The organism is Xanthobacter sp. ZOL 2024 (assembly GCF_052932325.1).
Window position 1 is genome coordinate 1,768,230 of the sequence record NZ_CM128808.1, and the last position, 55,372, is coordinate 1,823,601.

The window sequence follows — 55,372 nt, forward strand, 5'->3', positions numbered from 1 at the left end:
ATTGCGAATACAAGAGCACCTACGTCAACGTGTCGGGGCATCTGTGATGGCGGGGCCGCTGCAGGGCATCCGGGTGCTCGACCTGTCGACGGTGATCGCCGGCCCCTATGCCGCGCAGATCCTCGGCGACATGGGGGCGGAGGTGCTCAAGGTCGAGCCGCCGCAGGGGGATATCATGCGCGCGGCCGGCCCCGCGCGCTCGCCGGCCATGGGCGCGGCCTTCCTCAATGCCAACCGCAACAAGGATGGGCTGGTGCTCGACCTCAAGCAGCCCGCCGATCGCGAGCGGCTGCTGGCCCTGGTGCGGACGGCGGACGTGCTGCTGCACAATATGCGGCCGGCCGCCGCCGCCCGGCTCGGCCTGGGGCCGGAGACGCTGCTGGCCGAGAACCCGCGGCTGGTCTATTGCGCCATCGTCGGCTTCGGCCAGGACGGCCCCTATCGCGACTGGCCGGCCTATGACGACATCATCCAGGCGGCGGCCGGCTGGTCGGCGCTGGAGGCGACAGTGGGGGGCACCCCGCGCTATGCCCCGACCATCGTCGCCGACAAGACCACCGCCCTTTATGCGGTGGCGGCCATCAACGCCGCCTTGCTGCATGCGGCGCGCACCGGCCAGGGGCAGGCGGTGGAAGTGCCCATGTTCGAGGTGATGGCATCCTACCTGCTGGTGGAGCACTTGGCGGGGCGCACCTTCGTGCCGCCCGAGGGGCCGCCCGGCTATGCCCGCCTGCTGTCGCGCCACCGCCGGCCCTATGCCACCCGGGACGGTCATCTGAGCGTGATGCCCTACACCGCCAGCCACTGGCAGCGCTTCTTCGAGGCCGCCGGCCGGGCCGATTGGGCGGCCGATCCACGGCTCGCCGACGATGGCGCGCGCAGCCGGGCCATCGACGAGCTTTATGGACGCCTGGCGGCGTGCCTGCCGGCGCGCACCAATGGCGAATGGATCGCCCTGCTGCGGGCCGCCGACATTCCCTGTTCTCCGGTCAACGACGTCGACGATCTGCTGGCCGATCCCCATCTCGCCGCCGTGGGCTTCTTCACGCCCGCCACGCACCCCACCGAAGGCGAAGTGCTCACCGTGCGGCCGCCGGTGCGCTTTTCCCGCACCCCCTGCGCGGTGACGGCGCTGGCGCCGGGCCTCGCCGCCGACGGGGGAAAAGCGCAGACGGATCTTCTTGCCCCCGACTGTTTCGCGCCATAATCCGATGCATGGCTACGACCAACCCCGTGAATGCGCTGATGCGCGGTCTTCTCGTCCTGGAGGCCGTGAACGCCTATGGCCCGGCTGGCCTCTCGCAGGTTCAGCACCACACAGGCATTCCCAAGGCCACCGTGCTGCGGCTGTTGGAGAGCCTGCGGCAGGCGGGCTATCTCACCTTCGATGCCGACAGCCGCACCTATCAGGTGGGCCTGCGGGCGCTGGCGCTGTCGAACAACGTCTCCTCCGACGACAACCTGCTGCAGATCGCCCGGCCGATCATGGCGCGGCTGCGGGAGAAGATGGGCTGGCCCTCCGACCTCGCCGTGTTCCAGCACGACAAGATGGTGATCGTCGACACCAACCGGCAGCCGGGCATTCTCTCCAGCAACCGCTCCATCGGCTCGCGGGTGCCCATGCTGGCCTCGGCCACCGGGCGCGCCTATCTGGCGGCGGTGCCGGAGGCCGAGCAGCAGCGCATCCTGCTGCATCTCAAGGACGCGACCGACCCGTTCGAAAAACTCGCCCGCGATCCGGCGGCGGTGCAGCGTATCCTCACCGAGACCGCGCGGCGCGGCTATGCGCTGTCCGACCAGGAATTCCTGAAGACCAATCGCGGTGCGGCCGTGGCGGTGATGCGCGGGGCGCAGGTGGTGTGCGTCATCAACCTCATCGCGGTCGCCGCCCTCGCCACCCTGGCGGATGTGGAACAGCGCTACGTGCCCATGCTGTTCGAGGCGAAGGCGGAGCTCGAGCAGAAGCTGGCGGGAGCGCTTTCCTCGCCCTTTGCCGACGCCCGCGCCCCGGGTGCCGCCATGGCGCTCCACCCCCGACGCCCGCGCAAGCCCCCCACCTGAGGCCTCGGCCATGAAGCTCCTGCATTCCACCGCCTCCCCCTTCGTGCGCAAGGTGATGGTTCTTGCCCATGAAACCGGGCTCGCGGATCAGCTGACCCTGGTGCCCTGCGTGGTGAGCCCGGTGGCGCGCGACGGCCGGGTGGTGCCGCACAATCCCAGCGGCCACATTCCGGCACTGATCCTCGACGATGGCGAGGCGCTCTACGACAGCGTCGTCATCTGCCAGTATCTCGATACCCTGCACCAGGACCGACCCCTGCATCCGCCGGCCGGCCTGCCACGGGCCCGCACGCTGTGCCTGCAGGCGCTGGCCGATGGCATCATGGATGCCGCCGTGCTGATCCGCTTCGAGACCGCGCTGCGGCCGGCGGAGCTGCGCTGGCCGGCCTGGATCGAAGGGCAGGGCGCCAAGATCGTCTCCAGCCTCGATGCCCTGCAGGCCATCTGGCGGAGCCATCTCGATGGCCCCCTCGACATGGGGGTGATCGCGGTGGCCTGTGCGCTCGGCTATCTCGATTTCCGGCTTACGCCGCAGGCCTGGCGCCCGCAGGCTCCCGAGCTGGCGCGCTGGTACGATGCCTTCGCCAGGCGCCCCTCCATGGTGGCGACCGTGCTCAAGCCGGTCGCCTGAAGGCCCCCGAGACCCGTCGGCCGGCGCTGCGGCCGGCGCACGGTGACACACATCAGAACAAGACACGCCCCTGGGAGGAGCGCATGAGCATGACGTTTGGCGAGAGCGTGGTTTTCATCACCGGCGGTGGCGCCGGCATTGGCAAGGCGACGGCGGAGCTGTTCCTGGCCGAAGGAGCGCGGGTGGCGGTGTTCGATCTCGACCCCACCTCGGCTCCGGCCGGCTGCGAGTCCCACCAGGGCAGCGTCACCGATGCGGCGGCGGTGGCGGCGGCGGTGGATGCGGTGGCGGCCCGGCACGGGCGCATCGACATCCTGGTCAACAATGCCGGCGTGTCCTTCCTCGGCACCGTGGAGGATGGCACGCTCGACGACTGGACGCGGGTCCTCGACATCAATCTCGTGAGCGTGGCGCGGGTGTCGCGGGCCGCCTTGCCGCATCTGCGCCGCTCCACCCATGGGGCCATCGTCAACATCGCCTCGTGCCTGGCGGACACGGGTCTGGCCCGCCGCGCCCTCTATTCGGCCACCAAGGGCGGCGTCGAGGCCCTGTCGCGGGCCATGGCGGCGGATCTGGTGGGCGAGGGCATCCGGGTGAACTGCGTCAATCCCGGCACGGTGGACACCGCCTTCGTGCAGGGCCTGGCCGCCCAGGTGGGGCGCGACACCCGTGAGTTCGCGGCGCGGCAGGTCACCGGCTACATGGTCTCGCCGCAGGAGGTCGCCCACGCGGTGGCCTATCTGGCCCGCCCGGGGGCGCGCTCCACGGTGGGGTCGGTGCTGACGGTGGAGGCCGGCTTCGGCAGCATCCGCAACTGAGGATGCGACGCGCCTTGTGCGGCTGGGCGTCGCCTGGCGACGACAGCCGCCACCCCGTGCCGAGAAGGGGCCAGCGCGGCACGGTTCAGGCGAAGCACGGTTAGGGCGAAGCACGATTTACGCGGGAACGACCAAGATCGTGTGGTGCGGGCGGTCGGACTCGAACCGACATATCCGTGAGGACGGCGGATTTTGAGTCCGCTGCGTCTACCAGTTCCGCCACGCCCGCGCCAACGCGGAAGCCGTTCAGCTGCGCGGGGGGAGCAATGCCACAGAGCGCGCCCTCTCGTCCAGCCCTTTGAGGACGCAGATGGCGCCGGGGTGCGGACCCCGGCGCGGGCCTAGATGTTGAGCGGATAGAGCCAGGCCAGCCAGGTGCGCGAACGGATGGCGATCTTGCGCAGCGCCGCCCAGGAGCCGCTCTGCCCATTGACGTAGATGGCGGCGGCCCCCTGCGCGCCGATGGGGAAGCGCTCCGGGTCGGTGCCATCCACCAGGATCTTCACGCCATACTGGCCCTGGGGCACGTCCGGATTGGCCGGCTCGAACCGCGGGATCTCCGCATTGGGAAGGTACTGGCCCTGGCCATTGGCCTTCCAGATCGTCTCCACCCGGCCGGTGAAAATCTGCCCCGGGTAGAGATTGAAGGCGAGCTCCACCCCCTGCCCCGGCTTCACGAACTTGAGGTTCTCCTGGAAATAGGTCGCGAGGACATAGCGCTCCTGCTCGACGATGAGGGCGGCGATGGCGCCCACGCGCAGGATGCCCGCCACCATGCCGGGGCGCACCTGGAGATTGATGATGCGGCCGTCCTCGGGGGCGCGCAGGGTGGTGTTGTCGAGATAATAGCGCGCCTGCCGCAGTTCGGCCTCCAGCGCCGCCACCGTGGTGTTCACGCCGTCGATGGTGGAATCGTATTTCAAACGCGCCACGTCCGCTTCCGCCCGGGCGGCGGCGAAGTCGGCGGCGTCCTTCTTTTCTGCGTCGCGCCAACGGATGGCGTCGTCCTCGCGGGCGGCGCCCTGCTGGGCCAGCACGTCGAAGGTCTGTTTCTGGTGCTGGGAATAGGACAGCGAGGCCTCGGCCTGTTGCGCCCTGGCCTCGGCGGCGGCGATGTCCGCCTGCAGCACCTTCACATTCTGTCGCGCGGCAGCCAGCTGCGCCTCGAGCTGTTGGACTTTCGCCGCGTAGATGGTGGTGTCGAAGCGGAACAGCGGATCGCCCTTCTTCACCTGCGTGTTGTCCTTCACCAGCACCTCGGTGACGAGGGTGGGCTCGGGCAGGCGCGGGATGAGCTGGATGGTGTGCTGAACCACCGTCGCATTGGTCGAATAGGGCGTGACGAAGCGCAGGCCGATGACGAAGATCAGCAAGAGGTGGAGCACCACCATGCTGAAGGCGAACACCCAGCCGGGGGTCATCCGCAGCAGCTTCAGCTTGAGGAAGACCAGCCAGAAGACGAAGCAGGCAAGGGCGCAGATCAGGATGCCGATCATCATGGTGCGTCAGTCCCCTCCGGCTCGGACGAGGGCGGTGCTTTGCCCTTGAGGCGGCTGATCATGGCATCGGTTTCACGCTTCACGTCCTTCGGCAGGTAGCGCAGGTCCACCACCGCCGTGGGCTTGAAGGCCCAGATCAAGGCCTGAATCCAGGGCACGACGGCCAGGAAGCCGACCCAGCCCATGGCATAGACCGCGTCCGCCTCCGGGTGGTGCCGGGCAATGGCGATCCGCCCCGGCAGGCCGAGAATGAAGATGAGCGCGCCCAGGAATGAGATGCCGATGAAGAACAGCACCGCGAATGTCAGATAGTCCCAGAAATCGAGGGTGAACCCCATGGCGGTTCCTTTCGGGGGGCTTTCGCCGGGGTGGGGCGCGAGCGCGAGGGTGCGCCGCGGCCGAGGGGCCGGCGCGGACGATGGGATTCGTGGCGGGAGGGGGCGGGGCGTGGAAACCGGCAGGGCACCGTCAGCGCCGCATGACGATCCGGCAGGCGGATCGGGGTGCCACCGCCATCAGCTGGTCGAGGGCGCCGCGGCGGCGCGCCCGAGCATCATGTGGGGGCCATTGTGGTGACCATCGCCCATCCTCTCCTGAAGTGGCTGAAACGGAGCCGCCAGCATGCCTTCAGGAAACGACCCGCGCTTTTCATTTTGCGTCGACCGCGCGCCGCGCGTCAGGTCGCGCGGTGTCAGCTCTTGGGCTTGGAGGGGGCACGCCGGCGGGCGGGGGGCTGCGCCGGCAAGCTCGCCGGGGGCGCCAGCATGCCGCCGGTGATGAAGGTGGTGATGGCGTTCAGGATCTCGTCCGGGTTCCCCGGATCGCAGATGCCGGGCGCCAGCTCCTCCATCCGGTGGGTGTCGGAGAAGGTGTAGAGATAGGCTCCCACCATGAAGGTGACGCGCCAGTAGATGTCCTTGCGCGGCAGCTCCGGCAGGGCGGCGCTGAGGGCGTCGGCGAACAGGTGGGTCGAGCGATCATAGGCGCTGGAGCGCAGCTCGTAGGAGATTTCCGGCGGCTCGGTGTGGAGGCGGGCGTGGAGCCGCATGAAGACGCGGCCGCCGGGAGAATTGCGCATGGTGAGCGCCGGCTGCAGGAAGGCGCCGAGAATATCGCGCACCTCCGGCTTCGCGCCGCCGGCCATCAGAGCATCGAGCCGCCGCTCGCGGTCGGCGGCGATCTCCACGGCGCGGCGCAGGAACGCTTCCTTGAACAGCCCCTTCTTGGAGCCGAAATAGTAATTGATGAGGGCCTGCGTCACCTGGGCCTTCTCCGCCACCGTGCGCAGGCTGGTGCCCGAATAGCCCTGGTTGGCGAATTCCATTTCCGCCGCGTCGAGAATGTCGTCGCGGATGCGGCTGACACCCTCGGGACGGCCGGGGCCGGAGCGTTTTTTCTTCGGTGTGGGCGCCGCCTTGTTCCTCGGTGTCGGCTCGGCTGCGTTCTTCAACGCCGCCGCGGCCTTGGGCGCCGGTGCGGCCTTGGGCGCCGGCGCGGCCTTGGGCGACCCGCTGCGGCCGCGGCCCGGTGCTGCACGTCCTTCGGTCATGGTCTGTCCTTCATCGGCGCCCTGCCGCCCGCGGGCTGGCGGCAGGGTTCGGATTACCATTCCCGATCCGGCTTACAAAGCCAGCACGCGCGAGGCCGGCACCACATCGGCATATTTCTGGGCCATGTCGAACAGATTGGCCGCGTGGGGGCCGAGCGCCCGGTCGCCCACGCAATCCTCCAGCACCACCGGCCGGAAGCCGAACGACATGGCATCCACCACCGAGGCGCGGACGCAGCCGCTGGTGGTGCAGCCCGCCACCAGCAGGGTGGCGACGCCGCGCTGGGTGAGCCACGGCGCCAGGGCGGTGCCGAAGAAGGCGGAGGGCACAGTCTTGCGCACCACCAGTTCACCCGTGCGGGGGGCAAGCTCCGGCACGATGGCGCTCGCCGCGTCGTCTTCCTTGAGGGTGAGCATGCCGGGCACCTTCAGGCAGAACACGTTGGTGTCGGCATCGTCGTCCTGGAACACGATGCGGCTGTGGGCCACCGGCCAGCCGGCGGCCCGGGCTTTCGCCAGCACCTCCCGGGTGCGGGCGATGGCGCCGGGGATGTTGCCGCCGCCGAAGGCCGCCGGGTCGGCGAAGCCGTTGACGAAATCGACGATCAGGAGGCCGATCCGCCCCTCAATGCCCAGCGCCCGGCCGAAGCCCTGGCGGGCATAGACGGCGCCGTCCGCGCCGCTCTCCGGAGCCGTGCTCATGCCGGCTCATCCGTGGCTGGCGCCGTGGGTAGCAGCACGCCGTCGCGCACCACCTCGTGCTCATCCACCCGCACCGTGCAGTGGCGCATGGGAATGTCGATGTGGCAGGCGGTGGTGCGGCTGCCGCCGGCCTCGTTGTTGGGGCCCATGGAGAACAGGAAATTGCCGGCGAAGGCGCGGGCGTCCATACCCAGGGTCTGCTCGCGGTCGTAGAGGCCGAGGGTGGACCAGCGGGCCCGGTTCTGCAGCCCCCAGCCGATGTGGGAGATGGCGTAGGCCTCCTTGTCCTCGAAGGCGGCCATGTAGTCATTGAGCAGGTCGGCGTCGATGCCGCCGGTGATGGAGGTCACGTAGCCCTTCTCCACGATCATCTCGATGGGGGTGGAGAGATAGGACTTCATCGGCAGCAGAATGTCACCCACCTGCAGCACCACCCGGCCATGGGCCTCGCCGTCATTGGGGAAGGTGAAGCTGAAGCCGCTCGGCCAGTGGTCCCAACGGCCGGGGGCGTCCACATAGCCATATTCCTCCACCACCGGGAACTGGCCGAGGGGCAGGTGGAGATCGGTGCCGGCCTTCGAGGTCACGTGCATTTCGCGACCGCCGGAGAGGAGCGCGGCGGCGGCCGCGCACTTCGCCTTGTCGGCGGCATCGGGCAGCAGCCGCACCAGCACCTCGGGCGGCTCCACCGCCAGCAGGATCTTGGTGCCACTCTCCAGGATCTCCTGCTGCTCGGGGGAGAACAGCAGGGTCATGAGATCCAGCACCATGTCGCTCTGCTTCAGGGCGGCGATGGCGGCGGCGTTGCCGGTGAGCGGCGTGGTGCCGAGATAGGCGAGGCTGTCGCGGCTGTGGGCCAGCTGCGCATTCACCGGCTCCAGCTCCAGCCGGTTGACGACGGCGCCGAGATTGCCGGCGGCGATCTTGGCGGTGCGCAGGGTCTGCGGGTGGCTGTGCTCGGTGGTGAGGAGGGTCACCGTCTGCTGCGGTTCGAGCTTGGAAAGGGTCAGCACATGGGTCCAGGCGCGGACCATATCGGCATCGCTTACGGGCATGGGAGGTCCTTTGAGGTTCGGCGCGGGGAACGGATCACAGCTGCACGCCGAGGAAGCCGCCGAGGGCGGCATGGAAGCCGGCCTCGTCGTCCCACGGGATCATGTGGCCGGCGTCCGCCACCCGGCGAATGTCGATGGCGGGGCAAAGGGTGCGGATCTCATCCTCGTCGGCGGGGGTGATGACGCCGGCGCGGCCCGCCACCATCAGCAGGGTGGGGCAGGCGAGGGCCGGAAAATCCGCATGGATGTCGTCATTCTGGAAGTCGGCGAAGGCGGTGCGCACCGCGCCTTCGTGGCAGGTGTGGAGCCATTCGGCGCGCAGGCCCAGCTGCTCCTCGCTCCAGCTGGGGCAGAAGGCGCGCATGGCCGCGCCATCGCAGCCGGCGGCGGCGAGGCGGATCGAATCCACATACCAGGCGAGATTGGCCGGGTAGGGCCGCCGGCCGGGGCCCGACACCGGCGGATCCACCAGCGCCAGCTGCGCCGCCCCGGCACCGTGGCGGGCCTGGGCTCGCAGGGCGATGCGCGCGCCCATGGAATGGCCGGCGAGCACGTAGTTGCGCAGGCCCAGCGCCTCGGCCAAGGCCGCGGCGTCGGCGGCCATGGCATCGAGCCCATAGTCGAGGGCATCGCCGCTCTCGGAGAGGCCGCGCCCGCGGATGTCCACCACATAGGTGTCGAACACGCGGCCGAGGCGCTCGCCGACGAAGGCCCAGGTGATGGCAGGGCTGGTGATGCCCGGCAGCAGCAGCAGCGGCCGGCCGCGTCCGCCGAAGCGCAGCACGTGCTGGCGGATGCCGTTGGCGCGGACGTTGGCGCCATGGAGGAAGGTGCGGGTCATGGCGCGGTCCTCAGTAGGCGCCGGAGAGCAGGGCGCCGGCGCCGGGCACGAAGGTCTTGAGATCCAGCGCCTTGAGCATGGCATAGGTGGTGGCCGCCGCGGCCGTCACCACCGGCTTGCCGGTGCGCGCCTCCACCTCGGCGATGGCCCGCAGTGAGGGCATCTGCACGCAGGCGGAGAGCACGATGGCATCGGCATCGCCATAATCCATCTGCGCGACGATGCCCGGCAGCCGGGCCGGATCATGGCGCCCCACCTCGATATTGTCGGGGATCTCCAGGGCCCGGAAATCCTGCACCTCGATGCCTTCATGGGCGATGTAGTCCACCACCATCTGCGCCAGCGGGCGCATGTAGGGGGCCACCACCACGATCTTCTTGGCGCCGATGGCAGGCAACGCCTCCACCAGCGCGCCGGCGCTGGTGATGACCGGGGCCGGCGCGCCGTTCTCCACGGTGCGGCCGTGCAGCCGCTGCTGGGAGATGCGGTGATAGGACTTGCCCATGCTCATGATGGCCACCAGGCAGGCATAGCCCAGCACATCCACCCGCGCGTCGGAGAGCTCCAGGGCGCAGCGGTCGGATTCGCCGTCCATGGCGGCGAGCTCCTCTTTCTTCACCGTCTTCATGCGCATGCGGCTGGAATGGAAGGTGAAGCGGGTGCCGTGGGTGCGCGCGTGCGCCTCCAGCATGGCGGGGATCTCGGTCTCCATGGTGGTGTTGGAGCTCGGCACGATCTGCCCGATGCGATAAATCTTGTCCGTCATGGTCTCGTCTCGCTGAAATCAGGCCACGAGGCGCGGCTGCGCCCCATCGCGCGCCGCCTCGAACTTGCGGGCGTCGTATGCGTAGACCCAGTTGGCCTGGATGCCGGTGGCCTGCGGATTGAGCAGGCCGCGCAGCCAGTAGATGAAATCCCGCTTGGCCTGGGCCATGGGCGAGGGCAGGTGATAGGTGCGGCCGCGCTCGCGCGCCTCCAGCTGCACCCGGCTGGTGCGGGGCAGCCGCTCGGCCTCATAGGCGCTGAGGGCGCCGGCCACGTCCGCGCCGTGGTGGGCGAGGGCGGCGGCCAGCACATAGGCATCCTCGATGGCCATGGCCGCGCCCTGGGAGAGGAACGGCAGCATGGGGTGGGCGGCATCACCCAGCAGCGTCACCCGCCCCTTGGACCAGGAGGTCATGGGGTCGCGATCGAACAGGCCCCATTTGAAGACCTCGGTGACCTGGCTGAACAGCTTTTCCACCTTGGGGTGCCAGCCGCGGAAGCTGCCCATCAGCTCGGCCTGGCTCGAAGGGGCGTTCCAGGATTCCTCCACCCAGGCGGCGGTTTCCGCCACCGCGACGATGTTCACCGCCTTGCCGCCACGCACGTAGTAAGTGACGAGGTGGCTCTTCGGGCCCATCCAGAAAGAGGCGTCGGGGCTCACATAGTCCACCAGCCCCTCCACCGGAACCAGGGCGCGGTAGCACATGTGGCCGGTGAAGCGCGGCGCTTCCGGGCCGAACAGGGTGTTGCGCACGGCGGAGCGCACGCCATCGGCGCCGACGATGAGATCAGCCTCGAAGCTGGAGCCGTCGGCGAAGGTGGCGGTGGCGCTGTCCTTGCCCTGGACGACGCCGGTGCAGGCGGCGCCGAAGGTGGTCACGCGCTCGGGCACCAAGGCGGCGAAGATGGCGTGCATGTCGGCGCGGTGGATGTGGATGAAGGGCGCGTCGTAGATCGCCGGGCACACCGCCTTGAGGGGGGTGCGGAAGCTCTCCCGACCGGAGCGCCAGTTGCGGCCGACGATGGCCTCGGGCAGGAAGCCCACCGCCAGCATCTTGTCGAGCTGGCCGAGGGCCTTGACCACCTTCACCGCGTTGGGGGTCATCTGGATGCCGGCGCCCACCTCGCCGAACGCCTCGGCGCGCTCGAACAGGCGCACCTCGAACCCGCGGGCGATGAGGTTGGCGGCCAGCGCGACGCCGCCGATGCCGCCGCCGACAATGCCGATGGTCTTCGGTCGTTTCACTTCGCTCTCCTGTCGTGCCAATGCCGGCTCTGCGGCATTAATTGTGTGATTATTTAATTTGCGGGGCAGGGGTGGTGCGATCCGCCGGCGCTCAGCCGCCGAGATAGGCGCGCAGCAGTTCCGGATCGGACCTGAGGGCGGCGGCGGGGCGGGCGGCGCGGGTGCGCCCGGTCTCCACCACATAGGCGCGGGAGGCCACGTCCAAGGCGTTGTAGATGTTCTGCTCCACCAGCAGCACGGTGACCCCGTGGCCGTTGATGGCGCGCACCACGTCGAACACCTCGTCGGCCATCTTGGGGCTCAGGCCGAGGCTCGGCTCGTCCAGCATCAGCAGGCGGGGTTCGGACATCAGCGCGCGGGCGATGGCCAGCATCTGCTGCTCGCCGCCGGAGAGGGTGCCGGCCAATTGCCGGGCCCGCTCCCGCAGGCGCGGAAAGCGATGATAGGCCATGCCGATGCGCTGTTCCCGCTCGGCCCGCGAGCGGCACAGGAAGGCGCCGAGATTGAGGTTTTCCTCCACCGTCATGGCCGGCCACACGTGCCGTTCCTCAGGGCAATGGGCGATGCCGGCGGCCACCACTTTGTCGGGTGGTAGGTTGGCGATATCGCGCCCCTCGAAGCGGATGGCGCCGGAGCGCAGCTTCAGCAGGCCGGAAATGGCCCGCAGCGTGGTGCTCTTGCCGGCGCCGTTGGCGCCGATGAGCGCCACCGTCTCGCCCTTGTGCACCTCGAAGGAGATGCCGTGCAGCGCCGCGGTGCTGCCATAGGCCACGTGGATCTGCTCGACGGCGAGCACCGGCGGCTGGGTCGCTGTCTGGCTCATGCGGCGGCCTTTCCGAGATAGGCTTCCTGCACCTCGCGGTTGGCGCGCACCTCTTCCGGCCGGCCTTCCGCCAGCTTCTGCCCGAAGTTGAGCACCACCACCCGGTCGCAGGTGTTCATGACGAGGCTCATGTTGTGTTCCACCAGCAGCAAGGCGGTCACGGCGCGGCCCACCAGCTGCTTCAGTGTTTCGCCGAACAGATGGGCCTCGTGGCTGTTGAGGCCGGCGGCGGGCTCGTCCAGCAGCAGCGCCTCGGGCTTGGCGGCGAGGGCCACCGCCACTTCCAGAAGCCGCAGCTCGCCGCAGGAGAGCAGGTGGGCCGGGGCATCGGCGCGGTGGCTGAGGCCCAGGGTTTCCACGATCTGCGCGGTGCTCTCGGCAATGCGCGCCTCGCTGGCGCGGGTGCGGGCGCCCGGCAGGAAGGTGCCGAGCAGGGATTGGCGGCCCTGCATGTAGTGGCCGGTGCGCACGTTCTCGAACACGGTCAGTTTCTTCATCACGCTGGTCTTCTGAAACGAGCGCACGAGGCCGAGCCGGGCGATCTCGAACGGCCGGCGGCGGGTGATGTCGGCGCCCTTGAACCGCACCGTGCCGGCGCTGGCCGGGCAGAACCCGGTGATCATGTTGAAACAGGTGGTCTTGCCGGCGCCGTTGGGGCCGATGAGGCCGACGATCTCCCCCGGCATGAGGCGGAAGGAAAAATCGCGCACGGCGGTGAGGCCACCGAACACCATGGTGAGGTTGTCGGCCTCCAGCAGCGGGGTCGCGGTGGTGGGACGGGTTTGGGACATGATCACAGCACCCCTCGGTCGGCGGAGACGGGACGGGCCGGCGCATGGGGCCGCAGGCGTTTGAGCTTCGGCGCGAGGCTGATGATGCCATTGGGCAGGAACAGCACCACCGCCATGACGATCAGGCCGAACAGGGTGAGCCGCAGTTCCTGCATGTCGCGCAGGTATTCCTCAAGCAACGTGACGATGGCAGCGCCAATGATCGGGCCAATCAACGTGCCCTTTCCGCCGATCAGCACCATGATGATCATGCTGGCCATGAAGCTGAACTGGAAGATGTCCGGCCCGACGAAGGTGATGTAGTGGGCATAGAAGCCGCCGGCGAGCCCGGCGAGGCCCGCCCCCAGCACGAAGGCCAGCATGGCCGAGCCGAACGGGTTGATGCCGATGGACTGGGCCACGAAGCGGCTTTCCCGCACCGCCACGGCGCCGCGCCCGGCATTGGAATGGACGAAGCGGTAGCACAGATAGAGGGTGACGGCGGCCACCGCGAGCACCGCGTAGAAGAACAGGCGCTTGTCCTGGAGAAAGCCCTGCGGGATGCCGGCAAGACCCATCGGCCCGTTGGTCACCGCGATCCAGTTGTTGGCGATGAGCCGCAGCACCTCGGCAAAAGACAGGGTGACGATGACGAAATACGGGCCCTTGAGGCGCAGGGTGATGGCGCCGATGAAGCCGCCGGCCACCGCCGCCAGGGCCCCGGCCGCCGGGATGGTGGCCCAGACCGGCCAGCCGGCCTTCTGCGCCAGCAGCGCCGCGGCATAGGCGCCGACCCCGAGGAAGGCGGTATGGCCGAGGGAGAACTCGCCCACATAGCCGACGATGAGGTTCAGGCTGGAGGCCAGCACCACATAGAACAGCACCAGGATGGCGATGTGCAGCACATAAGGATCATGCACCGCCAGCGGGAACAGCGCCGCCGCCGCCAGCAGGGTCAAGAGGATACGGGAATCGGACGGCATGGCTCAGGCCCTCTCGCTGGAGCTGGAGAACAGGCCCTGGGGCCGGAACAGCAGGATGAGGATGACGAGCACGAAGCCGATCACGTCCACCATGCCGGTGGCCACGTAGCCGCCCCACAGGGACTCGGCGACGCCCAGCAGCAGCCCGCCCACCACGGCGCCGGGAAACGAGCCCATGCCGCCGAGGATGACCACCACGAAGCTCTTCAGGCTGACCAGGCCGCCGACGCTGGCCTGGGCCGAATAGATGGAGGCGAGCAGCATGCCCGAGAGGGCGGCGAGCGTGCAGCCGAGCGCGAAGGTGGCGGCATGGACGCGGGCGACGCGGATGCCGGAGAGGCTCGCCGCCATGGGATCCTGGAAGGTGGCGCGCATGGCCTGGCCGAGGCGGGTGTGACGGATGAGGGCGTGGGTGGCGATCATCAGCGCGATGCCCACCGCCACCGCCATCAGCCGCAGCTTGGTGACGATGATGGGGCCGATGAAAAGGGCGCCCTCCGGCACCGCGCCAGCCACCTTCAGCGGCGCCGGGCCGACCACCAGCAAGGTGACGTTGGCGAGGAAGATGGACAGGCCGATGGTGAAGAGAATGCCGGGCTCCTCGCCCTCCCCGCGCAGCCGCTCGATAAGGAAGCGATCGATGAGGAGGCCGAAGGTGGCCATGACGGCGGCCACCAGCGCAACGGAGACAAAGAAGTTCAGGCCGAGATGGGTGGTGAAGAACCAGCCCAGAACGCCGCCGAGCATGTACATCTCGCCATGGGCGAAGTTGACCACACGCATGAGGCCGAAGATGAGCGTGAGCCCGAGGGCGGAGAGCGCATAGAAGGCGCCGTTGATCAGCCCGTTGGTGAGGAACTGAAGAAACAGATCCATGGGTCTTTCCAAGAAGGGGGCGCGTCGCCGGTGGTTGGGGGCCGGCGGCCGGGAGCCGCCGGCGCACGCATCAGTGGGGCGCATCCACCGGCGCGGTGGCGATGACCTTGGGGCTCTTGTCCTCGATCTTCACCAGCGCGGTCTCGAAGCCGTAGGCCTGGCCCTTGTCGGTGAACTTGTAGGTGCCGTTGGGGGCGGCATAGTCGGTCTGCTTGAGGCCGGCGAGGATGGCCGGGGCCTCGGTGCTGCCGGCGCGGGCGATGGCGGCGGCCATGATGTTCACGGCGTTGTAGCCGGCGGCGCCATACTTGCCGGGCTTGGTCCCATATTGCGCCTCATAGGCCTTCACGAACGCCGTATTGCGGGGCGTCTCAAGGGTGGAGACATAGGGCACCGCCGCATAAAGCCCCTCGGCGGCCTCGCCGGCGAGGTTGATGAAATCGGCGGTGGCCCAGGAGCCGACGCCGAACACCTTGGCGGACAGGCCGAGTTCCTTGATCTGTTTCACCAGGATCGAACCATCCTGGGTCTCGGCGGCCACCACGATGCCATCGGGACGGGTGGCGCGGATCTTCGTGAGCAGCGTGTAGAAATCTGTGGCACCGTGGTCGAAATACTCGGTGGCCACGGTCTTCACCCCGAGTGCGGTGAGATCGCGATCGAATTCGGCCACCGCACCGCGGCCCCAATCGTCATTGACGGCGATATAGGCGACGGTTTTCAGCTTCAGGCTGTTGGCCAGAATGCTCGAAAATGCCGTAGCCAGCAGGGCGTCAGTCTCGGCGGCGCGGTAGAAATAGGAGTTGTTCTGTTCGGTCAGGTCCGCCTTGGACGACACGCCGGTCAGAAGCGGCACCTGATATTTCTGCGCCACGGGCATGATGGCGGCGGTGGCGGAGCTGCAGAAGGCGCCAATGAGGGCGACCACCTTGTCCCGCTGCACCAGCTTTTCGACGGCGTTGACGGAGTTGGCCGGCTTGCACTGGCCGTCCTCGATGACAAGGCGCACGGGCTTGCCGAGCACGCCGCCGGCGGCGTTGATGTCGGCAAGGGCGAGCTTGGCGCCGTCCACCACCGATTTGCCATTGTAGGCCACAGAGCCGGTGAGCGGCTGGATGAGGCCGATGCGGATCTCATCCTCGGCGACGGCTGGACTGGCGACGACGGCAGGGCTGGCGGCGAGCGCGAGCAGAAGCCCGTAGGAGGCAGCTTTCATGCGAAGTTCCCCGGCATCCCGAGGCGGAAGGGCCTCGGGCAGTTGCGATTGTTCCAGAAGGCGGTCGTATTAATTTATTAATCGACCAATTAATTTATGGATCATAGGAACGCTTTCGCGGCTGTGTCAATCCGACGCCGAGCCCTTGCTGCAGATTTTGATGCGCATCAATGCGCCGCCTCGCGCCCCTCTCCTGGGCGGCGAGGCCGGGTGGGTCGCCTGCGGTCGCTCGTTGTCGCAATTTCGTGCAGCCGCTGCCCATAATTTGCCCCGTCCCGCGTGTCGCGAGGCCGGCTGCGGCGAGCGTGCGCACGTGGGCTCCGCTGGGTTGCCAAGGCCGCCGGGGGATGCAGGGCGTGGGCTAGGCGTGTCGGCAGGCCGGGATTTGTTGGAAGGGGCGGCGGGTTTGCCGGCGCGCGTGCCCGAATGTCGGGCGCAAGCGGTGTCTGTTCCGGCGCTCGTTTTGGGTGTTCTCAAGATCATCTGCAATCGTTTGTGGCGTGGTCAAAACTTGACCAGCTGCTGCGTTGACACCTTGGAATGATTATGTCCTAATTCTTCATCATTTGCGCACAAACAATAAATCCAGAGTGCGGTGTTGACGATTGGGCGGTGATGTCTGTTGTTGCGGTGCGGTGAGACTTGTGCGCCGCATCGAGACCTCAGATGAGCCGTTCCAGCACTGGAAGGGGACAGCATGACGAAATCCATGATCCGCAAGGCCGCCTTGGCCGTTCTGGCCGGTGGCATGGTCGCCACGGCCGCCTTCGCCGCCGAGCCGCTCAAGATCACGCTGGCGGGCGGCTCCGTCGGCGGCGCCTGGAGCGCCATGGGCGCCGCCATCGGCGAAACCATCCGCATGGGCGCGCCGGATTCCTCCTTCACCTATGAGCCCGGCGTGGATGCTGCCAACGTGCAGCTGGTGCAGTCTGGCCGGGTGCAGCTCGGCATCGCCCACGCGCAGATGGCCTTGCGTGGAATCAAGGGCTTGGCGCCGTTCAAGGCGGCGACGCCCGACATCCGCGCGGTGGCGTTGCTGGATCCCCTGGCGGCGGTGCAGATCGTGGTGAAGGCCGATGGGCCGATCCAGAGTCTGGCAGATATTCGTGAGAAGAAAATCCCCGTTCGCATTGCCTTCAATCAACGCGGCACCACCATGGCGGTGATCGGTGAGGAGGTTTTCAAGTCGTCCGGCATTTCTCTGAAGGATATCACTGACTGGGGTGGCCGGATCGAATATGTGTCCTTCAATGCCGGGCTTGATATGCTCAAGAACGGGCAGGTGGATCTGGTGCTGAACATGCTGGCCTTCCCATCGGGTCAGGTGAATGCCATCTCCCGCGATCTGCCGATCCGCCTGCTGCCGGTGCCGGCCGATGCGGTCAAGAAGCTGGTGGATGCAGAAGGCGTGAAGCCGGTGACGATCCCGGCCACCACCTACGGTTTCGAGGATAAGCCGGTGGAGACGGTGACGGCTTCGGTGGTGCTGCTGGCCTCCTCGAAGATGCCCGACGCCGAAGTGGCCGCGGTCACCGCCGCCATGATCAAGAACTATGATTACCTGAAGAAGGCCTATGTGACCTTCGGCAAGATGGAGCCCTCGCAGCTGCCCGACGTGGCCCCGCTCTCGCTGCATCCCGGCGCGGCGCAGGCCTATCGCGAGGCCGGCCTCCTGAAGTGAGGTCGGCGGGCGGCGACGCCCGATCGTTCCAGCAGTGTGGCGGGAGGCGCGTGCGCGTGTCCCCCGCCGCCAGGCGGATCTGAGGGATATCATGAGCTTGGTTCAGCTGATCGGTCCGGGCAAGTCGCGTGCCTTGGGCCGCGTCGAGACGGTCTTCGTTTACGCGCTGTGCACGGCGGTGGCCGCACTGTTCGTGGCGATTGCCTTCGGCTGGTACGTCAACCAGATGATCGGCCTTTACATCTTCCTCGGCGCGATCTTGTCGGTGGCCTTCCTCACCACCACGGGCAACCCGCAGCGGCCGCGCACCCGCACCGTCTTTTCCACGGTGGCGGCGATCCTCTCGCTGCTGATCTGCGGCTATTTCATCTGGATGCACCCGGTCTACGAGCAGCGCATCCCGATGATCGACGAATTGACGCCGCTCGATCAGGTGGCGGCCATCACGCTGATCCTTCTCGTTCTCGAGGCCACCCGCCGGTGCATCGGCTTTACTTTGGTGGCGGTGGTTCTGGTCTTTCTGAGCTATGCGGCATTCGGTTCCCATCTTGAGGGGGCGTTCTCCCATCGCGGGATGAGCCTGGAAGAAACCCTCACGCAGCTCGTCTTCACTCCGAACGGCATCTTCGGATCGGCGTTGGAAGTGGCGGCGTTTCTGGTGTTCGTCTTCGTCGCCTTCGGCGCCCTGCTCGACCGCGCCGGCGGCGGTGACTTCTTCTTCGACGTGGCCAACAGCCTGGTGGGGCGCCAGGTGGGCGGACCGGCCAAGGTGGCGGTGGTCTCCTCCGGCCTCTACGGCTCCATCTCCGGCTCGCCCACCTCCGATGTGGTGACCACCGGATCGTTCACCATTCCGCTGATGATCCGCACCGGCCTCACCCGCAACTACGCGGCCGCGGTGGAAGCCACTGCGTCCACCGGCGGCGCCCTGCTGCCGCCCGTCATGGGGTCGGCGGCGTTCCTGATGTCGGATTTCACCGGCATCTCCTATGGCACCATCGCACTGGCGGCCATCTTCCCCGCCTTCCTCTATTATCTCGCCATCTACCTGGCCGTGGATTTCCGCTCGCGCCTCGAAGGGGCCGTGCTGAGCGAGGCCGGCAGCACCGTGCCGCGGGTGCTCGAGGTGCTGAAGGGGGGCTGGTATTATCTCATCCCCGTGGGCCTGCTGGTCTATTGCGTGCTGATGTTGAACCGACCGGCGCTGTCGGGTGCGTTGGCCTTCGCCGCCCTGGTGCCGATCCTGATCTGGCGCAACCGCCGGCAGCCGGTGAAGGCGGTGACCGGGTTCGGCGATGCCCTGAACGAGGCCATGCGGCGCATGACCGGCATTGGCGTCGCCTGCGCGGTGGCGGGCCTGGTGGTGGGCACCCTGGCGGTGACCGACCTCACCGGCAAGATTTCCTCGGCGCTGTTCGCCCTGGCCGCCGGCAACTACCTTCTGACCCTTCTGATCGCCACCGTGGTGACCATCGTCCTCGGCATGGGCATGCCCACCCCGGCGGTCTATACCCTGGCGGCGGTGCTGGCGGCGCCGGCGCTGCTGGCCCTCGATGTGCCGCTGCTGCCGGCGCACCTGTTCATCGTCTACTTCGCCTCCATGTCGGCCATCACGCCACCGGTGGCGGTGGCGGCCTTCGCCGCGGCCTCCATTGCCGACACGGACCCCATCCGGGTCGGCTTCCTGTGCTGCCGCCTGGCCCTGGTGGCCTTCGTCATCCCGTTCGTGTTCATCACCGATCCGAGCCTGCTGCTGATGGGCTCGCCGGGGGCGATCGCGGTGGGCATGCTGAGCCCCCTCGCCGGCGTCATCGCCCTGGTGGCGGCGCTGGAGGGGTATCTGACGCGGCCGATCGCCAGGGGCATGCGGTTGGGGCTGGGCCTCGCCGGCGCCGCCCTCATCACCACCAATCTCGTGGCCATCGGCCTCGGCGCGGTGCTGCTGGTGGGACTGCTGGTGCTGCACTTCCTCGGTCGCGACGGAACGGTGGTGGCCGCCCGGTCACACGCCCGCTAGGAAGAACGGTCAAGATCCACTTCTAATGGAAGTGGTGCGGGAAATTAGTTTGTATACATATGAGTTAACACGGGAAAACCAAGCATGTTCGATCGCCTCCACACCGAACGCCTTATCGATCTGTGGTTCCAGGAAGACGTCGGCCAGGGCGACCTGACCGCCACCTTGATGATCGACGCGGATGCCGTCGCCACTTTCGATTTCAACGCCCGCGAGCCCATGGTGGTGGCGGGCATCGACGTGGCCGTCATGGTGGTGCAGCGCTATGTGCCGTCCGCCCAGCTCGACGTGCGCGTCAAGGATGGCCAGCGCATCGCCAAGGGTGATGTGCTGATGCGCGTCACCGGCCCGGCCCGCGGCCTGCTCACCGCCGAGCGCACCGCCCTGAACATCCTGCAGCGCATGTGCGGCATCGCCACCGAGACCGCCCGCTACGTGGAGGCCATCGCCCACACCAAGGCGTGCATGATCGACACCCGCAAGACCACCCCCGGCCTGCGCGGCCTGGAGAAGCATGCGGCGAGCTGCGGCGGCGCCCGCAACCATCGGCTCAGCCTCGACAACGGCGTGATGCTGAAGGACAACCACATCGCCGTTGCCGGCTCCATCACCGCCGCCGTCGCCCGCGCCAAGGCGGGTGTGCCGGTGCTCACCAAGGTGGAAGTGGAGTGCGACCGCCTCGACCAGGTGGAAGAAGCCCTGGCCGCCGGCGCCGACGTGATCATGCTCGACAACATGTCGCTCGAGGATATGCGCACCGCCGTGAAGATGGTGGATGGCCGCGTGCTGCTCGAAGCCTCCGGTGGCGTGCGCTACGAGACGGTGCGGGCGATCGCCGAGACCGGCGTCAACTTCATCTCCTCGGGCCGTCTCACCCAGAGCGCGCCGGCCGTGGACATCGGCCTCGACGCGCCCGAGTGAGCTCAAAGACCCCCACGGTCCGCCCCCACGGGGACGGACCTGACTGCGGCGTCCGCTGTGCGGGCGCCGCTCCTTCCTTTCGCAAGATGCTTCCGGTGATCTGACCATGACGACCCAAGGCACGCTCTTCCTGGTGGTGGGCCCCAGCGGAGCCGGCAAGGACAGCCTCATGGACCGCGCGCGCGCGCATTTCGGCGGCGATGCCAATTGGCTGTTCGCGCGGCGCATGGTGACGCGCCCGGCGGGCGCCGGCGGCGAGGATCATATCCCGATCACCCCGGAGGACTTCGCCCGCATGCGGGAGGAGGGCGCCTTCCTGTCGTCCTGGGACGCCCATGGGCTGAGCTACGGCCTGCCGCTGTCGCTGATGGCGGACCTCGCCGCCGGGCGCAACGTGGTGGCCAACGTTTCGCGCACGGTGCTGTCGCAGATCGCCCGGCGGGTGCCGCAGACCCTGGTGGTGCATGTCACCGCCCCGGCGGCCGTGCTGGCCCAGCGGCTGGCGGCGCGCGGGCGGGAAACCGCGCAGGACATCGCCGCCCGCCTCACCCGCGAGGTGAAGGCACTGCCCTCCGAGCTCGAGATCGTCACCGTGGTGAATGACGGCAGCCTGGAGGAGGGCGCCCGGCGCTTCATCGCCTGCCTGGAGGCCGGCCGGGCGCGGCTGCTGCGGGTGAAGGCGGTGGCCATCGACAGCTGGCACGACAATATCGCCTATCTGCACAAGGATTGCCGGGCGGTGCCGGCGGAGGAGTTCCTCGGCCCCGGCCGCATCGATGTGCGCGGCAACGGCGCCAGCGTGCGGGCGCGGGTGCACGTGACCGACCGCAGCGACATCGTCGGCCCCAACGAGGTGGGCCTGTCTCAGCATGCGTTCGAGGAGCTGGCGCTGCCGGAAGGCGCGTCGGTGGAGGTGGAGCGCACCCCGACACCGGCCAGCATGGATGCGCTGCGGGCCAAGATCCGCGGCGAGGCCCTCGACGAGGCCCGCTACGACATGGTGATCCGCGATGTGGTGGAAGGGCGCTATGCCGACCGCGAGGTCGCCGCTTTCCTTGTCACCGCCGCCGCCTCGCTCACCGATGCGGAGGTGGAGGCGCTGGCCCGGGTGCGGGCCAATCACGCCCATCGCATGGTCTGGAACGAGCCCATGGTGGCGGACAAGCATTCGCTGGGGGGCATTCCCGGCAGCCGCATCACCATGATCGTGGTGCCCATCGTCGCCGCCTATGGCATCGCCATTCCGAAAACCTCGTCCCGCGCCATCACCTCGGCCGCCGGCACCGCCGATGCCATGGAGACCCTGGCGCGGGTGGATCTGACGGTGGATGACGTGCGCCGGGTGGTGGAGGGCGCGCGCGGCTGCATCGCCTGGAACGGCCGGCTCAACCATTCCCCAGCGGACGACGTGATGAACGCCATCACCCGGCCGCTGGGCATCGATTCCGTACGCTGGTCGGTGGCCTCCATCCTGTCGAAGAAGCTGGCGGCCGGCGCCACCCATGTGGCCATCGACGTGCCGGTGGGCCCCCGGGCCAAGACCCACACCTATGAGGAGGCGCACGAGCTGGTGCGCCTGTTCGAGACCGTGGGGCGGGGGCTCGGCCTGGTGGTGGAGGCGCACGCCACCGATGGCTCCGGCCCCATCGGCCGCGGCATCGGCCCGGCGCTCGAGGTGCGCGACGTGCTGCAGGTGCTGGAGGGGCATCCCGATGCGCCGGTGGATCTGCGCGAGAAGGCGCTGTTCTTCGCCAGCCGCATTCTGGCGTGGGATCCGCAGCTGGGCCTCGGCAAGGCCCGGGCCCGGGCCGAGCAGCTGCTGGCCTCCGGCGCGGCCCGCGAGGCGCTCGATCGGATCGTGGGTTTGCAGGGCCGGCGCGCCGCGCCGATCCTGCCGGCGCCCCTGGTGGGCGAGGTGCGGGCCACGGCGGCGGGCGAGGTGCGGTTGATCGACGGCTGGCGGGTGGGCGGCATCGCCCGGCGCGCCGGTGCGCCCGCCGACAAGGGCGCGGGGGTGGATCTGGTGGCCCCGGTGGGCGGCACGGTCGCGGCGGGGGATCTTCTCTACCGCATCCATGCCGGAACCGAGACCGACCTGCGCGCCGCCCTGGCCGACGCCCATGCGGATGCCGGCTACCGGCTGGCGGAGTGAGTGAGCCGCCGCGTCCACTCCGCGCCTTTCGCTTGACGTTGCCCGCCACGGCCGCGCTTATGGCGCAAATTGGCCTGCGGGTGGCGGGATGCAGCTCGACTTCCAGACCCTCTACGTCATCATCCTCCTGAACTCGGTCGCCTTCTGCGTGGTCTGGGCTGGTTTCGCGTTCGTGCACCGGCAGGTTCCCGGGGCGCGATTCTGGCTGGCCTCGTCCTTGGCCACCACCCTGGGTGGGGTGCTGATGTCGGGCGATGCCAGCGCTTATGGCCGCGCGTTGATGGTGTCGGGCAATGCCTGTGTGGTGTTCGGCTTCGGGCTGATCTGGGCCGGCACCGAGCAGTTCTACGGGCGGCCGCAGCCACGCTGGCGTCTGATCGCGCTGATGGCGGCGGTGGCGCTGGTGGCCGGCGTGCTGGCGGACGACACCCGTCCCAGCCAGAATGTCGCCTATGCGGTGACCCAGATGCTGCCGCTCGGCGCCATCCTCATCACGCTGCTGCGGCGCGGGCGGGGCAGCCTCGGCTCCCTGGTGGCCGTGGCCGGCGTGGGCCTTGCCCTGTGCGGACAGGCCACCGAGGCCACGCTCAACCTGATGCGGATCGCCGGGCACCTCTCCACGGACGATTATTATGCGGTTGCCTCGCTGCTGCTGGTGGCCGTCATCATCGGCGCCAGCCTATGGAACCTCGGCTTCCTGCTGATGGCGATCGACCGCCTGCATGCCAAGCTCGCCGCTTTGGCGCTGTTCGACGATCTCACCGGACTGCCCAATCGCCGGGCCTTCCTGGAGAGCCTGGAGCAGAGCCTGACGCGGGTGCAGACCAATGGCCGGCCGCTGTCGCTGATGATGGTGGACCTCGACCGCTTCAAGGACATCAACGACAGCCTCGGCCATGGTGCCGGCGATGCCTGCCTGCAGCATTTCGCGGCGCTGTGCGTCCGCTCTATCCGGGCCGGACACATGGTGGCGCGGCTCGGCGGCGACGAGTTCGGCATCATCCTGGAAGGGCTGGAGTCCGACCGGGTGGCTCCCCTGGCCGAGCGGCTGGTGGCCCTGGTGGCGGCCTCGCCGCTGCACTGGCGCGGGCGTGCCGTGCCGCTCAGCGCCAGCCTCGGGATCGCCATGTGGCATGGCTCGGAAGAAACCTCGGTGGCCGGCCTCATCGAGGAGGCCGACCTGGCTCTTTACGAGACCAAGCGACGGGGTCGCAACGGCTACACCCTCGGCCAGCCGCCGGGCTCCGCCCGCACCCGGCTCGCGTCCCGCGCCGGCGCGCACGAGGGCTGACCACGCCCGGGGTCAGCGCCCGAAGCTGCGGGTGGCGGTGCCGCCATGGGGGCCGACACGCGTGACGTTGCAGGATTGGTCGGCGCGGCTGCAGGTGCGGCTGCGGGAGGCGGTGTTGCCTGCGGGGCCGGTGACGCTGCGGTTCGCCGTGCAGGTGCCGTTGGCACAGGTGCGGGTCTGGCTGGCGGAGCCGCCATAGACGCCGGTGGCCGAGCGGGTGGCGGTGCAGGCGCCACCGGCGCACGTCACCGCGCGATCATAGGTGGTGACGCGGCCGGGCCGGTACGGCGGCGGCGCATAGCGGGCCCAGCTGCCGTACCAGGGGTAGGTGACATAATAGCGGTCCCAATAGGCCCGGTTGAAGCTCACTACGGCAACCCCTACGGCCGGCGCCACCACCGGCGTGAGCACCACCGGCGCGCCCCGGTAGACCACCTGGACATAGGGGGCGGCGACCCAGCCGCGAAGCTGGCCGAGGGAGATGTCGCACCAGGTGATACCGGCCAGACAGCCATGGGTCAGTACCTGGGCTCCCGCGGGCACCACCGTCACCACCGGATAGGCGGTGGAGGGGCCGGCACGCAGATTTACGTTGCCAGTGGCCACCATCATTGTCGCGGCTCCCGCCATCGCCGGCAGCGCCAGCAGCATCATGAGCGCCAGTCCCAATCGTTTCATCAGCCCGGGTCTCCCTTCCTGACCGCCGCGCGGATATCCGGGGCGGTGCTGAACGGAGTGAAGGCTAGTGTGCGGCTATCGCCGGCGGCTGTCAGGCGTGTGGCAAACGGTATCGTTTCGTAACGGCGCGGCTGGCTCAGCCGTGGCCCAGGCGGCCGTCGCACAGTTCGATGGTGCGGTCGAACAGGTCGAGCGCCCGCGGGTCATGGGTCACCACCGCCACCGCCGCCTGCCGGCGGTCGGCGATCTCCCGAAACAGGGCAATCACCTGCCGACCGCGCACGCTGTCGAGGGCGGCGGTGGGCTCGTCGGCCAGCAGCAGGCGGGGCGCGTTGGCAAGGGCCCGGGCCACCGCCACCCGCTGCTGCTCGCCCCCGGACAGGCGCGCGGGGTGATTGTCCAGGCGGTGGCCGAGGTCGAGGGTTGCCAGCAGATGCGCCGCATAGGCGCGCGCCTCCCGTGGCCGGACGGAGTCGATCTCCAGGGCCAGCGCCACATTCTCCACCGCCGTGAGGAAGGGAATGAGGTTGGCCTTCTGGAAGATGAAGCCGATGTGGGTGCGCCGGAAGGTGCGCAGTGCGTCAAGATCCGTCTGCGCCGTCGCCACCGTCCGCCCATCCATGAGCACCTCGCCCGTGGTGGGCGGTTCCAGCAGGCCGGCGATCAGCAGCAGGGTGCTCTTGCCGGAGCCACTGGGGCCGAGAATGCCCACCACTTCACCCTGATGGATCTCAAGCGATACGCCGTCGAGCGCCCGCACCAGGCTGTCGCCGCTGCGATAATGGCGCGTCACGTCGCGCAGGCGGAGAATTGGCGTGGTGCTCATGACAGCACATCCTGCGCGCGCACCTTCAAGGCGCGGGAGATGCCCAGCAGGCTCGCAAAGCCGCAGATGACCGCGACCGCCAGCCCGAGCAGGGCGATGTCCGCAGGCAGGATCAGCACCTTGCGCGGGAAAAAGGGAAAGATCAGCGCGGAAAGGCCGAGGCCAAGCACCAGACCGGCCGCGCCGATGAGAAAGGCTTGCTGCGCGATCATGGAGATGATGACGCCATTCTCCGCACCGATAAGCTTCAGCATGGCGATCTCGTGCAGCTTTTCCATAGTGAGCATGTAGATGATCAGGGAGACGACGATGCCGGTCACCACCAGCAGCACTGCGGTGAAGGCGAGGATCTGCACCCGTAGCCGCCAGAGCCGCTGGTTCAGCAGGAGGTCCCGCTGGTCGACGCGGCTGAGCACATTGGCATCGCCCCAGGCCAGGACGGCCCGGCGCACCGCCGCTTCATCGGCGGTGGGGGTCAGCGCCACCAGGACGGCGGCGATCTTGCTGTCCTGCGGCACGGAGCTGCGATTGGCGGCGGCCGGGCCGGCGCTGGCCCGCGCCAGCAGGACCTCTTCGCTGGTGCGGCGCTGAGCGATGGCGATGGCGTCGTTGACGGTTACGAACAGCAGGCCGTCGCCCCCCATGTCCACCATGCCGCGGGCCAGGCCGACAATGGTGTAGTCATCCTGTCCCAGCCGGATCATGTCGCCCAGCCGCAGGCCGATGCTCACGTCCGCAACCGCCTCGAGATGCCCGGAGGCGAGGAGCCGACCACTGTGCAGGGAGATCCAGTCGCCGCGATCCTGCGGGAAATCGAGGCCGGTGATGGACGCGCGCAGCGACCGGCCGGCGAACGGAAACTGCTGGCTGAACTGCACGAAGCGGCGCGCGGAGGCGACCCCGGAAAGGCCTTCGGCGCGCCGGTCCATGGTGCCGGCGACCGCCGAACCCTCCGCGAATGGTCCCTGGCGCCCACCCTGCACGATCCAAAGATCGGCGCCGATGCGTTCGATCACCAAGAGGGCGTCGGCGACGATGCCGCGGTAGAGGCCGACCATGCCGATGGACGCCGTCATCAGGAAGGCGACGCCAACTGCAGTGAGCAGAAAGCGCAGTACGTTGAAGCGGATGTCCTTGAACGCGAGGTTCATGGACGCTTCTCCGATGTGATCCGAAGGCCCGGATAGACGCCTTTCGGCGCAGTGACGAGGTGATCACCTGCGACGAGCCCGTCGCGCACCTCCACAAGCTGCCCCGAAGAGGCGCCGGGAGTGATGGCGCGCCAGCGGGCGCGGCCGGCTTCGACCACGAACACGCCCGTTTCGCCGTTCCGCGTGGTGATGGCTGTGAGGGGAACGGCCAGCTTTGGCATGGGGGCGCCGAGCATCAGTACCGCATTGCCCCGCTGGCCCATGGCCCAGTTCTGCGGCAGGCGGCTTGGCGTGATGTCCACGGTGAACTCGCGGGTCTCGGTATCCACCGCGCGGCCGATCCGCCGCACCGTCGCCGCGATGTCGGTTGCGCCGAAGCGCAGCCGGGCGGGCTGGCCGGGCGCGAGGACGGAGATGATGCTTTCGTCGAAGCGGGTCGACAGGACGATGCTGGCGAGGTCCACCAGCTCCAGGATGGCGGCGCCGGGCGCGACGAGGTCGCCGGGGTTCAGCTTGCGGGCGACGATCACCCCGTCCATGGGGGCGCGGATGATGGACTTGTCCAAGAGCGCCCGGCTGGCGCGCACGCTGGCTGCCGCCGCCGCTTCGCTCGCCTCCGCCTGGCTCACCGCCGCCTCGGCTTTGGCTCCGTCGGCGAGCGCCTGGTCATGGGCCATCTGGGCCGCATCGAGGGCCGATTGGGTGGTGGCACCGGAGCCGATCAGCCGCTGCTGGCGACCGAGGGTGGCGAAGGCGTTGACGCGGGAGGCGGCCATGCGCCGGCGGTCGGCCTGGGCCAGCTCCACCGCACGCTGTGCCGCGGTGTGGGCGGCGATGGCGGAATCGAGCTGGGCCTCAAGATCATGAGCATCGAGCTCGGCGAGGATGTCGCCGGCATGCACCACATCGCTGATGTCCACGTGAACGGCGTGGAGCAACCCCTGCATATTGGCGCTGACGCTCACTTTGCGGATGGCATCGAGGATGCCCGGTCCTCGGATTTCGGCCTGAAACGGAGCGGCGACGAGGGGCCGTGTCTCGGCGGTGCGGGGCATGCCATAACGCCAGCCGAGGCCGATGGCGGCGATCAGGACCAGCGTTGCCGCCATGATCAGGGCACGCCGGCCCAGCCGGCGGGGACGCGGCGCGGGGCGGGGTATCCGGTCCTTCAGCCCGGGTTCCGCCGTCTCTTCCTCCGGCTGGACCGGTGTGGTGGACGCTGCGGAAATGTCTGAGGTTTCAGATCGTTTGAACCCGACGGCCAAGGCACCCACTCGCATCTCCCGGAACGGCGCGCCCGCGCTGCTGGCGGCCTGTCTTTTCCATCAGATGCCATGTTGTTTTCCGCGTTATGGCGTGTCGATTGGATGTGTAATCGAGGTGTATCAGTCTGTATCAATTTGTGGATCATCATCGTGTCGCTTGCTGTGAATGCCTGCGTTGATGCAAATATTTCTCCATGAAACATTTGCTTTGTCCGGCCCAGCGGAGCTGATGATCGCAGACATCGCCGACATGCTCATCTTTCTGGACAATGTTCTGCTTATCGCCCGGGCGGGATGAAGAGACGCTGAACTTTGCTTTGCGGCTGGGGGGGGCGGCCCATGCGCGCAGTGCCGGTGGGATCGGGCCGGGCGACAGGAGGGCTGTGGCCCTGCCGGTGTTGCAAGTCGCTTGAGGGTGCCCCGTCAGGAAGCCTTGAGCCGGGTGGCCAGCGCCTGGGCGAGGCTCTCCGCCCCCGCCTTCAGGCCTGCGCGCGCCGCATCCAGCGGGCCGAGGGTGGCGGCGATGTTGAGGGCATGGGGATATTGCTTGGTCACCTGGGCCGAGAGCAGCGTCTGGGATGGGCCGTCGCGGAGCTCGACCGCATAGATCACCATACCGGAGAAGCGGCCCTCGCCGTCGGTCACCGCTTGCAGTCCGTTGAGCGCGAAGCCTGCGGGGGTGAGTTTGGTGGCCGTCGCCAGCACCGGCACATTGGCCTGGGCACCGGTCAGCGTGATCTGGAGCTGGACCACTGCTGGACCGGGCGCCGCCGCGAGGATGCCCTGGCGCTGCAGTGCCGCGCGAAACTGCTGCTGGGCGTCGGCCGCGAGCTGCGCTTTTTCGGCCCTGGAGAGAGAGCCGAACTGGTGGTCCGGCCCCTCATAGATCGCGACCGGACGCAGATAGACGGCGGAGTAGCGCGCCAGCGGGCGCCCCGGCGCCTCATAGGCATAGGGAATGCGCCTTGCGTCGGCACGGCTGTTGGGGGTGAGCGCTGGCGCCGATGAGAGGCCGACGTAGCGGGCCGGCGTCGGGGAATTGGCGCAGCCCACGAGGAAGGGCAGGGCCATCAGCAGGGGAAGACCCATCATTCGCAGCTGCGGGCCAGGGCGTGAGGGGAGGGCGGCGAGCATCCGGGCGTTCCAGGAGCGGGCCTGCAGCTGCGCGGCAGCGGCAACTGCGGCGGCGCTGGGGCCATGGGTGGAAAAGGAATTGGGACTTGTGGGCCGCCAGGTTTCGCCAGCATGTCCGGATGGTGTTGAAATGTTGCAGCGGGCTCCTGCCATCTGGCCCGATGCTCGAATGCGACCGTTTCGCAAGTTGGCACGGCTTACGCATGAGAGGCGGCTGTTCCGCCGCCGGGGCGGCGTCCGGTCGAGGCGCCGCTGATCGCAGAATGGGGTGTGTGCGTCGCAATTCGATGCGAGAGCCGCAACTGTGTCCGAGGCGGTGTTCTGGGCGAGGGTGTCTGGGGCATGAGAATGGGCCGGAACCGTGCCCATTTGTTGGTCGTCCGACGGGTGCATTTTGAGCAGGGAACGTTGTTGAATTTTGCTCAAATAATTTTTACATTCATAAAAATCGCCCACTGTTCCCACTCAGAGGAGAGAGCGATGCTATCCCGTCGCCTTGCCGTTATGTCCCTTGCCGCCGTATTGGCCGGTGGGGTTTGCCTGAGCGCCGCCCGCCCGGCGCTCGCCGCCGACAAGGTGAAGGTGGGGGTGTTCCCGGTTGGGGCCGCCTTGCCCTATTTCGTGGCCTTGAAGCGGGGCTATTTCGCCGCCGAGGGCATCGAGCCTGAAACGGTGACGCTGGGCACGCCGGCCCTCATCGTGCAGTCGCTGGTGACCGGGGCGGTGGATGCCACTTCCAACCTGGTGACACTGGAAGGCGCCAACATCAATGCGCGTCGGCCGGGCACGCTGAAATACTTCGCGCTCCTGGGCCAGAATCGCGATGACATTTTCGAGCAGTTCGTGGTGCGCGCCGACAGCCCGGTCAAGACTTTGGCCGATCTCAAGGGCACGCGGCTGTTCACCTCGCCGGGGCCGGCCAATATCGGCCTGTCGAAGGCGATCCTCGCCAAGGTGGGCTTGAAGGACGGCGTCGACTACCAGATGCAGGAGCAGCCGCTGGCGGTGCAGACCGGAGCGCTGAAGTCCGGCAGCTTCGATGGCGGCTACACGCTGGAGCCGGTGGCGAGCATCATGGTCAAGAGCGGCATCGCCCGCCGGGTGGAGGGTGGGGTGATCTCCACCTATCTCCTGGAGAACCCCAAGGCCCATGCCTATGCCGCCGGGGCCGCCTTCTCCGATGCCTTCATGAAGGCCAAGCCCGACGTGGCCGCGCGCTTCGCCAAGGCCTGGTTCCGCGCCATGGACGACGTGGCCAGGGATCCCTCGGTGCGCGCCTATCTCGTCACCGACATGAACGTGGCGCAGGACGTGGTGGAGGAGCTGCCGCTGCCCCATTTCGAGCGGGTCAAGGACCTCACCCCCGAGCAGATCGCCAATTTCCAGAAGTTCATCGACATCGGCGTCGCCCTCAAGGTGGTGGCGTCTGCGGTGGACGTCAAAACCATGCTGGCGCCCTATTGATCCTTCCCTTCCCAATGGAGGCGGCAAGATGCGCGCCGCGATGAAGCAAGTGTCGGGGGCGGTGGCTGCGGTGCCCCCGCCCGCCGACCATGTGGTGGTGAAGGGCCTCAGCAAGGGCTTTGCCGGCCAGCCGCTGTATGCGGATTTCGACCTGACCCTGAGCCGGGGCAGCTTCGTCTCCGTGTTCGGCCCCAATGGCTGCGGCAAGAGCACCTTGATCAACATGATCTCGGGCATTCTGCCCATGGATCGCGGATCGGTGCTGTTCGACGGACGGCCGGTGAGCGAGACGCGCATCGGCTACGTGTTCCAGAACTATCGTGAGGCGGTGTTCCCCTGGCTGCGGGCCATCGACAACATCCGCTATCCGCTGAAGTTCCTGCCCCTGAGCAAAGCCGAGCGGGAAGCGCGGGTGGAGGCGCTTCTGGCGAGCTTCGACGTGAAGCTCGACCTCAATCGCTATCCTTATGAGATGTCCGGCGGCCAGCAGCAGCTGGTCTCCATCATGCGGGCCTTGGTGGTGGATCCCGAGGTGCTGTTCCTCGACGAGCCGTTCTCCGCCCTCGATTATGAGATGACCCTGTTTCTGCGCGATCGGCTGCAGCACGTGCTGGAAGGGCGGGGGGTGACCTCGCTGCTGGTGTCGCACGATCTCGACGAGGCGGTGTTCATGGCCGACGAAGTGCTGCTTCTCACCAAGCGGCCCACCACGGTGGCCGCCCGCATCGCCTTCGATGCGCCGCGGCCGCGCACGGCGGATACCACGGTGACCGCGGATTTCGTGCGGGTGAAGGCGGAATGCCTGGAGATCTTTCAGCGCGAGGTGCGGCGATGATGTTCAGCCGGATCGGCCGCGGTGTGCAGGCGCTCGTGGGAGCGCTGATCTTGATCGCGATTTGGGAAGTGGTGGTGGTGCTTCGCCTGGTGGATCCGGTGCTGCTGCCGGGCCCCGGGGAGGCGTTCCGCTCCTTCTGGGATGGCCTCGTGCATGGCACCTTGTGGGTGGATTTTTCCCGCACCATCTGGCGCACGGCGGCCTCGTTCGCTATCGCGGTGGTGGTGGCGGTGCCGCTCGGCATCGTGCTCGGCGCCTCGGAGCGGGTCTATGGCGCGGTGGAGTTCCTCATCGACTTCTTCCGCTCCACCCCCGCCTCGGCCATGTTTCCCTTGTTCCTGGTGCTGTTCGGGGTGGGCGATTTCACCAAGATCGCGGTGGCGGCCTTTGGTGCTGCCTTGGTGATCCTGTTCAACGTCGCCTATGGGGTGATGAACGCCCGCAAGCAGCGCCAGCTCGCCGCCCGTGTCATGGGGGCCGGCCCGCTTCGGGTGATGGTGGACGTGACAGTGTGGGAATCTTTGCCGCAGACCTTCGTGGGGCTGCGCAACGGGGTCTCCATCGCCCTCGTCATCGTCATCGTCGCGGAGATGTTCATCGGCTCCACCGACGGGCTCGGCCAGCGCATCATGAACGCGCAGATGGTGTTCGACATGCCGCAGATGTACGCGGCGATCTTCGCCGCCGGCGTGCTGGGTTACGGGCTCAATCTCCTGTTCATCGCCCTGGAGCGCCGGTTCGTCCATTGGAGCGGCAAATAGCCCGGGCGCTGGCCGGCCGGTGCCGCCGCGTGGGGCACCGGCACGCGGCGGCCTCAGGGCTCCAGCACCAGTTTGTGGTGGGGGAAATCCGCCTGCCGCTGCCAGGCGTCCGCCACCTTGGCGAGGGGCAGGCTCTCCACGGGGATGGCCATGTCGCCACGCAGCACGGCGGCGCACATGGCGGCATAGGCCGCGGCCTTCTCGGGCTGGGGCACGGTGCCGCTGGAAAAGCCCAGAAGCGAGATCTGCGGGCCGCGCATGAAGGCGGGGTTGAAGGGCATCTGTCCGCCGGCGCTGCTGCCGAGCTGCACCAGCCGCGCGCCGGCCGAGGCCGCCTGCAGCGCGGCCGCCGCCGGTACCCCCCACAGGGGATCGATGATCACATCGAGCCGGTTGCCGCTCTGGGCGCGGATTGCGTCGGCGATGTCGCTTTCGCTGCCCTTCAGCACCACGGTGGCATGGGCGCCGGCGGCGCGGGCGCGCTCCAGGCCCTCGGCCGAGCGGGCGGCGGCGATGACGCGGCCGGCGCCCAAGAGGCGGGCCGCCTGCACCGCCAGCAGGCCGACGGCGCCGCTTGCCCCCAGGATCAGTACATGCTCACCCGGGACGAGCCTGGCGCGCCACGACAGGGAGAGCCAGGCCGTGAGGCCGGCGATGCCGAGGGCCACCGCCACCCCGTCGCTGATGCCGTCCGGTACCGGCAGGGTGCGCGCCGGCGCCACCAGCGTGCGTTCCGCCATGGCCCCGTAGGGCGCCTTGCAGCCGTTGAAATAGACCCGAGCCCCGTCGTCCATCAGGCCGACCCCCTCGGAGCCGGCGACGCTCGGCAGCTGGGGCATGCGGGCGGCGATCTTGCCGGCGGCGATGGCCAGATCGATGGGATTGAGCCCGGCCGCCTTCACCGTGAGGGTGGCGAAGCCGTCGGTGGGCTCGGGATCAGGAAACGTGCCGAACGTGGGCACGCCATAGGCGGTGAGCACCGCTGCGCGCATGGTGTGATCCTCCTGGTGATGCCTGTGGCGCTCCGGATGGGGCGCGATGAAAAGACCGCCGCGGCCTGCTCCGACGCGCGTCGCCGGCCTGCAGTCGCCCTCAAAAATTTTGATAACATTCAAAAACGGTTTGCGCAGCTTCAAAATGGCGCTTAGTCTCATTCGCAAGATCGAACAGGCCCAACCTGCGGGACGGTGCGGTTTCGACGTGCTTCCCAAACCGTTCCGCCCGGCTCCTGCCGGGCGCGGCGGCGGGCCCTTTCCCGTCCTGATCGAGATGCGTGAAATCCTGTCATGAAGCCAGCTCCATTCGAGTATGTGAGGCCGTCGAGCCGGGCCGAGGCGGTGGCGGCGCTCGCCACCCACGGCGACGACGGCAAGGCCATCGCCGGCGGTCAGAGCCTGGTCGCCGCCATGAATTTCCGCCTGGCACGGCCGGCGGTCCTGGTGGATCTGAACGGCGCCACTGATCTCGATTATCTGCGGCCCGAGGGGGGCAAGCTGCGCATCGGCGCGCTGACCCGCCATGCGGCGTTCCATCGCCCTGTGGTGGAGGGGCCGCTCGGGGTGCTGCTGGCGCGGGTGGTGCGCAACATCGCCCATTATCCCATCCGCCAGCGCGGCACCTTTACGGGGTCTCTGGCCCATGCGGATCCCGCCTCCGAATGGTGCCTCGTCTCCCGCACCCTCGGGGCGGAGATGGTGATCGCCAATACCGGCGGCGAGCGGGTGTGCGCGGCGGCGGATTTCTTCAGGGGCACCTTCACCACCGCCGTCGGCACCGAAGATCTTCTGGCCGAGGCGCGGCTGCCTTTGCTGGGCCCGAACTGGCGCAGCGGCTTCTTTGAATTTTCCCGGCGGGCGGGGGATTTCGCCCTCGCCATGTCGCTGGCGGCGCTGGAGGTCGAGGGCGGGGTGATCCGCGCGGCGCGGCTCGGCGTCGGCGGCGTCGCCGACCGGCCGCTGCGGCTCGAGGCGCTGGAAGCGCAGCTGGTGGGGCAGGCGCCGTCCGCGGCTTTGTTCGCCGGCATGGGCGAGGCGGCGCGGGATCTCATCACCCCCACCGAGGACATCCACGCCAGCGCGGATTATCGCCGCGATCTCATCCGCACGGTGGTGAACCGGGCGCTGACCCAGGCGGCATCATGAGCTGGATCGGCCGTTCCCTGCCGCGCCTGGAAGACCCTTCGCTGCTGAAGGGGCAGGGGCGCTATGTGGCGGATCTGGCGCGGGGCGCCGCCGCCGTGAAATTCGTGCGCAGCCCGCTGGCGGCGGGCGCCATTCTCGGCATCGAGAAGCCGGACGACGGCCTCGTGTTCACCGCCGACGACCTCGTCGGCGTCAAGGCCATCCGGCCGCTGCTGCACCGGCCCGATTACGTGCCGGTCTCCCAGCCGGTGCTGGCCACGGATCGGGTGGTGTTCTGCGGCCAGGCGGTGGCCGTGGTGGTGGCCGACGACCAGGGCCTCGCCGAAGATCTCGCCGAGCAGGTGTTCGTGGACATCGAGCCTGAGGATGCGGTGGTGGATTTCGCCCAGGCTTTGGGCGAAGGCGCCCGGGCGGTGCATCCCGAGGCGCCGGGCAATGTGCTGGTGGAAGGCAACATCCGCACCCCTGGTGTCGATGCGGCGTTCGCCGCCGCGGCCGAGGTGGTGGCGCTGGAGCTGCGGTCCGGGCGGCAGACTGCCATGCCGTTGGAAGCGCGGGGCGGGGTGGCGCGGTTCGATCCCCTTGCGGGCCGCGTCACCCTTTACGCCTCGGTGCAGATGCCGCACATGCTGCGTACCGGCATCGCCGATGTGCTCGGCTTCCCCGAATCCGACCTGCGGGTGGTGGCCCCCGACGTGGGTGGCGGCTTCGGCCAGAAGATGTCGCTGTTTCCGGAATATGTGGTGCTGGTGTGGCTCGCCCGGCATCTCCAGCGGGACGTGGCGTGGCTGGAGGACCGGCGCGAAAACTTCCTGGCCGCCGCCCACAGCCGCGATCAGGTGTTCAAGGTGTGCGGCGCCTTTGCCGCCGATGGCACGCTGCTGGCCATCGATGCCGACCTGAAGAGCAATGTGGGCGCCTTCTCCTGCTATCCGGTCACCTGCGGCGTGGAGCCCCTGATGGGCCTTGCCGAGCTGCCGGGGCCGTACCGCTTTTCCGAATATGCCGCGCGCTCCCGGGGCGTCACCACCAACACCTGCATGATGGCGCCGTATCGCGGCGTCGCCCGGCCCATGCTGACGCTCACCATGGAGCGGATGATGGATGTGGCGGCGCGGCGGCTCGGCATCGATCCGGTGGAGATCCGCCGCCGCAACCTCATCGAGACCTTCCCCCATCGCTCGCCCACTGGCCTCGTCTATGACGAGGGCTCTTATGGCGAGACCATGGAGCTGGCGGTGAAGGCGCTGGACCTGCCGACCTTCCGCCGTCGCCAGGCCGAGGCGCGGGCGGCCGGGCGCTATCTCGGCGCCGGCTTCTCGGTGTTCTCCGAGCGCACCGGCTACGGCACCCCGGCCTATGCCGCGCGCGGCATGGACATCGTGCCCGGCTATGAGCTGGTGAACCTCGCCATGGACCCCTCCGGCTTCGTCGAGGCGCGGATCGGCGCCTCGCCCCACGGGCAGGGGCTGAAGACCTCGCTGGCGCAGCTCATTGCCGATGAACTCGGCGTGCCGCCCACCAAGGTGCGCATCATCGCCGGCGATACCGATGCCACGCCCTATGGCTGGGGCACTTTCGCCAGCCGCTCGATGGTGATTGCCGGCGGCGCCTGCAAGATCGCCGCCGGCAAGGTGGCGGAGCGGCTGAAGAGCGTTGCCGCCGCCATGATGCATGTGGAGCCGGAGACCATCCGCCTCGCCGACGATCTGGCCTATGCCGAGGCCAGCAACCAGACCCTGCCCATCGGCGAGGTGGCCCGCGCCGCCTATCACCAGAGCCACCGCTTTCCCCAGGCCGGCCCCGGCCTGCAGGAGCAGGCGCTGTATGATCCGGCCGGCACCTTCTCCAACGCCTGCCACGCCTGCATCGTCGAGGTGGATGTGGAGACCGGCGGGGTAAAGATCGAGCGCTTCGTGGTGGCGGAGGATGCCGGCATCCTCATCAACCCCATGATCGTCGATGGCCAGATCCATGGCGGTGTCGCCCAGGGCATCGCCAACGCGCTGTTCGAGGAACTGGTCTATGACGAGACCGGCAACCTGCTCACCGCGTCGCTCGCGGACTATCTGCCGCCCACCATCGCCGAGATGCCGTCCATCGAGATCGAACATCTGGTGACCTATTCGGAAGCCACCATCACCCGCGCCAAGGGGGTGGGGGAGGGCGGCACCATTGGCGCGCCGGCGGCGGTGATCAACGCCATCGTCGACGCCCTCTCGCCCTTCGGCATCGATTTGTTCGAGATCCCGGCCACGCCCCAGCGCATCCGCGATCTCATCCGTAACGCTGAACGGACTTCTCATGGCTGACAAGCGCGCCGTCACTTTGAACGTCAACGGCAAGGACTACCGCATCACGGTCGAGCCGCGCCGCACCCTGGCCGATGCCCTGCGCGACGATTGCGGGCTGACCGGCACGCATATCGGCTGTGAGCACGGCGTGTGCGGGGCCTGCACGGTGCTGGTGGACAATCGACCGGTGCGCTCCTGCCTCATGTTCGCGGTGCAGGCGGAAGGCCGCAATGTGCGCACCGTGGAGGGGCTCGCCAAGGGCGAGGAGCTGCACCCTCTGCAGAAGGCGTTCTGGGAAAAGCATGGCCTGCAGTGCGGCTTCTGCACCCCCGGCTTCCTGATGCTGGCCACCGGCATCCTGGAAGCCGAGCCGGACATTTCCGACGAGGACCTGCGCGACGTGCTGTCCTCCAACCTGTGCCGCTGCACCGGGTATCAGAACATCATCAAGGCGGTCCGTGCGGCCGCGAGCGAGATGCGCGCATGTCAGCCCTCGGCCAGCCTCTGAAGCGGATTGAGGATCGCCCGCTGATCACGGGAACCGGCCGTTTCGCTGCCGACGAGCAGCGGCCGGGGCAGGTCCATATGCGGGTGGTGCGCTCGCCGGTGGCCTTCGGCCGGCTGGTGGGTGTCGACACGGAAGAGGCGGCCGCTTTGCCCGGCGTGCGCGCGGTGTGGACCCATGCCGACATCGCCGACCTGCCGCCCATCGACTTCCGCATGACCCGCATCCAGGGGCTCGATCCCTACCGCCAGTACGTACTGGCGAAGGACTATGTGCGCTATGTGGGCGACCCGGTGGCGGTGGTGTTCGCCGACGATCCCTATGTGGCGGAAGATGCCGCGGAAATGGTGTTCTGCGACATCGAGGAGGAGGATGCCTGCCTTGATGCCACCCTCGATCCGGTGCCGTTCATGCCGGAAACCCTGCCCGGGGTGCTGAGCGAGCCGGCCTGCATCGTCAAGGCCTATGGGGATCTCGACGCCGCCTTCGCCGGTGCGGCCCATGTGATCGAGCTGGAGGTCAAGGTGGGTCGCCACACCGGCGTGCCCCTGGAGACCCGTGGCGCGCTGGCGGTCTATGACGCCGCCCGCGACGTGATCACCATGTACGGCGCCTCCAAGGTGCCCCACTACAATCGCGATTCCATCGCCAGGATGCTGGGCCTGCCCCAGGACCATGTGCAGCTCAGCGAGGGCCATGTGGGCGGCGGCTTCGGCATCCGCGGCGAGCTTTATCCGGAAGACGTGCTGGTGTGCCGGGGCGCCCATGTGCTGGGTGTGCCGGTGAAATGGGTGGAGGACCGCCGCGAGCACCTGCTGGCCGCCAACCACTCGCGAGACCAAGTGCACCGCATGCGGGCGGCGGTGGAGGCCAACGGCTTCATTCGCGGCCTTGCCGATACCTTCTTCACCGACCAGGGGGGCTATGTGCGCACCCATGGCGGCACGGTGTCCGACCTCGCCGCCGCCCTGCTGCCGGGGCCCTATGTGATCCCCGCCTATCGGGTGGAAGGCCACATCCGCCTCACCAACAAGACCCCGGCCGGCACCTATCGGGCGCCCGGCCGCTACGAGACCACCTTTGCCCGCGAACGGCTGATGGACGCCATCGCCCACCGGCTCGGTCTCGATCCGGTGGAGGTGCGCAAGGTGAATCTGATCCGCGAGGATCAGATGCCGTTCGATCGCGGCATCGACGCCCTCGGTACCCATGTGGTCTATGATTCCGGCAAGTATCACGACCTGTTGGAACGGACCCTGGCGCGGGTGGACTATCCGGTGCTGAAGGCGCGCTTCGCGGCCCGCCGGGCGGCGGGCGAGAAGGTGGGCATCGGGCTCGCCTTCTTCATCGAGAAGAGCGGCCTCGGCCCGCGCGATCGGGTGACGCTCACCGTGCTGCCCGATGACCGGATCGAGGTGGTCACCGGCGTCGCCTCCATCGGCCAGGGCATCGAGACCGCCATGGCGCAGATCTGTTCCGACGTGGTGGGCCTGCCCATCGAGAACATCCGCATCATCCATGGCCAGACCGAGCGCATCTCGGAAGGCTATGGCGCGTTCGCCTCGCGGGTCACGGTGATGACCGGTTCGGCGGTGCGCTTGGCCTCCCAATCCCTGCAGGAGACCGCGTTCGCCCAGGCGGCGCCGCTGCTGCAGACCCGGCCGGACGACCTCGATCTGGTCGGCGGGCGGGTGGTGGCGCGCTCCAGCGGCGCGGCCATTTCCCTGTCGGATCTTGCGGCGCAGCTTCCGGAGGGCCTCACCGCCGAGGGCGTGTTCGAGGCTGATCACATGACCTATCCCTACGGTGTTCATGTGGCCCAGGTGAAAGTTGATCCGGAGACCTGCGGGGTGGCGGTGGAGCGCTATCTGGTGGCCTATGACGTGGGCCGGGCGATCAATCCCATGATGATCGACGGCCAGATCGTCGGCGCCGCGGCCCAGGGCATCGGCGGGGCGCTGCTGGAGGAGTTCGTCTATGACGAGGCCGGCCAGCCTTTGGCGGCGAGCTTCGCCGATTATCTCATGCCCACCTGCCACGAAATGCCGCCGGTGGACGTGCTGCTGCGCGAGGATGCGCCGAGCCCGCTCAACCCGCTCGGGGTGAAGGGCGCGGGCGAAGGTGGCATCACCGCGGTAGGGGCGGCCATCGCCGCGGCGGTGGACGACGCCCTCGGACGGCCGGGCCTGATCGACCGCCTGCCCATTTCGCCCAACCGCCTGCATGCGGTGCTGGGCGCCCGGACCTGAGGCGCGGTCATGAGCGGCAATCGGGAGCGGACCGCCGGATGTCGACCCGCTCCCGGTCGCAGCTCAATCCCGCTGCATGTTGATCCACAGGGTGCGCACCTGCCGGTCGCCGCGGTTCCAGATGCGGTGGGGGCGACGGGAGCTGTAGGAGATGAGGTCGCCCGGCTCCAGGATATGGCTGATGCCGTCCACCTCCACCGTAAGGGTGCCGTCGAGCACGAAGCCGTATTCGTAGCCGTCATGGGTGATCGGCTTCTCGGTGGCGCCAGTGTGCGGCTGGTATTCATTGATGGCGATGGAGACGCCGCGGGAGCGGTCCTCCTTGATCAGGCGGCGAATGACGTGGGACGCGGTTTCGATGGCCGTGCGATCGCTGGCGCGAACCACCAGCTCCTCCTCGTCGACCTGATGCTCGACGATGAGCTCGGACATCTGCACGCCCAGGGCGTTGGCGATCACGATCAGCGAGCCGATGGACGGCGAAGCGCGCCCGCGTTCAACCAGACTCAACATGGATGGGCTGAGGCCACAGGCGGCGGCCAGGGCTTGCAGGGTCATCTCACGGGCTTGGCGCTGCTCGCGGATGCGGGCGCCGATGGCGACGAGGGCGCTGGCGGTGGATTCCGTTGGCGTATCCCAGGTCTTCAAGAGCCGTTCACTGCTCACGGTTGAGGGTTCCTTCGCTGCCCGCCCTGCGGGTCCGGTGAATATAGGTGGCAAAGCCCAATTGGGAAAACGAATGCTCTTGCCATACCTGAAATTTTGAGCATATTAAAATCAATTGATCATTATTAAAAGGACGCTGTTTCGTGGTCCCTCCCGAATCCCCTCAGACGGTGCGTGTGGTGGACAGCGCGGCAGACTGTCCCGACCTCCCGATCATCCAAGGCAAGGGTAGTGCCAAAGTGGTGATCTGGCCGGGCAATGGCGCGCTCTATCGCACCTTTCAGGTGCTCGATATGCAGGAGGGCGACCGGACCCGCGATCTCACCCACCCCACCGACAGCGTCTATTACGTGGCGGCCGGCGCCGGCAGCGTCGCCGATGTGGCGTCCGGCGAAAGCTGGGCGCTGGGCCTCGGCTCCATGGTGCATATCGACCGGGGTGATTCCTACCGCTTCGAGGCGGCCGCGGGCGGCATGAAGCTGATCGGCGGCCCGTGCCCGGCCGACCAGGCGCTCTACGCCCTCATTGCCGAAACCGAGGACGCCTGATCATGGCCATCCGCATCTTCCATCGCGACCACCCCACCCTCATGCTCGACCTCATCTCCAAGGACGCGCGGTTCGTGGTGTGGCCCGGCACCGGCGCGTGGCATGCCAACATGAACTATGTGCGGCTGGAGCCGGGCGAGGCCAACAAGCCCCACATCCATCGCCTGTCTGAAGATTCCATCTTCATCCTGGAGGGTGAGGGCACCATTCATGACTACACCAACGGCATTGCCTTGCCGTTCCATGCTGGCTGCGTGGTGCATGTGCCGGTGGGTGTGAAGCATGCGGTAGCCGCGGATCGCGGCGTCGAGGTGGTGAGCGTGGGTGGCCCGGCGCCGGCCGACGTGCCGCTGCTGAAGGCCGTGGGTGCCATTCCGGCCGACGCGGAGCTGCCGGAATGAGCTTCCGCGTCGCCGCCCTCCAGTTCCAGGCGCAGCCCGGCGCGGCCGCGGCCAATCGCGCCCACACCCTGGCGCTCATCGCCGGGGCGGCTGCGCGCGGGGCGCGGGTGATCGTGCTGCCGGAATTGGCGATTTCCGGCTACACGCTGGATCGGGCGGCGCTTGCGGCCGCGGCGGAGCCGCGCGATGGGCCGACGCTTGCGGCCTGGCACGAGGCGGCGCGCCGCCTCGGCGTGGTGATCGCCGGCGGCTTCTGCGAGCGGGTTGGCGAGGAGCTTGCCAATGCGGCGGTGATGGTGGGGCCGGAGGGGCTCCTGCTGCATTATCGCAAGCTGCATCTGTTCGATGGCGAGAAGGCGGTGTTCCTGCCCGGCGATCTTGGGCTGTCGGTGGCCGACACCCCGTTCGGGCGGATCGGCCTATGCGTCTGCTACGATTTGCGCTTCGTCGAGGTGATGCGGGCGCTGGCGCTGAAGGGCGCGGATCTGGTGGTGGTGCCCACCGCCTGGGTGGGCGGGTTCGACAAGGTGGCGCGGGACGGCGACGGCCTTATCGGCCAGGCGCGTGGCGCCATCGTCCAGGCCAATCTCAACCAGGTCTATGTGGCCTGCGCCTCCCAATGTGGGGCGGCGCCGGAGATGGGTTTCCTCGGCTCCTCGCTGATCGCCGATCCCTATGGGCGGATCCTTTCCGGTCCCCTGCCGGCGGAGGTCGCCGGCGAGGTGGTGGCCGAGGTGGATCTGGCGCAGGCGAAGCTGGCGCAGGAGCGGTCGGCGCGCATTCGCCCGCGGCAGGATCGCCGCACCGATGTCTATGGCTTGCGGCTCGGAGCCGAGACCTTGTGAGGGCTCGCGCCGCCATTCAATAAGAAGAGGGACCGATCGATGAAGATCTCGCAGGAATTTACCGTCGCCCGGCCGCTTCCGGACGTGTGGGCCTTCTTCCACGATATTCCGAAGGTGGCGGCCTGCCTGCCGGGCGCCGAATATCTCGGCCCCAAGGAAGACGGCAAGCACGCCGGCAAGGTCTCCTCCAAGATCGGTCCGTTCCAGGCGAGCTTCGAAGGCGAGGCGGCGGTGGTCTATACGGACGCCGACCATGCCATCCATGTGGACGGCAAGGGTGTCGACAAGAAGGGCGCCAGCCGCGGCAAGATGGTGATGGACTGCCGCCTGGAGCCGGCGGGCGAGGCCACCAAGGTCAGCGTCGATGCCGACATTCAGCTGTCCGGCACCATCGCCCAGTTCGGCCGCACCGGGCTTCTCACCGAGATCGCCAACGTGCTGGTGGCCGATTTCGTGCGCAATGCCGAAGTCGAGCTCGCCCCGCCGGCCCCGGCCGCGGCCGCAGGTTCCGCCCCGGCTGTGGAAGCCCCGCGCGCGCCGGCTGCCGCCAAGCCCATCAGCGCCTTCGCGTTGTTCATGGCGGCCCTGAAATCGTGGCTGCGCTCGCTGTTCGCGCGCCGCCCCGCCTGATCCTGTCCCCTGATCCTGTCTGGAGTGCCCCGATGAAGATCGTCGATCTGTCCCATCTGATGAATGTGCATACCCCCGGGTGGGTCGGTTATGCCGGCAACAAGATGTATTATGCTCAGAACCTGCAGACCAAGATGATCGTTGCCCAGCGCATCGACACCGCGCTGCATGTGGGCACCCATATCGATGGCGCCATGCACGGCACCGACGGCATGGGCGACATGGCCTCCTACCCCCTCGACTATCTGGTGGGTCCGGGCGCCGTGGTCGATGTCTCGCAGGATATGGACGACTGGGCGGTCATCACCCCCGAGATGATCGAGAAGCAGCCGGTCGAAGTGAAGGAAGGCGACATCCTCATCCTCCACACCGGTTGGCACCGCTATTGGGAAGGCCAGCCGCAGCAGGATCTGGTGCGCTATTTCTGCATGCATCCCGGTGGCGGCATCGAGCTGCTCAACTGGATGCTGGAGAAGAAGATCAAGTGGTTCGGCATCGACTGCGGCTCGGGCGACCACTCCATGAACACCTCCATCCGCCACATGCGCCCGGACCTCGCCAAGAAGTTCGAAGCCAAGGTGGGCATGACCTGCGAGGAGTTCTTCGGCGAGTATAATTACACGCACAAGAAGTCCGGCCGCGAGGTGACGGAGAACATCTTCCCGTTCCACGCTTATGCTTTCCAGGAAAACCTCATCCATGCCGAGAACGTCGGCGGCGACATTGAGCTGATGCTCAACCAGCGGGCCGTCATCGGCGCCTTCCCCTGGCGCTATGAGGGTCTGGAAGCCTGCCCCTGCCGCATCGTCTGCTTCCAGGACATCGCGGAGAATGTGGAAGCTGTGGGCGATGTGGCCAAGGCCATCTTCGGCGGCCCACGCCATTTCGCCTCCGGCGTGGCCTCGGGCGGCCCGGACGGCCGGTGAGCGCGAACATGCTGATCGGCGCGCGCACCCCCGATGAGATGACGGACGCCCAGCGGCGCGTCTACGACCTCATCGCCTCCGGCCCGCGGCGGGATGTGCCGTGGCCCTTCCTCGCCATGCTGGATGCGCCGCATCTGGCGGACGCGATCCAGTCGGTGGGCGCCGCCATCCGCTTCTCCGGGGTCATCACCCCGGAGCTGCGGGAAGTGACCATCCTGGCCGTCTCCGGCGCCTTCGGCTCCGGCTACGAATGGGATTATCACGTGGCCATCGCCCGTGACCTGAAGCTGAGCGAGGACACCATCCGCGCCAGCACCACCGGGGATGTGGCCGGGCTCGACCCGGTGCATGCCACCATCATCCGGCTGTGCCGCGGCGCGGTGCTGGAGCGACGGGTGGACCAGACGCTGCTAGCCGAACTGGTGGATCAGGTGGGCCGCCAGGTGGCGAGCGAGGTGGTGACCATGTGCGGCTACTACCAGATGCTGGCGTTGTTCCTCTCTGCCGGCGTGCTGGACCATCCGGTGCCGGCGGTCTGAGGCGCGAAACCGAGCTGCGCCGGAGCTTCGGCGCAGCTCTTACGGCATCGGCTGGATGCTCCGATGTTAAGTTCAATAGAGTTGATCGCGCGCCCTGGTGCATGAACATGCGCCGGGGTCGCGTGCGTTAAAGTTATATTTCTAAGTCATATGCGTATTTTATACCAATTCTATATTGTATTATTTTTGCGTTTTAATTGCATTCTTCTCTTGCGTCATCGCTGCTTCCGAATTTGAATGTGATTCAAACAAGAACAAGAAAATTGAATCTCCTGAATGAGAGCGGAGCAGAAGCATGTCCCCTTTCCGATCCAGATGGACCGCGCGGGTGATGGCCGCGGCCGTGGCTTTCGCCGCGGCGTCGCCGGCGCTTGCCGCTGACGACATCAAGGCGGCTTTCATCTATGTGGGTCCGCGTGCCGACAACGGCTGGACCTTCCGTCACGACGAGGCCCGCAAGTGCCTCGAAAAGGAGGGCATTCCCACCTCCTATGTGGAGTCCATCACCGAGGGGCCGGACGTGGCCCGCGTGGAGCGCGACTTCATCTCCCAGGGCTACAATGTGATCTTCGCTACGGCGTTCGGTCACCAGCCCTTCACCCAGCAGGTGGCGAAGCAGAACCCCAACGTCCACTTCTTCGTCATCGGCCCCGGCATCGCGCCGGCGCCGAATATCCAGACCTATTACGGCAAGCTCTGGGATGGTCGCTATCTCACCGGCATCGTCGCCGGCAAGATGACCAAGACCAACAAGATCGGCTTCGTCGCCGCGCATCCCAAGCCATCGGTGCTGGCCGGTATCAACGCCTTCACCCAGGGCGTGAAGTCGGTCAATCCGAAGGCCGAGGTCAATGTGGTGTGGACCCTCTCCTGGTTCGATCCGCCGGCCGAGAAGCAGGCCGCCGTGGCGCTGGTCGAGGCGGGCAACGACGTGATCGCCCAGCACCAGGACACCGGCTCGGCCGCCCAGGGCGCCACCGAGAAGGGCGCCTTCGCCATCGGTTCCGAGGCGGACCTGTCCGGCATCGCCGGCGAGAAGGTGCTCACCGGCACCATGTGGGACTGGTGCGATTACTACAAGAAGGCCATCGCCAGCGTGAAGGACGGCACCTTCAAGGCCGGTGACTATTTCGGCGGTCTCGATGACAAGATCATCAGCCTCGCGCCCATGAGCCCGCTGGTGCCCGCCGATGTTGCCAAGCTGGTGGCTGAGAAGAAGCAGGCCATCATCGACGGCAAGCTCGACTATTGGAAGGGCCCCATCAAGTCCAACGACGGCAGGGTGGTCGTGCCCGAAGGCCAGACCATGGGCCTCACCGATGTCCAGAAGACCAACTGGCTCATCGAAGGCGTCAACGGCACCGTGGGCAAGAAATGAGCTCGCTCTCCCGACACGACCCGTCCGGCGCGCCAGCGCCGGGCGGAGGCCCGGTGCCGCTCCTGGCGGTGGAGGATGTCTCCAAATCGTTCGGCGACGTGCACGCCAATACCGATGTGAGCTTCCTGGTGCCGGCCGGTTCCGTGGTGGCGCTGCTGGGCGAGAACGGGGCCGGCAAATCCACCATCATGAATGCCGTGTGCGGCCTCTACCTGCCGGAAAAAGGGCGCATCCGCATCGATGGCGCGGTGGTGGAGGCGGGCTCGCCGGCGGCGGCGCGCGCGGCCGGCATCGGCATGGTGCACCAGCAGTTCAAGCTGGTGGAAACCCTCACCGCTTATGAGAATATTTCGCTCGCCACCGGCCATGGCCGCTTCCTCCAGCCATCGGCGCCGGACGAGAAGCTGCGGGCGCTGATGGCCGAGGTCGGCTTCCAGGTGGATCTGTCCGCCCCGGTATGGAGCCTGTCGCTGGCGGCGCGCCAGCAGCTCGAAATCCTGCGGGTGCTGGCCCAGGGCGCGCGGCTCCTCATCCTCGACGAGCCCACCTCGGTGCTGTCCCCGGTGGAGACCGAGCAATTGTTCACCATCGTCCGGCGCATCGCCGCTTCGGGGCGTTCGGTGATCCTGATTTCCCACAAGCTGGCCGAGATCCGCGACGTCGCCGACCGCATCGTGGTGATGCGCGGCGGCCGGGTGGTGTTCTCCGGCGAGAACAAGGGCCTGTCCGCCGACGACATCGCCGAGCTGATCATCGGCAAGCGCGCGCTGCGCGCCGGGGTGCGGCCGCAGGCGCCGCGCGGCACGCGCCAGCTCTCGGTGCACAACGTCTCCATCCGCGGCCGCGATGGCGCGCCGCTGGTGCAGCAGGTGAGCTTCGACGTGCACGGCGGCGAGCTGGTGGTGGTGCTGGGGGTGACCGGCAACGGCCAGTCGGAACTCCTCGACGCCATCGGCGGCCTGATGGCGCCGAGCGAGGGGGCCATCACCGCGCCGCGAACCGGCCGGCGGCGGGCGTTCGCCTTCATTCCCGCACGTCACCTCGGCATCGGCCTCGCGCCCGGGCTCAGCCTCGAGGACAACGCGCTGCTCGGGCCCCACCGCTCGGAGCGCTTCGGCGCCTGGCTGCCGCGCAAGGCCGTGCGGGCCCATGCCAAGGCCGTGCTGGAGACCTTTCAGGTGAAGGCGCGGGCGCAATCGGCCACCCGGCGGCTCTCCGGCGGCAATCTGCAGCGGGTGGTGCTGGGCCGCGAACTGTCCAGCTCGCCGCCGCTGATCGTCGCCAGCTATCCCACCCGCGGGCTCGACATCGCATCCGCCGCGCAGATCCGCGAGGCGCTGGTGGTCAAGGCTTCGGCCGGCGCCGCGGTGCTCATGGCGAGCGAGGAGCTGGACGAATCCCTGGAGATCGCCACCCGCATCCTGGTCATGAGCTCCGGCCGCATCGTCGGCGACCTCACCCCGGATGCCTTCGACATGGATGTGATCGGCCGCATGATGACGGCGGCGCAGGAGTCATAGATGTCCCTACGTCTTCGGTTCGAACCCCGGCTGAGGTCGGTGGGGGCGGGGGAGATCGCCCTGCGCATCGCCTTTGGCGTGGTGCTGGCGCTGGCCGCCGGCGGCTTGGTCATCGCCATGAGCGGGCATGATCCCGTCACCGCCTACCAGGCGCTGTTCCGCGGCGGTTTCGGCTCGCGCATGGCGTTCGAGGGCACCCTCAACAAGGCGGTGCCCATCGGCCTGTGCGCGCTCGGCATCGCGCTCGCCTCCCGCGCCCAGCTCACCAATATCGGCGGCGAGGGCCAATTCTATTTCGGCGCCTTCACCGCCACCGCCATTGGTCTCGCGCTGCCGGAGGCGACGCCGGGCTGGATCGCCATTCCCGCCGTGCTCATTGCCGGCATCATCGGCGGCGGGTTCTGGGCGCTGATCGCGGCGGTGCCAAAGGCGCTGTTCGGCGTCAGCGAGATCCTCTCCACCTTGATGCTCAACTACATCTGCATGCTGTGGGTGGGCTATCTGGTGCGCGGGCCGTGGGCCGACCCCATGGCCTATTCCTTCCCCTATTCGCCGCCCATCATCGACAATGCGCAGATGATGCCGCTGTTCGGCTCAGTGCATGGCGGGCTGTTCCTGCTGCTCGCCGCCACCCTCGGCCTGGCGCTGGTGGATCGGGGCTCGCGCTGGGGCTACGAGCTGCGGGTTTCGGGCGATGCGCCGGAAGCAGCACGCTATGGCGGCATCAGCGCCACGGCCGTCGTCATCTCCGCGCTGTGCTTCTCCGGCGCCATGGCGGGTCTGGCCGGGGCGGTGGAACTTTCCACCACCGGGCGGCTGCAGCTTGGCCTCTCCCCGGGCTACGGCTTCATGGGCATTCTGGTGGCGTGGCTGGCGGGCGGCCGGGCGGTGCCCATCCTCATCGTCTCCATCTTCTATGCCGGCCTGCTCAATGGCGGATTCTCGCTGCAGGTCTCGCGGGTGCCCTCATCCATCAGCACCATCCTGCAGGCGCTGATCCTCATCTTCGTGCTGGCGGCGGTGACGTTGTCCCAATACCGGCTGCGCATCTATCGCTCGGAGGCCCACTCATGAGCATCGAGCTTCTGCTGGCGGCGGCCCTGGTCTCCGCCACCCCCATCCTCTATGCGGCCCTGGGCCAGTTGCTCATCGAGAAGGCCGGGGTGCTCAACCTCAGCATCGAGGGCGCCATGCTGGTGGGGGCGGTGAGCGGCTTCGTCGTGACCTCCGTGTCCGGCTCCATGGTGATCGGCCTCATCGGGGCGGTGCTGGCGGGGGGCGCTTTCAATGCCGCCTTCGCCTTTTGTGTGGTCACCCTGCGCCTCAACCAGGTGGTGACGGGGCTGGCCTTCTCCATTCTCGGCGCCGGCCTCTCTGCCTTCATCGGCCAGGCCTTCGTGGGCAAGGCGCTGGCGGCGCAGATGCCGGACCTGCAGATTCCCCTGCTGGCGGATCTGCCGTTCCTCGGCCCGGTGATCTTCAAGCAGGATCCCTTGGTGCTGCTCGCCTTCGTGCTGGTGGGGGTGATTGCGCTGTTCCTGTCGCGCACCCGGCCAGGCCTGCTGCTGCGGACCCTGGGCGAGAGCCCGCAGACCCTCGATGCCCTCGGCATTCCGGTGATCGGCCTGCGCTATCTCTATTCCATCCTCGGCGGCGGGCTGATCGCGTTGGGCGGGGCCTATCTCTCGGTGGTGGATACGCCCACCTGGGTGGAGAACATGACGGCGGGCCGTGGCTGGATCGCGTTGGCGGTGGTGATCTTCGCCTCGTGGCGGCCGGGCTGGGTGATGGTGGGCTCGGTGCTGTTCGGCCTGGTGGATGCCTATCGCTTCCGCGCCCAGGCCAGCGGCCAGGCCTTCATCGATCCCCACTTCCTGAACATGCTGCCCTATGTGGCGACCCTGGTGGTGCTGATCGCCATGTCGCGGCCGGGCCTGAAGGCGCGGCTGCGGCCGCCGGCGGCGCTGGGCCTGCCCTATGATCGCGAGCGGCGCTGAGCGATCCCGTCAGCGCCGCTTGGCTTCCAGGAAACGGCGGAAGGCATCGAGGGTGGTTTCCGAGACGTAGTGCTCCATGCCCTCCGCGTCCGCTTCCGCGGCTTCCTCGGGCACCCCCACGGCCATCAGGAAGTCCACCACCAGGCGATGGCGGGCGCGCACCCGGTCCGCCATCGCCGCCCCCGCCTCGGTGAGGAAGACGCCGCGATAGGGGCGGGAGGTCACCAGGCCTTCGCGCTTGAGACGGGCGATGGCCTTGGTGGCGGTGGGATGGGTGACCCCGAGCCGCCGGGCGATGTCGGTGACGCGGGCTTCGCCATGCTCGTGGATCAGGTCGGAGATCAGCTCCGTATAATCCTCGAGGATCTCGGCCGAGCGGGCCGAGCGGGTCCGCGCGAAGCGCAGCACTTCGTCACTCTCATCGAGTGGTGCGGCATCGGCCGGGACGCTGGCTTTCGGCGTGGCTGTCAATGCGTCTTCCCGTTCACGGGTGGAACCGGCGCGTTCACGCGATCCGCGGCCGCCGCACCAGAGGAGCCGCATCCCTTACCAAGCCAGGGCCATCATGATCAAGGCGCGGGGCCGCCGCCGCGCGGCGGAGCCGGTTTTGTGAAAAGGCTATTGCACTTAATGTAGCCATGGCTACATTATTCAGAGGCTGCAACACAGCAGGCCCATCCCAACCGCCTCAATACCGGCTGCCCCATGTCCGTGATGCCCAGTCTCGAGCCTGCCCCCACGCCTTCGGTGAGCGATCGCACCAGCGCGGCCATTCAAGATGTTCTGGCGGGGCGGCGCCGCGGACCGCGGGCCGCCTTTCTGTTCGCCGGGCCGGCGGTGATCGCCTCGATCGCCTATATGGATCCCGGCAATTTCGCCACCAACATTCAGGCCGGCGCTCATTACGGGTACACGCTGCTGTGGGTGGTGGTGCTGGCGAACCTGATCGCCATGCTGTTCCAGGCGCTGTCGGCGAAGCTCGGCATCGTCACCGGGCGCAATCTGGCGGAGCTGTGCCGGGAACAGGCGCCCCGCCCGCTGGTGGGGGTGATGTGGGTGGTGAGCGAGATCGCCGCCATGGCCACCGATCTCGCCGAATTCCTGGGCGGCGCCATCGGCCTGTCACTGCTGTTCGGCCTGCCGCTGCTGGCGGGCATGGGCGTCACCGCGGTCATCACCTACGGCATCCTGCTGTTCGATCGCCAGGGGTTCCGCCCCATGGAGCTGATCATCGGCGCCCTGGTGGCGGTGATCGGCCTTTGCTACCTCATCGAGATGTTCGTGGCGCCGGTGGATTGGGCCGCCGTGGCGGTGCATGCGGTGTGGCCGCAGATGCCGGATTCCACCGCGCTGCTGATCTCGGTGGGCATCATCGGCGCCACCGTGATGCCGCATGCGCTGTTCCTGCATTCCGGCCTGACGCAGAACCGCGCCACGCCGCAGGATGCGGCGCAGCGCCGGATGCTGCTGCGCTTCTCCAATCGCGAGGTGGTGCTGGCGCTGGCGGTGGCGGGGCTCGTCAACATGGCCATGGTGATCATGGCGGCCAGTGCCTTCCATCTGGGGCATAGCGAGGTGGCGGAGATCGCCACCGCCTATCACACGCTGACGCCGCTGCTGGGCGCGGCGGCGGCGGGGCTGTTCCTGGTGTCACTGATCGCGTCGGGCATCTCCAGCTCGGTGGTGGGCACCATGGCTGGCCAGCTGATCATGCAGGGCTTCGTCGGTTTCCGCATTCCGCTGCTGCTGCGCCGCCTCATCACCATGGTGCCGGCCTTCGTGGTGGTGGCCATGGGGGTCGACACCACCTACGCGCTGGTGCTGAGCCAGGTGGTGCTGTCCATTGCCCTGCCGGTGCCGATGATCGCTCTGGTGGTGTTCACGGCGCGGCGCGACATCATGGGTGAGTTCGTGAATTCCCCGCTGGTGAGCGTGCTGGCCGTGGTTGGCAGCGTCCTGGTTCTGGGGCTGAACGGCGTGCTGCTCGCCGATGCCTTCGGGCTGCCCATTCCGGGCCTCGGGTCGTAGCCACGGCTAGGGCTGCCGGGTGCCCCGCTCGGTGGTGGCCAGGTGGCGGTGCAGCGTCGAGCGGTGAATTCCGAGCCGCCGCGCTGCTTCGGAAATATTGCCGTTGGCGGTGGCGAGTGCGGTCTGGATGGCGGCACGGGTGATGGTGTCGAGATCGCCGCGCGGGTTCGACACGGTGCTTTCGGTGGTGTCGGCGGCCGGTATGGCGCGGATATCGGCCGGCAAGGCGTCTACGTCCAGCTCGCTGCCGGGCTCGGCCAGCGCATGCAGCACCTTCAGCGTGCCCACGAACTGCCGGAAGTTGCCGGGCCAGGCATGCCGGGCGAGGCGGTCGACGCACGCCGCCGACAGGCGGGGGGCCTCGGGCCCATCGGCCAGGGTCGCCCAGAAGGCGCGCACCATGGCGTCGCGATCGGGCAGGCTGCGCAGAGCCGGCAGGGCCACGGTATATTGGGCGATGCGGAAATAGAGGTCGGCCCGGAACGCCCCACTCTCCACCAATTGCTTGAGATCCCGGTGGGAGGCGCAGAGCAGGCTGAAGTCCACCGGCACCGCGCGACCGCCGCCGAGCGGCATCACCTCGCGATCCTGCAGTACCCGCAGCAGGCGCGTCTGCAGCGACAAGGGCATGTCGCCGATCTCGTCGAGGAACAGCACGCCGCCGTCGGCCTCCCGCAGCAGGCCCTTGAAGCCAGCCCGGCGTGCACCCGTGAACGCGCCTTCCTCATAGCCGAACAGCTCCGACTCGATGAGGCCCTCGGGCAAGGCGGCGCAATTGATGGCGGCGAACGGCCGGGCGGCCCGGCTGGACCGGGCGTGCACCTGGCGGCTGAAGACCTCCTTGCCGGTGCCGGTCTCACCCTGCACCAGCACCGGAACGCCGGCTTCCAGCAGCCGGACGGCGCGGCGCAGCGCCTCGGTGGTTGCGGGGTCGAAATGGGGGAGGGAGGAGGCAGCCTCCGGTCCCCGCCGATCGGTGGAGGGGCGCGCGCCGGCAGGGGAGCTGCTGCGCTGCGGTGCGCGCTCGACGCCGCCCGTGCTGCCGCTGATTGTCTCCTCGCGGGCCTGCGGCGAGGAGGCGGGTGCGCCTGCGGCGGGCCGGTCAGTGTCCCTGGCGGCTGCGGCGTGACGCATCTTGCGGTCGAACCGCAGGTGTAGCTGGGCACCATTGGCGGCGCGCACCCGCCGCTCCTCACCGTCGCGGCCGAGACTGCCGTCGAACAACTCGCTGTAGCGTCGCCGTTTCAGCGCATCCCAATCGAGGCCGAGCTGGGCGAGGCCGGTGCGGTTGGCGGCCACCAGCCGATACTCCTCGAACACCAGGATGCCTTCATGGCTGGTACCCAGGAAGCTCGGGTCTCCATGGAAGCGGACCACGTTGCAATCGGGAAAGGCGCCGTCGAACAGCCGGTGCTCCACCTGGTTCACCGCCAGCTGCACCAGGCCCATGGCATGGAGCTGCGGCACCGTGGCCGGGCCGGACAGGTCCAGGAGGCCGAGCACGTCGCCATAGGGATCGAGGATGGGCACGGCGGCGCAGCTGAGGAAGCCGTGGGCCTCGGCATAATGTTCCGCGCCGCGCACCTCCAGGGGGCGGCGCTCCTCCAGAGCCGTGCCGATGGCATTGGTGCCCAGCGCCGCTTCGCTCCAGTTGACGCCGGGCTTGAGCGCCACCTGGGCGGCGCGGTCGGCGAAATCGGCGCTGCCCACCGTGTCGAGCACCAGCCCGGTGGGATCGGTGAGGATGACGATGGAGCCGGTCACGTTGGCATTGGCGTGCAGCGCCTCCAGCTCCGGCCGGCAGCGGCGCCAGAGCGCCTCGGTCTTGTCGCGCCGCTGGCGCAGCTCACCGGAGGTCAGAGGCTCGGCGGCCACACCTCCGCCTGTCGGCAGGCCGCGCGCGGCGCAGCGGGTCCAAGAGCGCAGGATCGGCGGCGCCACGTCGTCGCAGACCGTTTCGCCCGAGAAAAAGCGCTGCCGCGCCTGCTCCAGCGCCTGTGGCGACAGCAGATGGGCGGTGGGCGACGGGATGATCTGCGGCATCGGCACCCTCGGCTTGATTTCGCTCCCGCGCGACAGGTGTCGCATCTTGCAACAGGTGTCGCAGGTTCTTGTTCTTCTCGGCGACAGTTTCGCACGACAGTTTGCCCGTCGTCCAGCAGCGGCGCCGCCGCGCGCGCGAAGTCTTGATTTCCTCTTGTTTTCATCTGCCGTGAAACAAGCACTTACCGCACTGCAAAAGCGAAAGATCCATGGCCGGGCACCGGTTGGCACGAGGGCTGCGATGGGGACCCCGACCCATCACGGGAGGAAACCATGAACAAGCCTGAACTGCTCGCCGCCCAGAATGCCTCGCCCTTCAAGGCCCGCTACGGCAATTTCATCGGCGGCACCTTCGTGGAGCCGGTGAACGGCCGCTATTTCGAGAACATCTCGCCCATCAACGGCAAGGTCATCTGCGAGGTCGCCCGCTCCGACGAACAGGATATCGAGAAGGCGCTCGACGCCGCCCATGCCGCCAAGGACGCCTGGGGCCGCACCCCGGCCGCCGAGCGTGCCCTGGTGCTGCTGCGCATCGCCGATCGCCTGGAGGAGAACCTCGACCTTCTGGCCCTCGCCGAAACCTGGGACAACGGCAAGCCGATCCGCGAGACCACCGCGGCCGACATTCCGCTGGCCATCGACCACTTCCGCTATTTCGCCGCCTGCGTGCGGTCCCAGGAAGGCGCCCTCTCCGAGATCGACCACGACACCATAGCCTATCACTTCCACGAGCCCCTCGGCGTGGTGGGCCAGATCATTCCCTGGAACTTCCCCATCCTGATGGGCGCCTGGAAGCTCGCTCCGGCCATCGCCGCCGGCAATTGCGTGGTGCTGAAGCCGGCCGAGCAGACCCCGGCCTCCATGCTGCTGCTGGCCGAACTCATCGCCGACATTCTGCCCCCCGGTGTGCTCAACGTCGTCAATGGTTTTGGCCTGGAGGCGGGCAAGCCGCTGGCGTCGTCCAAGCGCATCGCCAAGATCGCCTTCACCGGCGAGACCGGCACCGGCCGCCTCATCATGGGCTATGCCAGCCAGAACCTCATTCCGGTGACCCTAGAACTGGGCGGCAAGTCCCCCAACATCTTCTTCTCCGACGTGGCGGCGGAGGATGACGACTTCTTCGATAAGGCCATTGAGGGCTTCGTGATGTTCGCCCTCAATCAGGGCGAAGTGTGCACCTGCCCGAGCCGCGCGCTGGTGCAGGAGAGCGTCTACGACCGCTTCATGGAGAAGGCGCTGGCCCGGGTCGCCGCCATCAAGCAGGGCTCGCCGCTCGATCCCGCAACCATGATCGGCGCCCAGGCCTCCAGCGAGCAGATGCACAAGATCCTGAGCTATATCGACATCGGCAAGGCGGAAGGGGCCAAGGTGCTGGCCGGCGGCGAGCGCAACACCCTCGATGGCGATCTCGCCGACGGCTTCTATGTGAAGCCCACCGTGTTCCTCGGCAACAATTCCATGCGCATCTTCCAGGAGGAGATCTTCGGCCCGGTGGTGTCGGTGACCACCTTCAAGGACGAGGCGGAAGCGCTCCACATCGCCAACGACACCCTGTTCGGCCTCGGCGCCGGCGTGTGGACCCGCGACGGCTCGCGGGCCTACCGCTTCGGCCGCGCCATCCAGGCCGGCCGGGTGTGGACCAATTGCTACCATGCCTATCCGGCCCATGCGGCCTTCGGTGGCTACAAGCAATCCGGCATCGGCCGCGAGACCCACAAGATGATGCTCGACCATTATCAGCAGACCAAGAATCTGTTGGTGAGCTACAGCCCCAAGAAGCTCGGCTTCTTCTGATCGGGGCTTGAACCGGCCATGGCCGGCGGCGGGGCGGGGATGCCCGGCATCCTCAACTCATTCCGCTCCGCCGCCGGGAACCGCGCCGGGCCCGGCATCGTTTCAGCGCTGGACGCCTCCAGCCTGAGGCAAGCCCGGTCGCGGAGAACAGACCAGGTGCAACATTCAGGGAGGATACGACGGCCATGTCACAGGCCGGAAGCCAGTTTCCCCCTGGCTTCCGGTGGCCGTTGTCCCCACCACATTCCATGCCGTGCCAGCCTGCGGCGCCCGGAGCCCCGAAAGCGGTCCGTGGCGCACCCCTCCTGCGCCAGCCTGCGGCATCTGTCCCCCAATTGGCATTGGTCCACCCGCCCCGCGCCGCGGTGCCGCTGCATCGGCCGCCGGGCAGATCGAAAGGGAGCAGCATGACAAAGACCATGAAGGCCGCCGTCGCCCACGCCTTCGGCCAGCCCCTGTCCATCGAGGAGGTACCGGTGCCGACGCCCGGTCCCGGCCAGATCCTGGTGAAGATCGCCGCCTCCGGCGTCTGCCACACCGACCTGCACGCAGTCGAAGGGGACTGGCCGGTGAAGCCGAAGCCTCCCTTCATTCCTGGCCATGAGGGCGTGGGCTACGTGGCCGGCGTCGGCGCCGGCGTGCGGCATGTCAGGGAGGGCGACCGGGTCGGCGTGCCGTGGCTCTACACCGCCTGCGGTCATTGCAAACATTGCCTCGGCGGCTGGGAGACCCTGTGCGAGGAGCAGCAGAACACCGGCTATTCCGTGAATGGCGGCTTCGCCGAATATGTGGTGGCGGACCCCAATTTCGTCGGTCACCTGCCGGCCAATGTCTCCTTCACCGAAATCGCGCCGATC

Annotated in this window: 53 protein-coding genes and 1 tRNA gene (2 of these 54 only partly in view); 31 read left to right on the plus strand and 23 right to left on the minus strand. The window is 68.0% G+C overall.

The features are described 5' to 3' along the window. From ACU4E7_RS08225 to ACU4E7_RS08245, 5 genes are all read left to right on the plus strand, one after another. On the plus strand, positions 1-47 hold the end of the coding sequence (locus ACU4E7_RS08225) for an aldehyde dehydrogenase family protein (protein ID WP_238122225.1). The gene continues 1,393 nt to the left of window position 1, outside the view; 47 of the gene's 1,440 nt are visible here — the last part of the coding sequence; its start codon lies off the left edge, out of view; its stop codon occupies positions 45-47. Further along, positions 47-1,207 carry a CaiB/BaiF CoA transferase family protein gene (locus ACU4E7_RS08230; protein ID WP_238122224.1) on the plus strand — a complete coding sequence of 387 codons (1,161 nt, stop codon included), beginning with the start codon at positions 47-49 and terminating at the stop codon, positions 1,205-1,207. Before ACU4E7_RS08225 ends, ACU4E7_RS08230 begins: the two co-directional genes overlap by 1 nt. An 8-nt stretch (positions 1,208-1,215) precedes the next feature. Further along, the gene (locus tag ACU4E7_RS08235; protein WP_238122223.1) at positions 1,216-2,061 is read left to right on the plus strand and encodes an IclR family transcriptional regulator domain-containing protein; all 846 of its coding nucleotides are present in this window, start codon (positions 1,216-1,218) and stop codon (positions 2,059-2,061) included. Positions 2,062-2,071: 10 nt separating this feature from the next. Then, positions 2,072-2,692: a glutathione S-transferase gene (locus tag ACU4E7_RS08240; protein ID WP_447021218.1), complete on the plus strand. Its 621-nt coding sequence runs from the start codon at positions 2,072-2,074 to the stop codon at positions 2,690-2,692. A gap of 83 nt (positions 2,693-2,775) precedes the next feature. Continuing rightward, positions 2,776-3,510, plus strand: a complete 735-nt coding sequence (locus tag ACU4E7_RS08245; RefSeq protein ID WP_447021219.1) for an SDR family NAD(P)-dependent oxidoreductase — start codon at positions 2,776-2,778, stop codon at positions 3,508-3,510. A gap of 142 nt (positions 3,511-3,652) precedes the next feature. On the opposite strand, the gene ACU4E7_RS08250 is transcribed toward ACU4E7_RS08245, so the two are convergent. The 14 genes from ACU4E7_RS08250 to ACU4E7_RS08315 form a co-directional block, all read right to left on the minus strand. Further along, a tRNA-Leu gene (locus ACU4E7_RS08250) sits at positions 3,653-3,739 on the minus strand. Between the two features lie 112 nt (positions 3,740-3,851). Beyond that, positions 3,852-5,009, minus strand: coding sequence for an HlyD family secretion protein (locus ACU4E7_RS08255; RefSeq protein WP_238122220.1), 1,158 nt, complete (start codon positions 5,007-5,009; stop codon positions 3,852-3,854). Next, positions 5,006-5,347 (minus strand): DUF3302 domain-containing protein, encoded by a 342-nt coding sequence (locus tag ACU4E7_RS08260; protein WP_238122219.1) that lies wholly within the window; start codon positions 5,345-5,347, stop codon positions 5,006-5,008. Before ACU4E7_RS08260 ends, ACU4E7_RS08255 begins: the two co-directional genes overlap by 4 nt. Before the next feature lie 353 nt (positions 5,348-5,700). After that, positions 5,701-6,558, minus strand: a complete 858-nt coding sequence (locus ACU4E7_RS08265) for a TetR/AcrR family transcriptional regulator (protein ID WP_447021220.1) — start codon at positions 6,556-6,558, stop codon at positions 5,701-5,703. Positions 6,559-6,630: 72 nt separating this feature from the next. After that, positions 6,631-7,260, minus strand: coding sequence for an isochorismatase family protein (locus ACU4E7_RS08270; RefSeq protein ID WP_447021221.1), 630 nt, complete (start codon positions 7,258-7,260; stop codon positions 6,631-6,633). Beyond that, entirely contained in the window at positions 7,257-8,315 is a 1,059-nt protein-coding gene (locus ACU4E7_RS08275; RefSeq protein WP_238122216.1) for a 2,5-dihydroxypyridine 5,6-dioxygenase, read from the minus strand. Before ACU4E7_RS08275 ends, ACU4E7_RS08270 begins: the two co-directional genes overlap by 4 nt. Positions 8,316-8,349: 34 nt before the next feature. Next, a complete protein-coding gene (locus ACU4E7_RS08280; protein ID WP_238122215.1) occupies positions 8,350-9,156 on the minus strand; it encodes an alpha/beta fold hydrolase in 807 nt (268 codons plus the stop codon). 10 nt (positions 9,157-9,166) lie between these two features. Next, on the minus strand, positions 9,167-9,922 hold the full coding sequence (locus ACU4E7_RS08285) for a maleate cis-trans isomerase family protein (protein ID WP_273546264.1): 756 nt from the start codon (positions 9,920-9,922) through the stop codon (positions 9,167-9,169). A gap of 18 nt (positions 9,923-9,940) precedes the next feature. Next, a complete protein-coding gene (locus ACU4E7_RS08290) occupies positions 9,941-11,167 on the minus strand; it encodes an FAD-dependent monooxygenase (protein ID WP_238122214.1) in 1,227 nt (408 codons plus the stop codon). A gap of 91 nt (positions 11,168-11,258) precedes the next feature. After that, a complete protein-coding gene (locus ACU4E7_RS08295) occupies positions 11,259-11,963 on the minus strand; it encodes an ABC transporter ATP-binding protein (protein ID WP_447021605.1) in 705 nt (234 codons plus the stop codon). 23 nt (positions 11,964-11,986) lie between these two features. Next, on the minus strand, positions 11,987-12,781 hold the full coding sequence (locus tag ACU4E7_RS08300) for an ABC transporter ATP-binding protein (protein ID WP_447021222.1): 795 nt from the start codon (positions 12,779-12,781) through the stop codon (positions 11,987-11,989). Positions 12,782-12,783: 2 nt separating this feature from the next. Beyond that, a complete protein-coding gene (locus tag ACU4E7_RS08305) occupies positions 12,784-13,743 on the minus strand; it encodes a branched-chain amino acid ABC transporter permease (RefSeq protein ID WP_447021223.1) in 960 nt (319 codons plus the stop codon). 3 nt (positions 13,744-13,746) lie between these two features. Further along, entirely contained in the window at positions 13,747-14,619 is an 873-nt protein-coding gene (locus ACU4E7_RS08310; protein ID WP_447021224.1) for a branched-chain amino acid ABC transporter permease, read from the minus strand. Positions 14,620-14,689: 70 nt separating this feature from the next. Beyond that, complete coding sequence (locus ACU4E7_RS08315; protein ID WP_447021225.1) at positions 14,690-15,835, minus strand: ABC transporter substrate-binding protein; 1,146 nt, start codon at positions 15,833-15,835, stop codon at positions 14,690-14,692. Positions 15,836-16,532: 697 nt separating this feature from the next. Here ACU4E7_RS08315 and ACU4E7_RS08320 point away from each other — a divergent pair. The 5 genes from ACU4E7_RS08320 (at position 16,533) to ACU4E7_RS08340 (ending at position 23,897) form a co-directional block, all read left to right on the plus strand. Then, the gene (locus ACU4E7_RS08320; RefSeq protein WP_238122208.1) at positions 16,533-17,516 is read left to right on the plus strand and encodes a TAXI family TRAP transporter solute-binding subunit; all 984 of its coding nucleotides are present in this window, start codon (positions 16,533-16,535) and stop codon (positions 17,514-17,516) included. 91 nt (positions 17,517-17,607) lie between these two features. Next, a complete protein-coding gene (locus tag ACU4E7_RS08325) occupies positions 17,608-19,533 on the plus strand; it encodes a TRAP transporter permease (protein ID WP_447021226.1) in 1,926 nt (641 codons plus the stop codon). Positions 19,534-19,617: 84 nt separating this feature from the next. Then, on the plus strand, positions 19,618-20,454 hold the full coding sequence (gene nadC / locus ACU4E7_RS08330) for a carboxylating nicotinate-nucleotide diphosphorylase (protein ID WP_447021227.1): 837 nt from the start codon (positions 19,618-19,620) through the stop codon (positions 20,452-20,454). 106 nt (positions 20,455-20,560) lie between these two features. Beyond that, complete coding sequence (phnN, locus tag ACU4E7_RS08335; protein WP_447021228.1) at positions 20,561-22,606, plus strand: phosphonate metabolism protein/1,5-bisphosphokinase (PRPP-forming) PhnN; 2,046 nt, start codon at positions 20,561-20,563, stop codon at positions 22,604-22,606. Between the two features lie 88 nt (positions 22,607-22,694). Then, the gene (locus ACU4E7_RS08340) at positions 22,695-23,897 is read left to right on the plus strand and encodes a diguanylate cyclase domain-containing protein (protein ID WP_447021229.1); all 1,203 of its coding nucleotides are present in this window, start codon (positions 22,695-22,697) and stop codon (positions 23,895-23,897) included. 12 nt (positions 23,898-23,909) lie between these two features. Here ACU4E7_RS08340 and ACU4E7_RS08345 read toward each other — a convergent pair whose 3' ends face one another. From ACU4E7_RS08345 to ACU4E7_RS08365, 5 genes are all read right to left on the minus strand, one after another. Further along, the gene (locus ACU4E7_RS08345; protein ID WP_238122203.1) at positions 23,910-24,575 is read right to left on the minus strand and encodes an SH3 domain-containing protein; all 666 of its coding nucleotides are present in this window, start codon (positions 24,573-24,575) and stop codon (positions 23,910-23,912) included. Between the two features lie 136 nt (positions 24,576-24,711). After that, positions 24,712-25,401 carry an ABC transporter ATP-binding protein gene (locus tag ACU4E7_RS08350; protein ID WP_238122202.1) on the minus strand — a complete coding sequence of 230 codons (690 nt, stop codon included), beginning with the start codon at positions 25,399-25,401 and terminating at the stop codon, positions 24,712-24,714. Then, on the minus strand, positions 25,398-26,552 hold the full coding sequence (locus tag ACU4E7_RS08355; protein ID WP_447021230.1) for an ABC transporter permease: 1,155 nt from the start codon (positions 26,550-26,552) through the stop codon (positions 25,398-25,400). Before ACU4E7_RS08355 ends, ACU4E7_RS08350 begins: the two co-directional genes overlap by 4 nt. Further along, positions 26,549-27,661, minus strand: a complete 1,113-nt coding sequence (locus tag ACU4E7_RS08360) for an efflux RND transporter periplasmic adaptor subunit (protein ID WP_447021231.1) — start codon at positions 27,659-27,661, stop codon at positions 26,549-26,551. Before ACU4E7_RS08360 ends, ACU4E7_RS08355 begins: the two co-directional genes overlap by 4 nt. Before the next feature lie 579 nt (positions 27,662-28,240). Beyond that, complete coding sequence (locus ACU4E7_RS08365) at positions 28,241-28,909, minus strand: DUF3313 domain-containing protein (protein ID WP_447021232.1); 669 nt, start codon at positions 28,907-28,909, stop codon at positions 28,241-28,243. Between the two features lie 522 nt (positions 28,910-29,431). Between ACU4E7_RS08365 and ACU4E7_RS08370 the strand changes: the two genes are divergently transcribed. Genes ACU4E7_RS08370 through ACU4E7_RS08380 form a run of 3 tightly spaced genes read left to right on the plus strand, consistent with a single transcriptional unit; the run spans position 29,432 to position 32,011 of the window. After that, complete coding sequence (locus tag ACU4E7_RS08370) at positions 29,432-30,415, plus strand: ABC transporter substrate-binding protein (protein WP_238122198.1); 984 nt, start codon at positions 29,432-29,434, stop codon at positions 30,413-30,415. A 40-nt stretch (positions 30,416-30,455) separates the two neighbouring features. Continuing rightward, the gene (locus tag ACU4E7_RS08375) at positions 30,456-31,250 is read left to right on the plus strand and encodes an ABC transporter ATP-binding protein (RefSeq protein ID WP_447021233.1); all 795 of its coding nucleotides are present in this window, start codon (positions 30,456-30,458) and stop codon (positions 31,248-31,250) included. A gap of 50 nt (positions 31,251-31,300) precedes the next feature. Then, positions 31,301-32,011 (plus strand): ABC transporter permease, encoded by a 711-nt coding sequence (locus tag ACU4E7_RS08380; protein ID WP_447021234.1) that lies wholly within the window; start codon positions 31,301-31,303, stop codon positions 32,009-32,011. 53 nt (positions 32,012-32,064) lie between these two features. Here ACU4E7_RS08380 and ACU4E7_RS08385 read toward each other — a convergent pair whose 3' ends face one another. Then, the gene (locus ACU4E7_RS08385) at positions 32,065-33,003 is read right to left on the minus strand and encodes a quinone oxidoreductase family protein (protein ID WP_447021235.1); all 939 of its coding nucleotides are present in this window, start codon (positions 33,001-33,003) and stop codon (positions 32,065-32,067) included. Positions 33,004-33,049: 46 nt separating this feature from the next. On the opposite strand from ACU4E7_RS08385, the gene ACU4E7_RS08390 reads away from it, so the two are divergent. From ACU4E7_RS08390 to ACU4E7_RS08410, 5 genes are read left to right on the plus strand one after another with little or no spacing between them, the layout of a single operon-like run. Next, positions 33,050-33,301 (plus strand): hypothetical protein, encoded by a 252-nt coding sequence (locus tag ACU4E7_RS08390; RefSeq protein ID WP_447021236.1) that lies wholly within the window; start codon positions 33,050-33,052, stop codon positions 33,299-33,301. Next, the gene (locus tag ACU4E7_RS08395; RefSeq protein ID WP_447021237.1) at positions 33,298-34,152 is read left to right on the plus strand and encodes an FAD binding domain-containing protein; all 855 of its coding nucleotides are present in this window, start codon (positions 33,298-33,300) and stop codon (positions 34,150-34,152) included. The genes ACU4E7_RS08390 and ACU4E7_RS08395 overlap by 4 nt, the downstream gene beginning before the upstream one ends. Further along, positions 34,149-36,464, plus strand: a complete 2,316-nt coding sequence (locus ACU4E7_RS08400; RefSeq protein WP_447021238.1) for a xanthine dehydrogenase family protein molybdopterin-binding subunit — start codon at positions 34,149-34,151, stop codon at positions 36,462-36,464. Before ACU4E7_RS08395 ends, ACU4E7_RS08400 begins: the two co-directional genes overlap by 4 nt. Further along, positions 36,457-36,954 carry a (2Fe-2S)-binding protein gene (locus ACU4E7_RS08405; protein WP_447021239.1) on the plus strand — a complete coding sequence of 166 codons (498 nt, stop codon included), beginning with the start codon at positions 36,457-36,459 and terminating at the stop codon, positions 36,952-36,954. Before ACU4E7_RS08400 ends, ACU4E7_RS08405 begins: the two co-directional genes overlap by 8 nt. Then, on the plus strand, positions 36,930-39,200 hold the full coding sequence (locus ACU4E7_RS08410; RefSeq protein WP_447021240.1) for a xanthine dehydrogenase family protein molybdopterin-binding subunit: 2,271 nt from the start codon (positions 36,930-36,932) through the stop codon (positions 39,198-39,200). Before ACU4E7_RS08405 ends, ACU4E7_RS08410 begins: the two co-directional genes overlap by 25 nt. 63 nt (positions 39,201-39,263) lie before the next feature. Here ACU4E7_RS08410 and ACU4E7_RS08415 read toward each other — a convergent pair whose 3' ends face one another. Beyond that, positions 39,264-39,866: a cupin domain-containing protein gene (locus ACU4E7_RS08415; protein ID WP_238122190.1), complete on the minus strand. Its 603-nt coding sequence runs from the start codon at positions 39,864-39,866 to the stop codon at positions 39,264-39,266. A gap of 143 nt (positions 39,867-40,009) precedes the next feature. On the opposite strand from ACU4E7_RS08415, the gene ACU4E7_RS08420 reads away from it, so the two are divergent. The 10 genes from ACU4E7_RS08420 to ACU4E7_RS08465 all read left to right on the plus strand — a co-directional run bounded on the left by ACU4E7_RS08420 (position 40,010) and on the right by ACU4E7_RS08465 (position 48,650). Beyond that, positions 40,010-40,414: a hypothetical protein gene (locus tag ACU4E7_RS08420; protein WP_447021241.1), complete on the plus strand. Its 405-nt coding sequence runs from the start codon at positions 40,010-40,012 to the stop codon at positions 40,412-40,414. Positions 40,415-40,416: 2 nt separating this feature from the next. Further along, complete coding sequence (locus tag ACU4E7_RS08425; protein WP_447021242.1) at positions 40,417-40,815, plus strand: cupin domain-containing protein; 399 nt, start codon at positions 40,417-40,419, stop codon at positions 40,813-40,815. Further along, a complete protein-coding gene (locus tag ACU4E7_RS08430; RefSeq protein ID WP_447021243.1) occupies positions 40,812-41,660 on the plus strand; it encodes a nitrilase-related carbon-nitrogen hydrolase in 849 nt (282 codons plus the stop codon). Before ACU4E7_RS08425 ends, ACU4E7_RS08430 begins: the two co-directional genes overlap by 4 nt. Before the next feature lie 39 nt (positions 41,661-41,699). Further along, positions 41,700-42,290 (plus strand): CoxG family protein, encoded by a 591-nt coding sequence (locus ACU4E7_RS08435; protein WP_447021244.1) that lies wholly within the window; start codon positions 41,700-41,702, stop codon positions 42,288-42,290. 32 nt (positions 42,291-42,322) lie between these two features. Continuing rightward, positions 42,323-43,216 (plus strand): cyclase family protein, encoded by an 894-nt coding sequence (locus ACU4E7_RS08440; RefSeq protein ID WP_447021245.1) that lies wholly within the window; start codon positions 42,323-42,325, stop codon positions 43,214-43,216. Further along, positions 43,213-43,755, plus strand: coding sequence for a carboxymuconolactone decarboxylase family protein (locus ACU4E7_RS08445; protein ID WP_447021246.1), 543 nt, complete (start codon positions 43,213-43,215; stop codon positions 43,753-43,755). Before ACU4E7_RS08440 ends, ACU4E7_RS08445 begins: the two co-directional genes overlap by 4 nt. A 295-nt stretch (positions 43,756-44,050) precedes the next feature. Continuing rightward, positions 44,051-45,133: a BMP family ABC transporter substrate-binding protein gene (locus ACU4E7_RS08450; RefSeq protein ID WP_238122183.1), complete on the plus strand. Its 1,083-nt coding sequence runs from the start codon at positions 44,051-44,053 to the stop codon at positions 45,131-45,133. Continuing rightward, positions 45,130-46,653, plus strand: coding sequence for an ABC transporter ATP-binding protein (locus tag ACU4E7_RS08455; RefSeq protein WP_447021247.1), 1,524 nt, complete (start codon positions 45,130-45,132; stop codon positions 46,651-46,653). Before ACU4E7_RS08450 ends, ACU4E7_RS08455 begins: the two co-directional genes overlap by 4 nt. Continuing rightward, positions 46,654-47,727, plus strand: a complete 1,074-nt coding sequence (locus tag ACU4E7_RS08460; RefSeq protein WP_447021248.1) for an ABC transporter permease — start codon at positions 46,654-46,656, stop codon at positions 47,725-47,727. Then, the gene (locus ACU4E7_RS08465; protein WP_447021249.1) at positions 47,724-48,650 is read left to right on the plus strand and encodes an ABC transporter permease; all 927 of its coding nucleotides are present in this window, start codon (positions 47,724-47,726) and stop codon (positions 48,648-48,650) included. Before ACU4E7_RS08460 ends, ACU4E7_RS08465 begins: the two co-directional genes overlap by 4 nt. Before the next feature lie 9 nt (positions 48,651-48,659). Here ACU4E7_RS08465 and mntR read toward each other — a convergent pair whose 3' ends face one another. After that, a complete protein-coding gene (gene mntR / locus ACU4E7_RS08470; RefSeq protein ID WP_273546262.1) occupies positions 48,660-49,121 on the minus strand; it encodes a manganese-binding transcriptional regulator MntR in 462 nt (153 codons plus the stop codon). Between the two features lie 234 nt (positions 49,122-49,355). On the opposite strand from mntR, the gene ACU4E7_RS08475 reads away from it, so the two are divergent. Continuing rightward, complete coding sequence (locus tag ACU4E7_RS08475) at positions 49,356-50,678, plus strand: Nramp family divalent metal transporter (protein ID WP_238122179.1); 1,323 nt, start codon at positions 49,356-49,358, stop codon at positions 50,676-50,678. Between the two features lie 6 nt (positions 50,679-50,684). Here the strand turns inward: ACU4E7_RS08475 and ACU4E7_RS08480 are convergent, their stop codons facing one another. Next, on the minus strand, positions 50,685-52,721 hold the full coding sequence (locus tag ACU4E7_RS08480) for a sigma-54-dependent Fis family transcriptional regulator (RefSeq protein ID WP_447021250.1): 2,037 nt from the start codon (positions 52,719-52,721) through the stop codon (positions 50,685-50,687). 273 nt (positions 52,722-52,994) lie between these two features. Here ACU4E7_RS08480 and adh point away from each other — a divergent pair, with 273 nt between their 5' ends. Then, positions 52,995-54,515 carry an aldehyde dehydrogenase gene (gene adh, locus ACU4E7_RS08485; RefSeq protein WP_238122177.1) on the plus strand — a complete coding sequence of 507 codons (1,521 nt, stop codon included), beginning with the start codon at positions 52,995-52,997 and terminating at the stop codon, positions 54,513-54,515. Between the two features lie 407 nt (positions 54,516-54,922). Beyond that, positions 54,923-55,372, plus strand: partial view of an alcohol dehydrogenase AdhP gene (gene adhP / locus ACU4E7_RS08490; RefSeq protein WP_447021251.1) — the start only. The gene runs 579 nt beyond the window's last position; only the first 450 of its 1,029 coding nucleotides appear in the window; it begins with the start codon at positions 54,923-54,925; its stop codon lies beyond the right edge, outside the window.

Coding starts and splice junctions, on each gene's coding strand:
- ACU4E7_RS08320 (WP_238122208.1), top strand. CDS start 16,533: ATGACGAAATCCATGATCCGCAAGGCCGCCTTGGCCGTTCTGGCCGGT.
- ACU4E7_RS08395 (WP_447021237.1), top strand. CDS start 33,298: ATGAAGCCAGCTCCATTCGAGTATGTGAGGCCGTCGAGCCGGGCCGAG.
- ACU4E7_RS08315 (WP_447021225.1), bottom strand. CDS start 15,835: ATGAAAGCTGCCTCCTACGGGCTTCTGCTCGCGCTCGCCGCCAGCCCT.
- ACU4E7_RS08350 (WP_238122202.1), bottom strand. CDS start 25,401: ATGAGCACCACGCCAATTCTCCGCCTGCGCGACGTGACGCGCCATTAT.
- ACU4E7_RS08325 (WP_447021226.1), top strand. CDS start 17,608: ATGAGCTTGGTTCAGCTGATCGGTCCGGGCAAGTCGCGTGCCTTGGGC.
- ACU4E7_RS08480 (WP_447021250.1), bottom strand. CDS start 52,721: ATGCCGCAGATCATCCCGTCGCCCACCGCCCATCTGCTGTCGCCACAG.
- ACU4E7_RS08340 (WP_447021229.1), top strand. CDS start 22,695: ATGCAGCTCGACTTCCAGACCCTCTACGTCATCATCCTCCTGAACTCG.
- ACU4E7_RS08265 (WP_447021220.1), bottom strand. CDS start 6,558: ATGACCGAAGGACGTGCAGCACCGGGCCGCGGCCGCAGCGGGTCGCCC.
- ACU4E7_RS08430 (WP_447021243.1), top strand. CDS start 40,812: ATGAGCTTCCGCGTCGCCGCCCTCCAGTTCCAGGCGCAGCCCGGCGCG.
- ACU4E7_RS08280 (WP_238122215.1), bottom strand. CDS start 9,156: ATGACCCGCACCTTCCTCCATGGCGCCAACGTCCGCGCCAACGGCATC.
- ACU4E7_RS08345 (WP_238122203.1), bottom strand. CDS start 24,575: ATGAAACGATTGGGACTGGCGCTCATGATGCTGCTGGCGCTGCCGGCG.
- ACU4E7_RS08285 (WP_273546264.1), bottom strand. CDS start 9,922: ATGACGGACAAGATTTATCGCATCGGGCAGATCGTGCCGAGCTCCAAC.
- ACU4E7_RS08235 (WP_238122223.1), top strand. CDS start 1,216: ATGGCTACGACCAACCCCGTGAATGCGCTGATGCGCGGTCTTCTCGTC.
- ACU4E7_RS08455 (WP_447021247.1), top strand. CDS start 45,130: ATGAGCTCGCTCTCCCGACACGACCCGTCCGGCGCGCCAGCGCCGGGC.
- ACU4E7_RS08300 (WP_447021222.1), bottom strand. CDS start 12,781: ATGTCCCAAACCCGTCCCACCACCGCGACCCCGCTGCTGGAGGCCGAC.
- ACU4E7_RS08260 (WP_238122219.1), bottom strand. CDS start 5,347: ATGGGGTTCACCCTCGATTTCTGGGACTATCTGACATTCGCGGTGCTG.
- ACU4E7_RS08240 (WP_447021218.1), top strand. CDS start 2,072: ATGAAGCTCCTGCATTCCACCGCCTCCCCCTTCGTGCGCAAGGTGATG.
- ACU4E7_RS08450 (WP_238122183.1), top strand. CDS start 44,051: ATGTCCCCTTTCCGATCCAGATGGACCGCGCGGGTGATGGCCGCGGCC.
- ACU4E7_RS08375 (WP_447021233.1), top strand. CDS start 30,456: ATGAAGCAAGTGTCGGGGGCGGTGGCTGCGGTGCCCCCGCCCGCCGAC.
- ACU4E7_RS08440 (WP_447021245.1), top strand. CDS start 42,323: ATGAAGATCGTCGATCTGTCCCATCTGATGAATGTGCATACCCCCGGG.
- ACU4E7_RS08435 (WP_447021244.1), top strand. CDS start 41,700: ATGAAGATCTCGCAGGAATTTACCGTCGCCCGGCCGCTTCCGGACGTG.
- ACU4E7_RS08305 (WP_447021223.1), bottom strand. CDS start 13,743: ATGCCGTCCGATTCCCGTATCCTCTTGACCCTGCTGGCGGCGGCGGCG.
- ACU4E7_RS08465 (WP_447021249.1), top strand. CDS start 47,724: ATGAGCATCGAGCTTCTGCTGGCGGCGGCCCTGGTCTCCGCCACCCCC.
- ACU4E7_RS08275 (WP_238122216.1), bottom strand. CDS start 8,315: ATGCCCGTAAGCGATGCCGATATGGTCCGCGCCTGGACCCATGTGCTG.
- ACU4E7_RS08365 (WP_447021232.1), bottom strand. CDS start 28,909: ATGATGGGTCTTCCCCTGCTGATGGCCCTGCCCTTCCTCGTGGGCTGC.
- ACU4E7_RS08255 (WP_238122220.1), bottom strand. CDS start 5,009: ATGATGATCGGCATCCTGATCTGCGCCCTTGCCTGCTTCGTCTTCTGG.
- phnN (WP_447021228.1), top strand. CDS start 20,561: ATGACGACCCAAGGCACGCTCTTCCTGGTGGTGGGCCCCAGCGGAGCC.
- ACU4E7_RS08425 (WP_447021242.1), top strand. CDS start 40,417: ATGGCCATCCGCATCTTCCATCGCGACCACCCCACCCTCATGCTCGAC.
- ACU4E7_RS08475 (WP_238122179.1), top strand. CDS start 49,356: ATGTCCGTGATGCCCAGTCTCGAGCCTGCCCCCACGCCTTCGGTGAGC.
- ACU4E7_RS08310 (WP_447021224.1), bottom strand. CDS start 14,619: ATGGATCTGTTTCTTCAGTTCCTCACCAACGGGCTGATCAACGGCGCC.
- nadC (WP_447021227.1), top strand. CDS start 19,618: ATGTTCGATCGCCTCCACACCGAACGCCTTATCGATCTGTGGTTCCAG.
- ACU4E7_RS08230 (WP_238122224.1), top strand. CDS start 47: ATGGCGGGGCCGCTGCAGGGCATCCGGGTGCTCGACCTGTCGACGGTG.
- ACU4E7_RS08360 (WP_447021231.1), bottom strand. CDS start 27,661: ATGGCGGCAACGCTGGTCCTGATCGCCGCCATCGGCCTCGGCTGGCGT.
- ACU4E7_RS08270 (WP_447021221.1), bottom strand. CDS start 7,260: ATGAGCACGGCTCCGGAGAGCGGCGCGGACGGCGCCGTCTATGCCCGC.
- adh (WP_238122177.1), top strand. CDS start 52,995: ATGAACAAGCCTGAACTGCTCGCCGCCCAGAATGCCTCGCCCTTCAAG.
- ACU4E7_RS08390 (WP_447021236.1), top strand. CDS start 33,050: ATGAAAAGACCGCCGCGGCCTGCTCCGACGCGCGTCGCCGGCCTGCAG.
- ACU4E7_RS08370 (WP_238122198.1), top strand. CDS start 29,432: ATGCTATCCCGTCGCCTTGCCGTTATGTCCCTTGCCGCCGTATTGGCC.
- ACU4E7_RS08400 (WP_447021238.1), top strand. CDS start 34,149: ATGAGCTGGATCGGCCGTTCCCTGCCGCGCCTGGAAGACCCTTCGCTG.
- ACU4E7_RS08385 (WP_447021235.1), bottom strand. CDS start 33,003: ATGCGCGCAGCGGTGCTCACCGCCTATGGCGTGCCCACGTTCGGCACG.
- ACU4E7_RS08410 (WP_447021240.1), top strand. CDS start 36,930: ATGTCAGCCCTCGGCCAGCCTCTGAAGCGGATTGAGGATCGCCCGCTG.
- ACU4E7_RS08460 (WP_447021248.1), top strand. CDS start 46,654: ATGTCCCTACGTCTTCGGTTCGAACCCCGGCTGAGGTCGGTGGGGGCG.
- ACU4E7_RS08355 (WP_447021230.1), bottom strand. CDS start 26,552: ATGAACCTCGCGTTCAAGGACATCCGCTTCAACGTACTGCGCTTTCTG.
- ACU4E7_RS08245 (WP_447021219.1), top strand. CDS start 2,776: ATGAGCATGACGTTTGGCGAGAGCGTGGTTTTCATCACCGGCGGTGGC.
- ACU4E7_RS08405 (WP_447021239.1), top strand. CDS start 36,457: ATGGCTGACAAGCGCGCCGTCACTTTGAACGTCAACGGCAAGGACTAC.